The organism is Chitiniphilus eburneus (assembly GCF_005048205.1).
Lineage (GTDB): Bacteria > Pseudomonadota > Gammaproteobacteria > Burkholderiales > Chitinibacteraceae > Chitiniphilus > Chitiniphilus eburneus.
On sequence record NZ_SUMF01000009.1, the window covers coordinates 1 to 54,758 of the forward strand.

At 64.9% G+C, this 54,758-nt stretch carries 55 protein-coding genes (1 of these 55 running past the window's edge); 27 read left to right on the forward strand and 28 right to left on the reverse strand.

What is annotated here, in order from left to right; all coding sequences use genetic code 11:
- The coding region (locus FAZ21_RS09765) for a VCBS domain-containing protein (protein WP_136773262.1) at positions 1 to 3,591 on the forward strand (3,591 nt) is incomplete at its 5' end.
- A 349-nt stretch (positions 3,592 to 3,940) separates the two neighbouring features.
- Here the strand turns inward: FAZ21_RS09765 and FAZ21_RS09770 are convergent.
- Together FAZ21_RS09770 and FAZ21_RS09775 are read right to left on the reverse strand one after the other, a co-directional pair.
- Positions 3,941 to 5,863 (reverse strand): bifunctional diguanylate cyclase/phosphodiesterase, encoded by a 1,923-nt coding sequence (locus FAZ21_RS09770; protein ID WP_136773263.1) that lies wholly within the window; start codon positions 5,861 to 5,863, stop codon positions 3,941 to 3,943.
- Between the two features lie 87 nt (positions 5,864 to 5,950).
- Entirely contained in the window at positions 5,951 to 6,523 is a 573-nt protein-coding gene (locus tag FAZ21_RS09775) for a transglutaminase-like cysteine peptidase (protein WP_136773264.1), read from the reverse strand.
- A gap of 322 nt (positions 6,524 to 6,845) precedes the next feature.
- On the opposite strand from FAZ21_RS09775, the gene FAZ21_RS09780 reads away from it, so the two are divergent.
- From FAZ21_RS09780 to FAZ21_RS20270, 3 genes are all read left to right on the forward strand, one after another.
- A complete protein-coding gene (locus FAZ21_RS09780; protein ID WP_169307332.1) occupies positions 6,846 to 8,687 on the forward strand; it encodes a TolC family outer membrane protein in 1,842 nt (613 codons plus the stop codon).
- A gap of 433 nt (positions 8,688 to 9,120) precedes the next feature.
- Positions 9,121 to 9,648 (forward strand): hypothetical protein, encoded by a 528-nt coding sequence (locus tag FAZ21_RS09785; RefSeq protein ID WP_136773266.1) that lies wholly within the window; start codon positions 9,121 to 9,123, stop codon positions 9,646 to 9,648.
- Between the two features lie 30 nt (positions 9,649 to 9,678).
- Positions 9,679 to 9,822: a hypothetical protein gene (locus FAZ21_RS20270; RefSeq protein ID WP_169307333.1), complete on the forward strand. Its 144-nt coding sequence runs from the start codon at positions 9,679 to 9,681 to the stop codon at positions 9,820 to 9,822.
- Between the two features lie 64 nt (positions 9,823 to 9,886).
- Here FAZ21_RS20270 and FAZ21_RS21160 read toward each other — a convergent pair whose 3' ends face one another.
- On the reverse strand, positions 9,887 to 11,443 hold the full coding sequence (locus FAZ21_RS21160) for a carbohydrate-binding protein (protein WP_169307334.1): 1,557 nt from the start codon (positions 11,441 to 11,443) through the stop codon (positions 9,887 to 9,889).
- Between the two features lie 561 nt (positions 11,444 to 12,004).
- Between FAZ21_RS21160 and FAZ21_RS09795 the strand changes: the two genes are divergently transcribed.
- The 3 genes from FAZ21_RS09795 to FAZ21_RS09805 all read left to right on the forward strand — a co-directional run bounded on the left by FAZ21_RS09795 (position 12,005) and on the right by FAZ21_RS09805 (position 14,303).
- Positions 12,005 to 12,340 carry a DUF2185 domain-containing protein gene (locus tag FAZ21_RS09795; RefSeq protein WP_136773268.1) on the forward strand — a complete coding sequence of 112 codons (336 nt, stop codon included), beginning with the start codon at positions 12,005 to 12,007 and terminating at the stop codon, positions 12,338 to 12,340.
- A 16-nt stretch (positions 12,341 to 12,356) separates the two neighbouring features.
- The gene (locus FAZ21_RS09800) at positions 12,357 to 13,157 is read left to right on the forward strand and encodes a cysteine hydrolase family protein (RefSeq protein WP_136773269.1); all 801 of its coding nucleotides are present in this window, start codon (positions 12,357 to 12,359) and stop codon (positions 13,155 to 13,157) included.
- Between the two features lie 114 nt (positions 13,158 to 13,271).
- On the forward strand, positions 13,272 to 14,303 hold the full coding sequence (locus FAZ21_RS09805) for an NUDIX domain-containing protein (RefSeq protein WP_136773270.1): 1,032 nt from the start codon (positions 13,272 to 13,274) through the stop codon (positions 14,301 to 14,303).
- Positions 14,304 to 14,324: 21 nt separating this feature from the next.
- Here the strand turns inward: FAZ21_RS09805 and dinB are convergent, their stop codons facing one another.
- Entirely contained in the window at positions 14,325 to 15,407 is a 1,083-nt protein-coding gene (dinB, locus tag FAZ21_RS09810; protein ID WP_136773271.1) for a DNA polymerase IV, read from the reverse strand.
- A 175-nt stretch (positions 15,408 to 15,582) separates the two neighbouring features.
- Here dinB and FAZ21_RS09815 point away from each other — a divergent pair, with 175 nt between their 5' ends.
- From FAZ21_RS09815 to FAZ21_RS09825, 3 genes are all read left to right on the forward strand, one after another.
- Positions 15,583 to 16,221, forward strand: coding sequence for an HAD hydrolase-like protein (locus FAZ21_RS09815; RefSeq protein WP_136773272.1), 639 nt, complete (start codon positions 15,583 to 15,585; stop codon positions 16,219 to 16,221).
- Positions 16,222 to 16,295: 74 nt separating this feature from the next.
- Positions 16,296 to 16,475 (forward strand): DUF1328 domain-containing protein, encoded by a 180-nt coding sequence (locus FAZ21_RS09820; RefSeq protein WP_136773273.1) that lies wholly within the window; start codon positions 16,296 to 16,298, stop codon positions 16,473 to 16,475.
- Between the two features lie 43 nt (positions 16,476 to 16,518).
- The gene (locus tag FAZ21_RS09825) at positions 16,519 to 16,815 is read left to right on the forward strand and encodes a hypothetical protein (protein ID WP_136773274.1); all 297 of its coding nucleotides are present in this window, start codon (positions 16,519 to 16,521) and stop codon (positions 16,813 to 16,815) included.
- A 361-nt stretch (positions 16,816 to 17,176) separates the two neighbouring features.
- Here FAZ21_RS09825 and FAZ21_RS21165 read toward each other — a convergent pair whose 3' ends face one another.
- Together FAZ21_RS21165 and FAZ21_RS09835 are read right to left on the reverse strand one after the other, a co-directional pair.
- A complete protein-coding gene (locus FAZ21_RS21165; protein WP_136773275.1) occupies positions 17,177 to 18,334 on the reverse strand; it encodes a glycoside hydrolase family 19 protein in 1,158 nt (385 codons plus the stop codon).
- A gap of 260 nt (positions 18,335 to 18,594) precedes the next feature.
- Positions 18,595 to 19,131, reverse strand: coding sequence for a hypothetical protein (locus tag FAZ21_RS09835; protein WP_136773276.1), 537 nt, complete (start codon positions 19,129 to 19,131; stop codon positions 18,595 to 18,597).
- A 358-nt stretch (positions 19,132 to 19,489) separates the two neighbouring features.
- On the opposite strand from FAZ21_RS09835, the gene FAZ21_RS09840 reads away from it, so the two are divergent.
- Positions 19,490 to 19,669 (forward strand): hypothetical protein, encoded by a 180-nt coding sequence (locus tag FAZ21_RS09840; protein WP_136773277.1) that lies wholly within the window; start codon positions 19,490 to 19,492, stop codon positions 19,667 to 19,669.
- 178 nt (positions 19,670 to 19,847) lie between these two features.
- Here the strand turns inward: FAZ21_RS09840 and FAZ21_RS09845 are convergent, their stop codons facing one another.
- Genes FAZ21_RS09845 through FAZ21_RS09860 form a run of 4 tightly spaced genes read right to left on the reverse strand, consistent with a single transcriptional unit; the run spans position 19,848 to position 22,547 of the window.
- The gene (locus FAZ21_RS09845) at positions 19,848 to 20,597 is read right to left on the reverse strand and encodes a TPM domain-containing protein (RefSeq protein ID WP_246038598.1); all 750 of its coding nucleotides are present in this window, start codon (positions 20,595 to 20,597) and stop codon (positions 19,848 to 19,850) included.
- A gap of 5 nt (positions 20,598 to 20,602) precedes the next feature.
- A complete protein-coding gene (locus FAZ21_RS09850) occupies positions 20,603 to 21,100 on the reverse strand; it encodes a TPM domain-containing protein (RefSeq protein WP_136773279.1) in 498 nt (165 codons plus the stop codon).
- Positions 21,100 to 21,960, reverse strand: coding sequence for a TPM domain-containing protein (locus FAZ21_RS09855; protein ID WP_211243425.1), 861 nt, complete (start codon positions 21,958 to 21,960; stop codon positions 21,100 to 21,102). Before FAZ21_RS09855 ends, FAZ21_RS09850 begins: the two co-directional genes overlap by 1 nt.
- A complete protein-coding gene (locus tag FAZ21_RS09860) occupies positions 21,957 to 22,547 on the reverse strand; it encodes a LemA family protein (RefSeq protein WP_136773280.1) in 591 nt (196 codons plus the stop codon). Before FAZ21_RS09860 ends, FAZ21_RS09855 begins: the two co-directional genes overlap by 4 nt.
- Before the next feature lie 175 nt (positions 22,548 to 22,722).
- On the opposite strand from FAZ21_RS09860, the gene FAZ21_RS09865 reads away from it, so the two are divergent.
- Positions 22,723 to 23,196 (forward strand): hotdog fold domain-containing protein, encoded by a 474-nt coding sequence (locus FAZ21_RS09865; RefSeq protein ID WP_136773281.1) that lies wholly within the window; start codon positions 22,723 to 22,725, stop codon positions 23,194 to 23,196.
- 62 nt (positions 23,197 to 23,258) lie between these two features.
- On the opposite strand, the gene FAZ21_RS09870 is transcribed toward FAZ21_RS09865, so the two are convergent.
- Positions 23,259 to 23,489 carry a DUF2789 domain-containing protein gene (locus FAZ21_RS09870; RefSeq protein ID WP_136773282.1) on the reverse strand — a complete coding sequence of 77 codons (231 nt, stop codon included), beginning with the start codon at positions 23,487 to 23,489 and terminating at the stop codon, positions 23,259 to 23,261.
- A 301-nt stretch (positions 23,490 to 23,790) separates the two neighbouring features.
- Here FAZ21_RS09870 and FAZ21_RS09875 point away from each other — a divergent pair, with 301 nt between their 5' ends.
- Entirely contained in the window at positions 23,791 to 24,084 is a 294-nt protein-coding gene (locus FAZ21_RS09875; protein WP_136773283.1) for a hypothetical protein, read from the forward strand.
- A gap of 255 nt (positions 24,085 to 24,339) precedes the next feature.
- Positions 24,340 to 26,052, forward strand: a complete 1,713-nt coding sequence (locus FAZ21_RS09880) for a carbohydrate-binding protein (RefSeq protein WP_136773284.1) — start codon at positions 24,340 to 24,342, stop codon at positions 26,050 to 26,052.
- A 325-nt stretch (positions 26,053 to 26,377) separates the two neighbouring features.
- On the opposite strand, the gene FAZ21_RS09885 is transcribed toward FAZ21_RS09880, so the two are convergent.
- The gene (locus FAZ21_RS09885) at positions 26,378 to 26,647 is read right to left on the reverse strand and encodes a cupin domain-containing protein (protein WP_136773285.1); all 270 of its coding nucleotides are present in this window, start codon (positions 26,645 to 26,647) and stop codon (positions 26,378 to 26,380) included.
- A gap of 143 nt (positions 26,648 to 26,790) precedes the next feature.
- Here FAZ21_RS09885 and FAZ21_RS09890 point away from each other — a divergent pair, with 143 nt between their 5' ends.
- Positions 26,791 to 27,036: a (2Fe-2S)-binding protein gene (locus tag FAZ21_RS09890; RefSeq protein WP_246038582.1), complete on the forward strand. Its 246-nt coding sequence runs from the start codon at positions 26,791 to 26,793 to the stop codon at positions 27,034 to 27,036.
- A gap of 160 nt (positions 27,037 to 27,196) precedes the next feature.
- Here the strand turns inward: FAZ21_RS09890 and bfr (FAZ21_RS09895) are convergent, their stop codons facing one another.
- Positions 27,197 to 27,676, reverse strand: coding sequence for a bacterioferritin (bfr, locus tag FAZ21_RS09895; RefSeq protein ID WP_136773286.1), 480 nt, complete (start codon positions 27,674 to 27,676; stop codon positions 27,197 to 27,199).
- A gap of 10 nt (positions 27,677 to 27,686) precedes the next feature.
- Positions 27,687 to 28,157: a bacterioferritin gene (gene bfr, locus FAZ21_RS09900; protein WP_136773287.1), complete on the reverse strand. Its 471-nt coding sequence runs from the start codon at positions 28,155 to 28,157 to the stop codon at positions 27,687 to 27,689.
- Positions 28,158 to 28,444: 287 nt separating this feature from the next.
- Between bfr (FAZ21_RS09900) and FAZ21_RS09905 the strand changes: the two genes are divergently transcribed.
- Positions 28,445 to 29,227: an inositol monophosphatase family protein gene (locus FAZ21_RS09905; protein WP_136773288.1), complete on the forward strand. Its 783-nt coding sequence runs from the start codon at positions 28,445 to 28,447 to the stop codon at positions 29,225 to 29,227.
- A gap of 31 nt (positions 29,228 to 29,258) precedes the next feature.
- Complete coding sequence (locus FAZ21_RS09910; RefSeq protein ID WP_136773289.1) at positions 29,259 to 29,456, forward strand: DUF3460 family protein; 198 nt, start codon at positions 29,259 to 29,261, stop codon at positions 29,454 to 29,456.
- A gap of 74 nt (positions 29,457 to 29,530) precedes the next feature.
- Here the strand turns inward: FAZ21_RS09910 and FAZ21_RS09915 are convergent, their stop codons facing one another.
- Entirely contained in the window at positions 29,531 to 31,162 is a 1,632-nt protein-coding gene (locus tag FAZ21_RS09915) for a methyl-accepting chemotaxis protein (protein ID WP_136773290.1), read from the reverse strand.
- A gap of 121 nt (positions 31,163 to 31,283) precedes the next feature.
- Between FAZ21_RS09915 and FAZ21_RS09920 the strand changes: the two genes are divergently transcribed.
- Together FAZ21_RS09920 and FAZ21_RS09925 are read left to right on the forward strand one after the other, a co-directional pair.
- Positions 31,284 to 31,673 carry a group II truncated hemoglobin gene (locus tag FAZ21_RS09920; protein ID WP_136773291.1) on the forward strand — a complete coding sequence of 130 codons (390 nt, stop codon included), beginning with the start codon at positions 31,284 to 31,286 and terminating at the stop codon, positions 31,671 to 31,673.
- 114 nt (positions 31,674 to 31,787) lie between these two features.
- Positions 31,788 to 32,255: a Dps family protein gene (locus FAZ21_RS09925; RefSeq protein WP_136773292.1), complete on the forward strand. Its 468-nt coding sequence runs from the start codon at positions 31,788 to 31,790 to the stop codon at positions 32,253 to 32,255.
- Between the two features lie 334 nt (positions 32,256 to 32,589).
- Here the strand turns inward: FAZ21_RS09925 and FAZ21_RS09930 are convergent, their stop codons facing one another.
- A complete protein-coding gene (locus tag FAZ21_RS09930; protein ID WP_136773293.1) occupies positions 32,590 to 33,054 on the reverse strand; it encodes a tRNA (cytidine(34)-2'-O)-methyltransferase in 465 nt (154 codons plus the stop codon).
- Between the two features lie 129 nt (positions 33,055 to 33,183).
- Between FAZ21_RS09930 and purU the strand changes: the two genes are divergently transcribed.
- The 7 genes from purU to gspK are packed head-to-tail and all read left to right on the forward strand — an operon-like array spanning position 33,184 to position 38,156.
- Positions 33,184 to 34,035 carry a formyltetrahydrofolate deformylase gene (purU, locus tag FAZ21_RS09935; protein ID WP_136773294.1) on the forward strand — a complete coding sequence of 284 codons (852 nt, stop codon included), beginning with the start codon at positions 33,184 to 33,186 and terminating at the stop codon, positions 34,033 to 34,035.
- A 43-nt stretch (positions 34,036 to 34,078) separates the two neighbouring features.
- The gene (gene gspF / locus FAZ21_RS09940) at positions 34,079 to 35,284 is read left to right on the forward strand and encodes a type II secretion system inner membrane protein GspF (protein WP_136773295.1); all 1,206 of its coding nucleotides are present in this window, start codon (positions 34,079 to 34,081) and stop codon (positions 35,282 to 35,284) included.
- A 5-nt stretch (positions 35,285 to 35,289) separates the two neighbouring features.
- Positions 35,290 to 35,742 (forward strand): type II secretion system major pseudopilin GspG, encoded by a 453-nt coding sequence (gspG, locus tag FAZ21_RS09945; RefSeq protein WP_136773296.1) that lies wholly within the window; start codon positions 35,290 to 35,292, stop codon positions 35,740 to 35,742.
- Between the two features lie 26 nt (positions 35,743 to 35,768).
- Complete coding sequence (locus FAZ21_RS09950) at positions 35,769 to 36,281, forward strand: GspH/FimT family pseudopilin (protein WP_169307335.1); 513 nt, start codon at positions 35,769 to 35,771, stop codon at positions 36,279 to 36,281.
- Positions 36,278 to 36,649, forward strand: coding sequence for a type II secretion system minor pseudopilin GspI (gene gspI, locus FAZ21_RS09955; RefSeq protein ID WP_169307336.1), 372 nt, complete (start codon positions 36,278 to 36,280; stop codon positions 36,647 to 36,649). The genes FAZ21_RS09950 and gspI overlap by 4 nt, the downstream gene beginning before the upstream one ends.
- Positions 36,646 to 37,230: a type II secretion system minor pseudopilin GspJ gene (gene gspJ / locus FAZ21_RS09960; protein ID WP_136773299.1), complete on the forward strand. Its 585-nt coding sequence runs from the start codon at positions 36,646 to 36,648 to the stop codon at positions 37,228 to 37,230. The genes gspI and gspJ overlap by 4 nt, the downstream gene beginning before the upstream one ends.
- Positions 37,227 to 38,156, forward strand: coding sequence for a type II secretion system minor pseudopilin GspK (gspK, locus tag FAZ21_RS09965; protein WP_169307337.1), 930 nt, complete (start codon positions 37,227 to 37,229; stop codon positions 38,154 to 38,156). The genes gspJ and gspK overlap by 4 nt, the downstream gene beginning before the upstream one ends.
- A gap of 10 nt (positions 38,157 to 38,166) precedes the next feature.
- Here the strand turns inward: gspK and FAZ21_RS09970 are convergent, their stop codons facing one another.
- From FAZ21_RS09970 to FAZ21_RS10000, 7 genes are all read right to left on the reverse strand, one after another.
- The gene (locus FAZ21_RS09970) at positions 38,167 to 39,579 is read right to left on the reverse strand and encodes a sensor histidine kinase (protein WP_136773301.1); all 1,413 of its coding nucleotides are present in this window, start codon (positions 39,577 to 39,579) and stop codon (positions 38,167 to 38,169) included.
- Positions 39,566 to 40,264 carry a response regulator transcription factor gene (locus FAZ21_RS09975; protein ID WP_018748230.1) on the reverse strand — a complete coding sequence of 233 codons (699 nt, stop codon included), beginning with the start codon at positions 40,262 to 40,264 and terminating at the stop codon, positions 39,566 to 39,568. The genes FAZ21_RS09970 and FAZ21_RS09975 overlap by 14 nt, the downstream gene beginning before the upstream one ends.
- 107 nt (positions 40,265 to 40,371) lie before the next feature.
- A complete protein-coding gene (hemH, locus tag FAZ21_RS09980; protein WP_136773302.1) occupies positions 40,372 to 41,451 on the reverse strand; it encodes a ferrochelatase in 1,080 nt (359 codons plus the stop codon).
- A gap of 21 nt (positions 41,452 to 41,472) precedes the next feature.
- Positions 41,473 to 43,416 (reverse strand): transglutaminase TgpA family protein, encoded by a 1,944-nt coding sequence (locus tag FAZ21_RS09985; RefSeq protein ID WP_136773303.1) that lies wholly within the window; start codon positions 43,414 to 43,416, stop codon positions 41,473 to 41,475.
- The gene (locus tag FAZ21_RS09990) at positions 43,409 to 44,368 is read right to left on the reverse strand and encodes a DUF58 domain-containing protein (protein WP_136773304.1); all 960 of its coding nucleotides are present in this window, start codon (positions 44,366 to 44,368) and stop codon (positions 43,409 to 43,411) included. Before FAZ21_RS09990 ends, FAZ21_RS09985 begins: the two co-directional genes overlap by 8 nt.
- Positions 44,368 to 45,279, reverse strand: coding sequence for an AAA family ATPase (locus tag FAZ21_RS09995; RefSeq protein WP_136773305.1), 912 nt, complete (start codon positions 45,277 to 45,279; stop codon positions 44,368 to 44,370). Before FAZ21_RS09995 ends, FAZ21_RS09990 begins: the two co-directional genes overlap by 1 nt.
- 391 nt (positions 45,280 to 45,670) lie before the next feature.
- A complete protein-coding gene (locus tag FAZ21_RS10000; RefSeq protein ID WP_136773306.1) occupies positions 45,671 to 46,561 on the reverse strand; it encodes a hypothetical protein in 891 nt (296 codons plus the stop codon).
- 256 nt (positions 46,562 to 46,817) lie between these two features.
- On the opposite strand from FAZ21_RS10000, the gene FAZ21_RS10005 reads away from it, so the two are divergent.
- The gene (locus FAZ21_RS10005; protein WP_211243426.1) at positions 46,818 to 47,759 is read left to right on the forward strand and encodes a histone deacetylase family protein; all 942 of its coding nucleotides are present in this window, start codon (positions 46,818 to 46,820) and stop codon (positions 47,757 to 47,759) included.
- 86 nt (positions 47,760 to 47,845) lie between these two features.
- On the opposite strand, the gene FAZ21_RS10010 is transcribed toward FAZ21_RS10005, so the two are convergent.
- The 5 genes from FAZ21_RS10010 to FAZ21_RS10030 all read right to left on the reverse strand — a co-directional run.
- Entirely contained in the window at positions 47,846 to 49,315 is a 1,470-nt protein-coding gene (locus FAZ21_RS10010; protein ID WP_136773307.1) for an inorganic phosphate transporter, read from the reverse strand.
- A 91-nt stretch (positions 49,316 to 49,406) separates the two neighbouring features.
- The gene (locus tag FAZ21_RS10015; RefSeq protein WP_136773308.1) at positions 49,407 to 50,798 is read right to left on the reverse strand and encodes an efflux transporter outer membrane subunit; all 1,392 of its coding nucleotides are present in this window, start codon (positions 50,796 to 50,798) and stop codon (positions 49,407 to 49,409) included.
- A 26-nt stretch (positions 50,799 to 50,824) separates the two neighbouring features.
- Entirely contained in the window at positions 50,825 to 52,780 is a 1,956-nt protein-coding gene (locus FAZ21_RS10020; protein ID WP_136773309.1) for a MacB family efflux pump subunit, read from the reverse strand.
- Position 52,781: 1 nt separating this feature from the next.
- On the reverse strand, positions 52,782 to 54,089 hold the full coding sequence (macA, locus tag FAZ21_RS10025) for a macrolide transporter subunit MacA (RefSeq protein WP_169307338.1): 1,308 nt from the start codon (positions 54,087 to 54,089) through the stop codon (positions 52,782 to 52,784).
- Positions 54,090 to 54,360: 271 nt separating this feature from the next.
- On the reverse strand, positions 54,361 to 54,758 hold the end of the coding sequence (locus FAZ21_RS10030; protein WP_136773311.1) for a protein adenylyltransferase SelO. Its footprint extends 1,066 nt past the window's final position; 398 of the gene's 1,464 nt are visible here — the last part of the coding sequence; the start codon falls outside the window, past its right edge; its stop codon occupies positions 54,361 to 54,363.

Genomic DNA, 54,758 nt, shown 5'->3' on the forward strand with positions numbered 1-54,758 from the left:
CTGAACAACGCCGATCCGGCGGTGCAGGTGCTCAAGGAAGGCGAAAGCCTGGTGCGGCCGATCACCGTGACCAGCGCCGACGGCACCACCCACGTCATCACCGTGACCATTGCCGGTACCAACGAAACGGCAACCACCGGCACCGGCACGGTGCAGGAAGACACGACGCTGACGGCGGATGGCACGCTGGTTGCAACTGGCGTGGCGACCTTCGTGCCGACCACGCAGAACGGCACCTATGGCTCGCTGAGCATTGATGCCAACGGCCACTGGACCTACACGCTGAACAACGCGGACCCGGTGGTGCAGGCGCTGATCACCGGCCAGACCGAGACCGAAACCTTTACCGTCACGCTGGATGACGGTGGCACCACCACCGTGACCATCAACGTGCTGGGCCTGGATGACGGCGCGATCATCGTGCCGCACACCCCGGGCGCGGATGCGGGGCTGGTGAAGGAAGACGTCATCCTGACCGTGGGCGGCAAGCTGGACGTGACCGACCCGGACGCGGGGCAGGCGGTATTCAACGCCGGCACCATCCAGGATGGCGTGTACGGCTCGCTGACCATCGACGCGGCCGGCAACTGGACCTACACCCTGAACAACGCCGATCCGGCGGTGCAAGGCCTGAAGGAGGGCGAGACCATCATTCGCCCGATCAATGTCACCAGCGCGGACGGCACCGTCCATACCATCACGGTGACCGTGGTCGGCACCAACGACGACCCGACCGCTCGCGACGATAACGCGCAGACCTTGGAAGATACGCCGCTGACCATCGCGGTGGGGACACTGTTGATCAACGACACCGACCCGGATGGCGACCCGCTGACGGTCATCTCGGTGCAGGACCCCACGCACGGCACGGTGACGCTGGTGGGCGGCAATGTGATCTTCACGCCCGATCCGGACTACAACGGGCCCGCGTCGTTTACCTACACGGTGAGTGACGGCCAGGGAGGCACCAGCACGGCGACCGTCAACATCAACGTGATCCCGGTCAATGATGCACCGACCACCACCGGCGGCATGGTCACCGGCATCGAGGACACCCCGCTGATCCTGCATTGGGGTGACTTCAACGCCAGCGACATCGATACCCCGGCCAGCGGGCTGTCGATCAACATCGGCAGCCTGCCGGTCGATGGCCTGCTGCAATACAAGGATGGCGGCGGCAACTGGCAGTCGGTCAGCGTTGGCCAGCAGTTCACCAAGGCGGATATCGATGCGGGCATCCTGCGCTTCCTGCCGGCCTTGAACGAATCGGGCTCGGACGACTACGGTGGCACGGGCGTCGGCAACAAGCAGGCCGACTACGCACGCTTCACCTACACCGTGAGCGACGGGGAGCTGACCAGTAACGTCGGCACGATGCGTATCGACATCACCGCCGTGGCGGACGCCCCGCAACTTTCGCTGGAAGCCAGTACCTCCACCGCGCACATCACCGACTTCCAGGACATCGTGGTGCCGGACAACTCGGGATGGACGCCAAGCGTCAAAGCCAGCGACATGATCTCGTTCGGGACCGCCACCTGGCAGACCGACAACCCGGGCGGCGAGCTGGAAGTGGGCTACCAGCACATCTACCTTGGCGGTGCGGCCAGCACCAATAAGGTGATCGAGCTGGAACGCAATGCCGGTGACGCGGCCAACCTGTACACCGATCTTCAGGTGCGGGTGGGTGAAGTGTACGAACTGGCATTCGACTACTCTTCGCGGATGCAGTCCAGCTCGCTGATCAACGTGTACTGGGAAGGCCAATTGATCAAGGTACTGAACAGCGACACCCCGGGATTCCAGCACTTCACGCTGAACCTGGTGGCTACGCAGGACGGTACGGCCCGGCTGGAGTTCCGCGCGGGCAACAGCGACAGCTACGGTGGCGTGCTGGATGCCATCTCGCTGGGCAAGGTGGACGACAACATCGGCTTGCAGGATGAATGGATCCGCCTGAGCAAGATATCGGCCCAGTTGCAGGACACCGATGGCTCGGAAACGCTGAAGGTATCCCTCACCGGCATTCCGGTGGGCGCGCAGATCACCGATGGCACGCATACCTTTACCGCCACGGCGGGTGCGACCACGGTGGATGTGACCAACTGGAACCTGTCGGACCTGATGCTGAAGCCGCCGGCGGGCTTTGTCGGCGAACTGGAGATCGGGGTTTCGGCTACATCGACCGAGATATCCAATGGCGATACGGCCACCACGACCAACCATATCGATGTGACGGTGCTGGCGGGCAACCAGCCGCCGGTGACGGGCAGCCACGCGCTGACTGCGACCGAAGGCGTGCCGGCACACCTGCTGATCGATATCCCGACCGATCCGAACGGTGATCCGCTGGCGATCACGGTGACCACGCTGCCCACCATCGGCCAGGTGCTCACCGCGGGTGGTACGGCGGTTCAGGTGGGCGATACGCTGAGCATCGATCAACTGACCTCGCTGCAATACATCAGCCCCAGGGACCTCACCGGCGACCAGGCGGCGGGCAGCTTCGGCTACGCGGTCAGCGACGGCCAACACACCGTCCACGACAGCCTGACCATCCAGGTGCTGGACAACCCGTCGGTGATCCTCGGGCGCGATGGCAATGACCAGATCACCGTGGCGGGCGGCGAATCCGGCGCCGGCAATACGGTGATCGGCCAGTATGGCGCCTACGTCGATGGCGGCGGTGTGCCACATGGTGCACAAGGCCCCGTCGTCATCAACACCAACGGCATCGATCAGGTGTTCGATGCCCGCGGGGGCAACGACTACGTGGAAGGTGGCGCCGGCAACGACGTCATCTACATGGGCGACAGCGGTGGCGCGGGTGGCACGGTCAACGAGGATCTCGGCCTGCAGTTCGTGCTCAATGACGGACTGATGACCACGCCGGAAGCGCAGATGACCAACAGTGACGGCACGCTCAGCGCGCTGGCGCAGACCTCGCAGCCGGTGGCCGACCTGGCACACGGCGGCAGTGGCAACGACATCATCTTCGGTGGTGGCGGAACCGACCTGCTCTATGGGGGGACCGGGGACGACGTGCTGTATGGCGGGGCGCAGTCCGACGGCCTGCGTGGCGGGGCCGGCAACGACGTGCTGATCGGCGGTCCGGGCAGCGATGCGCTGCGCGGCGACCTGGGCAACGACGTCTTCAAGTGGACGCTGGGCGACCAGTCGGCCACCCCCGGTGCCACCGCGCTCGGCGGCAACAACGGGCTCAACCTGCCGGGTTCGGTCAACGCAGTGCATGGCGCAACCGACGTGGTGATGGATTTCAACATGAGCCTCGCCGATGGCGACAACGACAAGCTCGACCTGCGTGACCTGCTGCAAGGGGAGCTGCACACTGGTGGCGATGTCGGCAACCTGACCAACTACCTGCATCTGGAAACGGTGCCCAACACCGGCGGAGGCGGGAGCAGCACGGTCATCCACATCAGCCATGATGGCGGCTTCTCGGGCGGCTACAACCTCGCGGCCGAGGATCAGACCATCGTGTTGCAGAACGTGGACCTCGGCGCCACCGATGCCACCAATGCGGCGGTCATCCAGGACCTGCTCGCCAAGGGCAAGCTGATCACCGATTGACGATCAGCGTGTCCACTGAAAAACGGCGCTCCCCGGAGCGCCGTTTTTTTGACCCGACCGGGTGGCCCGGGGCGGTCCGGCCTGGGGCGTGTCCTCAGATATTTCGCGACAGCATTCGGTGCGGTTCGGGATACGGCGCAAAGAGCTGGACGCGTCGCGGTACGAACATCGTAAGCGGGCCGGCGACACCGCACTGCGTCCGAAATGCACCGAACCCGTAGGGCTGGGCCGACCCCCCCTCCACTACGTGGCACACTCCTTGCCAACAACCGGTCATTGCCTGCGTCGCACGGCTGGTGCCTGGTGCGTTTTCGGCCCAGCGCTGCCGCGATACATTTGATGATACGTCCTAGCCCTGCAAACGCCCGGTCGCCGCCGGCCCGGTCCAGCCCTGCACGCCCAGCTCCGCCAGCACCAGCCATTCCCCATCGTCGTGGACACCCTCGGCGATGGTCAGCATGTCGTTGCCTTCCGCGATGCCGACGATGGCCTTTATCAACTGCTGGTTGCCCGGATGCTCGTCGATCCCCTGGATGAAACTGCCGTCGATCTTCAGGTAATCCAGTTGCAGATCGTAAAGCTGCGGAATGCTGCCGAAATGGCGACCGAAGTGTTCGATGCCGATCTTGCAGCCATAGGGGCGCACCCGTTCGCCGAAGGCGGCGAGCGCGCGTAGCTCGTCGCGAAAGCCGAACTCGTTCACCTCGAACCATAACCGTCCGGCCTGATCGCGATGCTGCCGTAGCAGCGATACCAGGCGATCGACAAAGCCGCTGTCGGCGATCGAGGTGGACGACAGGTTGATCGCCAGCGGATAGCTGACCCGTCCCAGCTCGACCAGCCCCAGCCGTACCGTTTCCAGGTCGAGCACCGGCATCAGGCCCAGGCGGCTGGCGTGCGGCATGAAGGCCCCGGCGGTCAGCAGGCGGCCGTCCGGCTGGCACAGCCGCAGCATCAACTCCCGGTGCAACAGGCGGTCGTTCCGGTCCAGCACCGGAAAGGACGCCACCAGGAAATCTTCGCCGGTCAGCGCGCCGGTCAGCAGCGTGTGCCAGTCGTGCGCCACCAGCGTGGCCTGCGTATCGCTGTCGCTGAGCAGGACTACCGCATTCGAGGTTTCCTCGGCCTGGGCAAGCGCCTGGTCGGCGCGGGTCAACACGGTGCTCAACGCGTCGCCGTGGCGATAGGCGGCGATGCCGAAGGTGCCCAGATCGCTTTCGTCCGTGATTTCGATGCGTCGCAGTTCGGCCAGGTTCTCCAGCAGTTCCCGCGCAAAGGCGGGTGCCTCATCGGCGGACAGGCCGGGTGCCAGCAAGCCGAAATCGGCGCCGTTCAGCCGGGCGAGCAGCCAGTCGTGCCGGTCCGCGCTGAGGGAGGCCAGCTTGCCTGCGACGAACTGCAGGAACTGGTCGGCCCGTTCGCGCCCGAGGCGCCGGTTGATGCCTGCCAGATCGCGAATGCGCAGCAGCAGCAGGCAGCCACTGGGCGCGAATTCTTCATTCTCCAGCGCCTGCGCCAGCCGGCCCATGAAGAAATTGCGGTTGGCCAGTTGGGTCAGCGGATCGCGGTTGGCTTCGCTACGCAGGGCTTCGATCCGCGCGGCCTGCTCCGCGAACATGGTCTTGACCCGCGCCACCATGGTGTTCATGGCGCGCACCACCTGGCGCAGCTCGATCACGCGCGGCTCGGTAATGGTGATGAAACGCCGTTCGCTGATGGCCTCGGCTTGATCCACCATCTGCACGATGGGACGACGCACCCAGCGGAACAGCAACTGCATCACGATGCCGGCCAGCAGCCCGGCTGCGAGAATCCAGATCAGCAGCCGGAACGCGCCGGCCCACAGCGAAAGGTAGGCATAACGCGAATGCGCCAGCACCGTGACGCGACCGGCCTGGTGCCAGCCATCGCTCACCTCGGCCTGGCCCGCGCCGACATGGATGGGGAACAGCCGCATGAACCAGACCGGCACGCCTTCCGGCATCGCGTGATTCGCGCGCTCCACCACCACGCGGCCGGCCACGTCGGTGTACCGCACCAGCTCGAAGTGCCCGCTGTCGAACAGCGCGGTCACCATGAGCTGGGCGGTGGCGTCGTCCTTGCTCTGCTGGGACATCGACAGCGCCAGCGCGGCGGCGTTGTCGGCGCTCTGGACGTAAAGCTGCTGCTCCAGATAGTTGCGGGCGGTCAGCATGCTCACCGCAAAGCTGCCGGCGAAGGCGAGCAGGGTGATGGTGATGACCATGATCCAGAGTTGTCGTAACAGGGACATGATGCTATGCCTTGTTTTCTGTGGAATCGGGGCGGGCGCGATACGCAGTCCCGCCGGTGGGCGCGCCGTGGCGCAGGGCTGGCGCGCTCATGGGTAATAGCCTTGTTGCTGCATGCGTTGCAGCAGGTTCTTCCAGCGCGACAGCCGGTCCACCGACGCGGTGGTGGCGCCGGGAACGTAGACCCCGTCGCGGTTGAAGCTGAAGACCGGGATCAGGTCGGGGCGGCGCGAGGCGGGGCGAATCTCGCCGATCAGGTTGTCCAGCACCAGCGGCTCTGCCTGCGGCGTGGCGTAATAGGTGAGCACCATGTGCGCCTGCGTGACCGAGCTTTCCGGCCCGCCGATGCGCGCCTTCACATAGGTGAGCCGTAGCTTGGCGTTGTCCACGCCCGCCTCGAGCAGGCTGAAGTACTTGGCGATGGCGAAATCCTCGCAATCGCCGCCGCCCTTGCCGATCGACTCCAGCGGGGTGGCCCAGTAATCGACCTCGCCCCACAGGATCTGGTCATCTACGAAGGCCATGTTGCGATTGAAGAAATTGTTGATGGCCTCCATGCGCGCGCTGTCGGACAGGCCGCGCGCGCCAGCCACGGTCTGACGCCATGCCTGGAATACCTGCAATGGCTTCTGGCCAAAGCGGGTTTTCAGCGTTTGCTCCATTCGTTCGACGTTGATTTCAGAAAAGACTGGCCAGCTCAAAAGGATGGCCGTAAGAAAAAAACTCGTAAATGAAGTAAGGCGCCGCCAGAGTGGTTTGTTTAAGGAGCGCACGGGGTCGCAGCCATATGAACAAGTTTAATCATCGTCAAATGTAGAGGTAATGTCCATGCGCTGTACAGGCTGAATGGCGGGTGATTACCAAAAGGTATGTGATAGACTGACCTTGCGTAAAAATTTAAAAGAATCGTCAAAAAAAGACGTTCCAATGTGCAGGCCTCGCCGATTGGGCTCAACGCCAGGCCTCGGATTTGGAGATAGCAAAATGAACCTCAAGAAATCCACGTTGCTGGCGGGGGTCGTGTTCGCGATCACCTCCCAGGCCTACGGCGAAACCCTCGCCGACGCTGTGGAAAAGGCGGTCCTGCGTAATCCTGACGTCAAAGCCCGCTGGTACGATTTTCGTGCCTCCGGCGAAGACGTGGATATCGCACGTGGCGGCTATTATCCACGTATCGATGTCCAGGGCGCGGTAGGCAAGGCCTGGCGCGATGATCCCAATGTCGATAGCCGAAGTTATTCCAACCCTACCGCAGGCATCGAATTACGCCAAATGCTGTTTGACGGTTTCGCCACGCGCGATGAAGTACGCCGCCTCAACTACGCCAAACTCACCCGGTATTACGAATTGCTATCGACCAGCGATAGTTATGCCATGGATACGGTTCAGGCTTATTACGACGTCCTGCGCTATCGCGAACTGGTAAAGCTGGCCGAAGCCAATCACAACACGCACAAGGATATCTTCAAGCTGATCGAACAGCGCACCCAGGCCGGCGTCGGGCGACGGGTGGACCTGGAGCAGGCCGCGGGCCGTCTGGCGCTGGCCGAATCCAACCTCCTGACCGAACGTTCCAATCTCTATGACGTTTCCGCGCGTTATACGCGCCTGGTCGGCGAGGAGCCGGTGGATCTCGATGCGCCTCCCGATCTTGCCGCGTTGCTGCCGGGCGGCGATACCGTATTGCCTCAGGCCATCAAGAACAACCCTTCCTTCCTCGCCGCCATTTCCAATATCCGTTCGGCGCGGGCGGGGCAGGGTGTGGCGCGGGCGGCCTACTGGCCGACGGTGGACGTGCGGGCCAGCCAGGGCTACGAGCGCAACCAGGATGGCGTGGACGGTAGCTACCGGACCGGCCGGCTGATGCTGATGCTCAACTACAACCTGTTCAAGGGGGGGAGCGACCGCGCCCGCGAAAGGCGTGCGCTGGAAGACCTGAACGGTGCGTTCGAGCTGCGCGACAAGGCCTGTCGCGATATCCGGCAGACCACGCAGATCGCCTGGAACAACGTCCAGCGACTGGGCGAGCAGATCACCTACCTCGAACAGCACGAGCTTTCCACGCGCAAGGCGCGCGACGCCTACCGGCAACAGTTCGAAATCGGCCAGCGCACCTTGCTGGATGTGCTCGATACCGAAAACGAACTGTTCGATGCGGCGCGCTCGCTGGTATCGGGCCGGGTCGATCGCAAGATCGCCGAGGCCCGGGTGCTGGCGCAGACCCACCAGTTGCTGGCCGCGCTGAAGCTGGCGCCGCTGGAGGCCGAAACCGATCAGAGCGGGCTGGCGGGCAGCGAGCTGGAGGATGAACAGGTTCGGTGCAACACCGTCCTGCCGCCCAGCAGCAGCGATGCCGGCAAGCCCATGGCCAGCGCCGCGGACAAGGCTCCGCCCGCGGTGACGGTCGCCAAGCTGGATACCACCGTGCTGGATCAACCGCCGGCGATGATTGCCGAGGCCAGTGCGATACGTCCCACCGTCAGCGATGAGACGTTGCAGATGCAGGTGTTCAACTGGGCGTCGGCCTGGGCCTCCAAGGACGTGAAGCGCTATCTGGCGTATTACGGCAGCAGCTTCAAGCCCGAGGGCGCCGTCAGCCGCGACACGTGGGAGGCCGACCGGATCGCACGGCTGGCCGTGCCGACCAATATCCGGGTCGAGATCCACGGCTTCACGGTGACCAAGAAATCGGCCAATGCCGCCGAGGTGAAGTTCGTCCAGGCCTATGAAACCGGCAGCTATCGCGACAGGGTGACCAAGACCCTGGTGCTGATGCCGGAAAAGGATCAGTGGAAGATCGTCCGCGAACGCGTCATGCGGGCATAATCCACTGCGCATGCCGGCCGCCCGGCCGGCATGCGCTTTCTTCTTATCCTTCCTGTGTTCATGACCGCAACCCAGAACGCTGTGCCGGCTGCGCCGGAATCCCTGTCGCCCGCCACCGTGGGCGAAACGTTGCGCTGCGTGGCGCTGGGGCTGCGCGACAGCCTGCATCCCCGCCTGCTGCTAGGGCGTGTCGTCACATGTTTCACGACAGCGTTCGGTGCAGTTCGGGATGCCGCGCCAGGAGCTGGGCGCGCGGCGGTATGGATACCGCAAGCGGCCAGCGACGCCGCGCGGCGCCCGAAATGCACCGAACCCGCAGGGCTGGGCCGAAAAAACACCATCCACTGCGTTGCACGCCTTGCCAATAACCGGTTATTGGCTGCGTCGCGCGCCTGATGCCTGGTGCTTTTTCGGCCCAGCGCTGCCGCGAAACATGTGGCGACACGCCCTAGTGTCGCTCGGCGCGTGGCTGCTGGCATTGCTGGCGATGCTGTCGATCTACCTGCTGGCCTGGACGCCCCTTTCCAACGGCATGCAGCGGCTTGCCCGGTTCATGATCCTGGGGCTGCCGGGATACTTCGGCTGGTCTCCCGATCCCCAGGGCTGGCTGGCGCACTGGATACAGGGCGCCGAGGCGCTGCTGGGCTACGGCCTGATGGGGGCCGCCTTCTTGCTGGGCCTGATGCTGCTGGCGCGGTTGATGCTGGAGCTGGTGTTGATGGGCGCCGTGCAGCGGCATGTGCTGCGGCGGTATCCGGCGCTGTCCGACAGGGTGCAGAGGCCATGGCGCGTCGATCTGCGGGATCTGGTCGGCAATGTGTCCACGCTGGTGATCGGCAGCCTGATCTGCCTGTGCATTCCCGTGGTGGGTGGCTTGCTGATGATCGCGCTCAACGCTTATCTCAACGTGCGCGGGCTGGTCAACGATGCCTTCGACGGCGTGGCCTCCGAGGCCCTGTAACGGCAGTTCATCCGCACCCGGCGGCCCCAGATGCTGTTGCTGGGGCTGGCGCTGGGCGTGGTGATGCTGATTCCCTTCCTGGGCCTGATCACGCCGGGGCTGCTGGGCAGCAGTGTCTGCCATCTCGGCTATCGCTGGCTGGGACAGCAGCCACCGGGCCAATCCGGCGCATGAAAAAGCCCCCGTTGACGGGGGGCTTCCACTACAGGCCAGCTGGAGCGGCCGGCCTTGCAACCGCTCAGTTGCAGCTACCCAGATCCTTCCAGACGCCCCACTCGCCCGATTGCGCGGGATTGTCGCCCTGGGTCCACCACTTGTTCTGATAGTTGTGGCCGTTGTAGCTCACCTTGGTATTGGCGGCCGCGTAGACGCTGCTGGTATTCCAGGCCGCGGCGCATGTGCCGGCCGGCGTCGGGGTCACCGGTGTCGGGGTCGGTGTCACCGGTGTGGGCGTCGGGGTGACCGGCGTCGGAGTCGGCGTGACCGGAGTCGGCGTGGGGGTCACGGGCGTCGGTGTCGGCACGGTACCGCTGCATGCGCCCACGTCCTTCCACAGGGTGGGGCTGGCGGCCGGGTTCCAGTTGGTGCCGGCATAGGCGGTATGGCTGACCTGCGCCTGATAGTTGCGCCCGTTGTAGGTCACCAGCGCGCCGACGCTGTAGGTGCTGCCCTCGGCCCAGGCGCCATAGCAGCTTCCCGGTGTCGGGGTGGGGGTGACCGGCGTCGGGGTCGGCGTGACCGGGGTGGGCGTGGGGGTGACCGGTGTCGGGGTCGGGGTCACCGGCGTGGGCGTCGGGGTCGGCGAGGTGCCGCCGCTGCCAGCCGCCTTGAAGATGTTGTAGAAATCGAAGTTGGCGGTGTTGACGCGGCTGTACTCGCCATAGCTGCCCGAGCCGATGCGGTCACGCTGGAACGACCACCACGCGATGCGGCCCAGCCCCTTTTGCTGCGCGAACGCGGTCAGCGTCTGCGCGTCGGCCAGGGTGAACACTTCGGTGGAGATATCGTTCTGGCCGATCATCGGCGTCACGCCGATCATGGCCCACAGTTCGGCATCGGTCTTGGTGGGGAAGATCGGCTTGATCTGCGAGAACAGCGACGTGGCCGCCTGGACCGCCAGATCGCCCATCTTCTTGCCATTGGAAATGCTGCTGCCGTAGTCCATGGCCATGACGTTGACGAGATCGACGCGCACCCCCGCCTGCGCCGCCGAGCGCACGACCGCCACGCCCGGGCTGGTCAGCCCGGTCGGCAGCACCGGCAGCGTGAACGAGACGAACAGGTCCGGATACTTGGCCTGCAACTGCTTCAGCGCACTGTTGCGGGTGTTGTTGAGCGCGGTATTGGAAAGCTGGCCGCCCTCCACATCGAAGTCCACGGAGCGGATGTTGTGGCGCTGGATCATGCCTTCGATCATCGCCACCATCTGGTCCACCGAACACACGGCCTCCACGTAGGTGCCGGCGGCGCCACCGAAGGACATGACCACGCGGCCCCCGCCGCGGCTGAAGTTGGCGATATCGTCCTTCATCGTGCCGTCGAGCAGGTTGTTGCCGCTGCCGTCGTTGGAAATGTCGCAACTGCCGTTCTTGGCGATGGTGAAGGCCAGTGTCACGCCCTTCATGCCCAGTTGCTGCTGGGCACTGGCGAGCGTCGGCGCGGGATACGACGTATCGCCGCCGTACCACATCTCGAAATACGGGGCGATTTCGGTGGCGCTGGAAACGCCGCATGCCATGACGATGGCCGCCGTAAGGGCCTTGAGGCCGAACGGTTTCTTGCTGTTGTTGCTCATGCTGTACTCCATCCTTGTTGTCTGTCCGGATGCCGGGGCGGCGTTGTTTCGCGAGGGCCGCCCGGGCAATGGCCGCCGAAGCGGCCGCCTACCCGTCGCCGGCGTCCAGCGCCGGGCGATGGCATTACAGCAATCGACTAACAACTTGTAAAATAAGCGGATGCTTGCCTTCCACTACCTGAAAACACCCTGTCCGGCATTGGCGGGGCGAGAGCGACGGCAGGCGCTGGGCACACGCGATCCGGCACCCGCCGCTTTGTAAAAACTGCATTGCTTGCAATGCCAGCAAATTCAGGCATTCGCAGCCTGTCGTGGCTGGATCGGGCTGCCCGGGCACGCCGGCGATGCCACGGGCGGGGAGGGTGGGGCCGGCGCGTTCGGCCGGTCGCATGCGCGGGGCGGCATGTAGACGGCAGTGGTCACGAGGGAGACGGGCGGCGCCGCGAAAACGGCGGCGGCCGACAGCAGCCGAACCCCACCCCCGGCCCGCGTGCGACGCGTTTGGGTTCGTCACAGTGGTGGCGGTATCCTAGTGGCCCATCCCACAACGAGGTATCCGTCATGGCCAAGCAATACACGATCGCCCCGCAGGATATCCGCCCGCTCGCCACCGGCCACGGCCTGTGCGTCGCCACCGATCTCATCCTCATGGAAGGCCACCCGGTCGGCTATATGGTGCGCGAAGAGCCTGAAGACGACGAAGACAGCGGCTGGCGCTTCTTCGCCGGTAGCGAGGACGACCGCTATATCGACAATCCCAAGCATTTCAGCCTGCTGGACGTGAACGTGCTCGCCAACTACGACCAGTCCATCATCCCGCTGCTGGAATCGCCGATCGGCGCCGCTTTCGACAAAGGCGACGATGGCGTGTTCTACGACGTGAGCGACGACGACTGAGCCAGGGGAACCCGTCATGTCCGGTACGCTGCACCTGCTGATCATCGACCCGCAGAACGACTTCTGCGATATCCCTGGCGCCGCCTTGCCGGTTCCCGGCGCCAGCGCCGATCTCGGCCGCGTGGCCGCGCTGATCGAACGCCTGGGCTCCCGCATCGACCAGATCCACGTCACGCTCGATACCCATCATCCGATCGACATCGCCCACCCTGGCTGGTGGTGCGACGCGGCGGGGGCCGCGCCGCCGCCGTTCACCGTCATCAGCGTGGCCGATGTCGAAACCGGCGTCTGGCGCGCGCGCGATCCGGCGCGGCAGCCGCGGAGCTTGAATTACGTGCGGGCGCTGGCCGCGCGCGGGCGCTATCAACTGGTTGTCTGGCCGGAGCATTGCCTGCTCGGCGGCTGGGGGCATTCGGTCGAGCCCCGGCTGTTTGCCGCACTGGGCGGCTGGGCGCGGCGCGAGCTAAAGCAGGTCAACTACGTGCAGAAGGGCATGAACGAAGCGACCGAACACTATTCGGCGATCCAGGCCGAGGTGCCGGACGAGGGCGACCCGCACACGCTGCCCGACCCGCGCTGGATCGCGCGGCTGGCCGAGGCCGATACGCTGCTGGTGGCGGGCGAGGCCCTGTCGCACTGCGTGGCCGCCACCGTGCGCGACCTGGCGGACCTGCTGGGGCCGGCGCAGATCGGCAAGCTGGTCCTGCTCAGCGATTGCGCCAGCCCGGTGCCCGGCTTCGAGGCACTCGGCGAGCGCTTCCTCGCGGACCTGACCGCGCGCGGCATGAAGCTGACGCGCGCGGCGGCATGGTGCTAGGGCGTGTCATCCCGAACTGCGCCGAACGCTGTCGTAAAACACTTGATGACACGCCCTAGACCGATTCACCTGGCGCCCGGCGGTTGCCGGCATTGAACTGAACACAGGAAAGGCATGACTTCCCAGGCATTCGACACCCTGGTCTTCATCGGCCGCTTTCAGCCGTTTCACGATAGTCACCTGCGCATGGTGCTGGCTGCCCTGGCACAGGCGCGGCAATTGGTGCTGGTGATCGGTTCCAGCCCCGCGCATCGCAGCGTGCGCAATCCGTTCACGGGCGAGGAACGCCGCGCGATGATCGAGGCCGCCGTCGCCGCCGTGGCGCCGGAGCGTGTGCGTGATTTGCGTTTCGTGCCGGTGCGCGATTACTACGACGGCGCGCGCTGGGCCGCCGCCGTGCGTCGCGCGGTGGCCGGCGTGGTCGAGCCGGGTGCGCGGGTGGGGCTGTTCGGCCACCTCAAGGACGACACCACGGGTTATCTGAGCGATTTTCCCGACTGGCCGCTGGTGCACCAGGCCAACTTCAACGGCCTGAGTGCCACGCCGCTGCGCGAGGCTTGGCTGGCGGGGCACGATGACTGGCGGACGCAGGTGCCACCCGACACGGCCGCATTTCTCGATGCCTTCCAGGCGCGCCCCGAGTTCGCCGCGCTGCACAGCGAGGCCGATTACCTGGCGGCGCATCGCCGCGCGTGGGCGCTTGCGCCGTATCCGCCGGTGTTCGTGACCGTGGACGCGGTGGTGAGCTGCCGCGACCATGTGCTGCTGATCCAGCGCGGCGGCCACCCGGCACGTGGCACCTGGGCCATACCGGGGGGCTTTCTCGATCAGCGCGAGCGCGTGGCCGACGCCGCCGTCCGCGAGCTGATCGAGGAAACACGGCTGGCCGTGCCGCGCGAAACCCTGCTGGCAGTGCGTAGCGCCGGGGTGTTGTTCGATCACCCCGACCGCTCCATCCGGGGTCGTACCTTGACACATGCGTTCCACTTTTCGCTGCCGCTGGCGGCCCTGCCGGAAATCGCCGCCGCCGATGACGCGATTGCCGCGCAATGGGTGCCGCTGGCGCAGGTCCGGCAGATGGAAAGCGAGCTGTGCGAGGATCACTTCATGATCCTGGATCGCTTTCTCGGATTGCTGGACGAATAGAACGCTACCGTTCCCGACCGCTCAGGCGGCCGGATCGTCGCCCTGCCACAGCGGTAGCGTGGGGTCGGTGAGGGGCGGGGCGTCGGCGAAGCGCACGCCGATACCCAACAGACGTACCGGCCGCGTTCCACGCGGCCACGCCTCGCGCAGCAAGCGCTCGAACACGGCTGCGCCGGGCTGGGCGCAGACGCACTCCATCGTGGTCTGCGTGAAGTCGTGATACTTGATCTTCACGAACGCCTTGTGCGGCGGCTCGTCGGGGTCGGTCTTGGTCAGGCGCTGCTCGAAATCGGCCAGCAGCCGTGGCAACTGGGCCAGGCAGTCATCCAGCGTCGGCAGATCGTGGGGATAGGTGTGCTCCACCGACAGTGACTTGCGGCGACCGTCGCCATCCACCGGGCGGTTGTCCTGCCCCCGGCACTGGTGGTAAAGCGAGCGTCCCAGCTTGCCGAATCGCGTTGCCAGGGCTTCGAGCGACCATGCCTGGAGGTCGGCACAGGTATGCAGCCCCAGTTGCTGCAGGCGTTGCGCTGTCACCTTGCCCACGCCCCACAGCTTGCCCACCGGCAGCGGCCGGATGAAGGCCGCCACATCGTCCGGCGTGACCACCATCTGGCCGTTCGGCTTATGCCAGTCGCTGGCGATCTTGGCGATCAGCTTGTTGCCGGCGACACCGGCGCTGGCGGTGATACCCACCTCGGCCTCGATGCGGGCGCGGATCTCGCGGGCGATCAGCGTGGCGCTGCCGTGGCAGGTGGTGCTACCGGTGACATCCAGATAGGCCTCGTCCAGCGACAGCGGCTCGATCAGCGTCGTGTAGTCGCGAAACACGCGATGCACGGCGCGCGATGCGGCGCGATAGCGTTCGAAGTCGGGCGGCAGCAGCACCAGCGACGGGCACAGCCGCAATGCGCGCGAGGTCGGCATCGCCGAATGGATGCCGAACGCGCGGGCAGGGTAGTTGCAGGTGGCGATCACGCCACGCCGGTCGGCCGCGCCACCGATGGCCAAAGGTACGTCGCGCAGCGCCGGGTTGTCGCGCATCTCGACCGAGGCGTAGAAACAATCACAATCGATATGGATGATCTTGCGCGGCGGATTCATGCGGACACGGCAACTGGGGAGATAGCGCTATTGTACGTTCGTTCTATATGCTTGCAAGATTGTTTGCCCGAATGGCCGGAACGGGAACCAATCGCGACCTGAACCGCACTATGCGCTATGGCTTCGGCAACTGCCCCATCACCGGCGGGCAGGCCCAACCGCCATGACCAAACTCATGAAATACAAGCTCATCGTCTTCGATTTCGACGGCACGCTGGCCGACTCGTTTGCCTTCTTCGTCCAGGCCACCAATACGCTGGCCGCGCGTTATCGCTTTCGGCCGATTGCCGATCATGAGGTGGAGTCGCTACGTGGGTTGCATGCGCGGGCGATGCTGCGGCATCTGGCATTGCCCGGCTGGAAACTGCCCTGGGTGGCCCGCGCATTCAAGCGGATGATGTCGCGGCAGGCCGATGTGGTGCTGTTCCAGGGCGTGGAGCAGGCGTTGCGCGAATTGCACCTGCACGGCGTACGGCTGGCGCTGGTGACTTCCAATTCCTATACCAATGTCTGCCGGGTGCTGGGTCCTCGCAACATGGCCTTGCTGGAATACTGTCATTGCGACACCGGCCTCTTTGGAAAGCGCGCCCGATTGCGCAGGATTTTGAAAAACAGCGGGGTGGCCCCCCATGAAGCCATTTGCATTGGTGACGAGATACGCGATGGTGAAGCAGCCCGCGATGTAGGCATGGCATTCGGCGCGGTCGCCTGGGGATATACCCGCATCCATGCGCTGGCGAAGGATGCGCCCGATGCGATTTTCGCCGATCCGGCCGATCTGGCGGGGCAGTTGACCGGCGTGGCCTACAGTTGAATCCGCGTGCCGCCTACAGCGGGCATTCGTCGGAAAAATCTAAGCTTCCGGTATCAAACTGCTGGAATGCAATCATGTTGAAATGGGCACTGGTATTTTTTGCCGTCTCGCTGATCGCGGGGCTGTTCGGGTTCACCGGCATTGCTGCGGGCGCCGCCGCGGTGGCCAAGGTGTTGTTCTTTATTGCCCTGGCGCTGTTCGTGCTGTGCCTCGTGCTCGGTCTCACCGTTTACAACAAAGTAACAAAGCCGTGACAAAGTGGCTTTTTTCGGTTTATTTGCACCGGAGACTTGAAAGATGAAGCTTTCATCCGTACCTTACAAGGTGGGCGACACCTATGCGCGCGCCCAGGCTGCATTTCAGGATTTACAGGATTCATCGATGATCGAAGGCTTGACCCACCCCTCCCAGCTTTTCGTTTCCGAGGAGGAAACGACCTGGCATTCCCTCAAGGCAGAGGAGCAACGCCAGACCAATAAGCTGATCCAGCGCAACCGCGCCAAACGCGAACTGCACGAACAATTGAAACAAATCGCCGAAGCCCGCGGCTTCACCGTGGAACAACTGGCGGAAGCCTTGGGCGAACAGGTCTGACCGCCCGTTGTTGAACGCCTGACCCGCAAGTTTCCTGCTTTCCCATTCTGCGATCGCCCTGTTGGTGGATACGGTCACTCGGCCCGTATTGCAGATGGGGACTAAAAACGTTTATTGAAGCAATTCGGATTGGTTTGCTCGATCCGCAATGACTGCATTGTGGATGATTTGCCACGCCCGTTGTGGGGGCAATGCTATCGGCCATGTCGTGGCGGCCTGACGGTAATACGGACAGTGCCCCATTATTGTGCATGAATCATGCGGCCATTTATTGGTCGGGCGACTATCCCTTCTCCTGATGCTTTCCATTGCTCCCAATTGAAAAGGCCGCCCTGAGGCGGCCTTTCCGATGCAGTGCCGATCAGCAGCTCAAATTGTTACCGCTGGTGACGCCGAGAATCTGCGTAAAGCTCAGATACGCGTTGACACGGCTTTGCACTTGGGCCGGATTGCGCCCATTGCATTCCAGCGAACCATTGATGCTGCGGATCGTTTCGCCGAATCCCGCGCCATTCACGATGGCGTTATGCGGCGTCATGGTGCCGGGGCCGGTTTGCGTCATCCAGTACCAGATCGCGGTTTTCCAGGCCACGGCCGAATCGCGGGCGACGAGATCGGGGTCGGCCAGCAGCGGCAGCCCCAGTGCAGCCCCGGCGGCGCCGTAGTTGAAGTTCCAGCTCAACTGGATCGGACCACGCCCGTAGTACTGCTTGCCGGGCGCGCAGGCATAGACGCTGCCTGGATCGCAATACAGCGGCCAGTTCGCCTGATTCTGCTCGACGATGTAAACCAGCCCGCCGGTTTCATGGTTGATGTTGGCAAGGAAGGCGGCGATTTCCTGCTTCTTGGTGGTGTCGCTGCCGGTCTTGGCGAACTGGGGATAGGCCGACAGCGCCTGGACCAGGCCGGAATAGCTATAGAAGCTGTTGCGGCTGGGGAACATGCGATTGAATTCGCTTTCCGAGAGTGCAAAGCCACCGGGGGATGGGGTCGGCGTGGGTGTCGGTCCCGGCGTCGGGGTGGGCGAGGGCGGCGTGCCGGTGCAGGTGACGGCTTTCCAGACGCCCCATTGCCCGGATTGCGAGGGGTTTTCGCCCTGGGTCCACCATTTGGCCTCGTACGCGGTGCCGTTGTAGCTGACGCGCTGCCCGCCGGTATAGGCCGTGCCGGCGTTCCAGCCCGGGTAGCCGCAGGTGCCACCCGGGGATGGGCTGACAGGCGTGGGGGTGGGGGACGTGCCGGGGGACGGCGTGGGCGTCGGGTTGCCCGTACCCGTGCCGATGTCCTGCCACAGCGTGGGCGTGGCGGCAGGGTTCCAGTTGGTGCCGACATAGGCGGAGTGAGTGACCAGCGCGCGATAATCGCGGCCGTTGTAGGTCACCACGGTGCCGACGGTATAGGTATTGCCTTCGGCCCATTGCTGGGCCGCCAGCGCGATGGCCGGCAGCAGGGTACCGCCGATCAGCGCGGCCAGAAGCGTCGCCGGCACCCAGGCGCGGCGTTGTGTGATTGCATCCACGAGTTGACTCTCCATCGTTTGTAATGAAACCCGCCCTTTCCATGGCAGTGGCGGCGCGTTATCCAATGCGCTCGCGCTGATGGAGCATTGATGTCTGTCATCTCAACGTCAACTAGTCGAATGGCATACTACGGTGCTTGCAAATGTGTGGGTTGACGCCCGCTATCAGGCACAGCTTGGCTTGCCTTGCCCTCGACCGGCTGGCCGGCAGCATTCGTCTGCCGACAGCCTGTTGATTCAATCCGATGAAAGGAATCGCCTTACTGGCCGCTCTGGCCATCCTTCCACTGTGATAATCGCTTTTGATATGCCGAATCGCGCGGTTCGATGAATTGCAGGGCAGGGGCCTCGCGCCAACGGCGCTCGCAAATCTTTTCGCAACGCGCAGGTGTGATCAGGATGCCGGGCCGGGCACCGCCCCCCGCGTAGGCGGTACAGGATTCATCGCCATAGGTGAACGAATACTCCGCCCAGCGGAACCAGCCATACTGGCCGTGCAGTTCGGTCTCCGGCGCCTGGCTGGCCGGCACCGAGGCATCGGTGGTAGCGGGGCGCATCACCAGCGTGCCGGGTTTGACGCTTTCACCATCCAGCGCGGGGCACACTGCGCGTAGCGCCGCGGCGATCTCCGCCAGTTGAGGCGCTTGCGAGGCGGCGCCGGCCGTGGCGGGCGCGGAGGCCGGAAGTTCGGGCTGGATGGGCCGCTCGGCAGCGTCCGGCTCACGCTGGCATCCGGCCAGAAGCACGAACGGCACGCAGGCGAGTAGCGCGCGGAAAACGGGGTCGGTCTGGAACATGGCGGGCTTCTCCTGAAAGGGCCCGGTCGCGACAGAACAGGCCGCTGGCACCCGGGCGCGATGTCTCCAGACTCAGCAGGTTCCATGCCACGCAGTATGGGGGCCGCAGAGCGGAACCGGCGGTATGGCCGGTGTAAATCCTGCATGGCGGGCGGGCGTTTTTTTCCGATCCCTGAATGAGGCGAAAAGGCGGGTCAGCGGACGGATTAGCGCAGAAACGGTGTGCGGCGAAAAGTGGGGGACTTCCAGACAGCACTGTTTTTGAGTGCCATTGGTCGTGAAATCGTGCGTAAGCCTTGGGGCAAGCCGGTGCGTGGCCGCTACATCGACATCTGGTCCAACCCAGGAGCATGACCCGATGGAAAATCTCGAAATTCAGCAACCCGAACTGGCCAGCGATATCACCACGCACAATCGCCGCGTCGAGGATCGCCGGGAGTCGCCAGATCAGGAAGAGGCGCTCTGGCGCTGGACGAACATGCTGCTCAACGGCAACGAACGGCGCAGCGGCGACGAGCGTCGCAGGCTAGCCAGCTAGGGCGGGCGACGGCATCGCGCCGCGCTTGCCGTACGCCCTGTACTGCCGGTGGCCGAGGCGCGTCGGTATCGTGGCCTGGTCGGGCGGTTCGCACGCCTTGCCGGAGCCGCGGCGCTGGTTCGGTTCCCAGCCTTCGACCCGTTCGCCCGGACAGGATGCGGTAGCGTGCCCGACGCGGCTACCAGCCTCCCGACGCGCCGCCGCCGCCGAAACCTCCCCCGCCCCCGGAGAAACCGCTGCCGGAGCTGTGACTGCCACTGCTGGTCTGCTCGCTGCCGGCCGCGCTGCTTGCAGTCCAGTTACGGCGTGGTCGTACGTTCCCGGCGGTCCGCGATGCGGGCTGCCGCTGCACGATGACGAAGAACACGATGAAAAACAGTATGAGCATGCCGAGGCCGCCCAGGATCAGGATCCCGACCGGATCGATGCCGGCTTCGGCAGGGGGTGGCAAGGGTTCGCCATCGATCACATGCGCCAGTTGCTCGACGCCCGCCGACACGCCCCCGGCGAAATCGCCTTGCCGGAACGCTGGCAGCAGCTGCTCGCGGATGATGCGGCCGGTGGTGGCGTCGGTTAGTGCGCCTTCCAGGCCATAGCCCACTTCGATACGAACCTTGCGGTCATCCTTGGCCACCAACAGCAGTACGCCGTCGTCCACGCCCTTGCGCCCCAGTTTCCAGGCTTCCGCGACGCGGATGCTGTACTGCTCGATGGTCTCGGGCGCGGTGGTGGGCACCAGCAGCACGGCCAACTGGCTGCCGGTGTTGTGTTCCAGTTGTTGCAGGCGGTGGGTGACGGCGGCCTGCTGCTCGGCGCTGAGCGTATGGGTGAGGTCGATCACCCGCTGAGTCAGCACTGGCACGGCCACCTCGGCCGAGGCCGGCGCCAGGCTCAGCAGCCACAGCAGCGCGCAACATAGCGCACGCACCTGCTTCAACGCAGCACCGGCCGGTTGGGCAGCTCGTTGCTGTCGGATTGCCCCGGGCCCAGCGGAAAATGCGTGGCCAGCAACTGGCCGAGCGACTGGACCGCTGTTCCCAGACCGTCCACTGGGCGGTTTGCCCCAAGGTCGTCGATCAGGCGGGCGCAGATGGCCTGCCATTCGGCGTCGGGCACGGCCTGGGCAATGCCGCGGTCGGCCACGAGTTCGATGCGGCGCTCGGCCAGCAGCAGGTAGACCAGCACGCCGGTGTTGTATTCGGTATCCCACATCCGCAGGTCCGAAAACCACTGCACCGCGCGCTCGCGGACCGGCAACCCACGCCAGGCGTCCCGCAAGGGCAAGCGGCTTTCCACCACCACCCGCACCTCACCGCGATGGCCGGCTTCGGCGTCGGCGATGGCGCTTTCCAGCTTTTCCATCGCCTTTTCGTCGAAACGGGCCAGCGCGCGGCTGGGTTTGAGGTGCCGATACAATCTTTGCCAACGCATTACCAGCCTCCCGAGGCGCCACCGCCTCCAAAACCGCCACCACCACCGGAAAACCCGCCGCCCCCGCCACCGCCGCCGATGCGATGTCCACCGGAGCCGGAACGACTGAGCAGCATCAGCACGATTTCCCAGAACAGGGTGGAGCGGACGATGAGCAGGGCGATCACCATGACCAGGGCCACCCCGAGCACCACCGGCAGGCCGAAGCCGGCGACGAACGTTGCCAGGGCGCTGGCGCCGGCAACGCCGCCGCTGCCGATCCAGCCGCCCGCCACCTTGCTGAGGATCACCCCGGCGAACAGGATGCCGCCCATGACCAGCAGCACGAGGTCGAATGCATCGTCGGGGTTGTCGATGAACGATGTCTCGACGGGAGGCAGTGGCTCGCCGCCGATCACCTTGGCAAGCCGTTCCACGCCGGCCGTCACGCCGCCCGCGAAATCGCCGTTGCGAAAAGCGGGCAGGATGTCCTCGTGGATGATGCGGCCGGTGGTGACGTCGGGCAGGGCGCCTTCCAGGCCATAGCCCACTTCGATGCGAACCTTGCGGTCATCCTTGGCCACCAGCAGCAGCACGCCGTCGTCCACGCCCTTACGTCCCAGTTTCCAGGCTTCCGCGACGCGGATGCTGTACTGCTCGATGGTTTCGGGCGCGGTGGTGGGCACCAGCAGCACGGCCACCTGGCTGCCGGTATCCCGTTCCAGTTGGGCCAGCCGCTCGGTGAGCGCGGCCTGCTGCGGCGGCGCCAGCGTCTGGGTCAGGTCGGTGACCCGCTGCGTGAGCGCCGGCACGGCCACCTCGGCCCAGGCTGCCGGCAGCAGCAGGCAGCACAGTAGCAGGGCAAGGCAACGGCGCATCATTGCTGGGTACCGAAATCGACCTTGGGCGCGTTGGAAATGGCTTTTTCGTTCTCGACGCTGAAGTTCGGCTTGGACTTCAGGTCGAACATCTTGGCGGTGAGGTTGGTGGGGAAGGAACGCACCGTGGTGTTGTAGCTTTGCACTGCCGCGATGTAGCGGTTACGCGCCACGGTGATGCGGTTCTCGGTGCCTTCGAGCTGCACCGAAAGATCGCGGAAGTTTTCGTTTGCCTTGAGCGCCGGATAGTTCTCCGACACCACCAGCAGGCGCGACAGCGCGGAGGTCATCTCCGCCTGGGCGGCCTGGAACTTGGCAAAGGCGGCCTCGTCGTTGACCAGCTCCGGCGTGACCTGTAGCGAGCCGACCTTGGCGCGGGCATTGGTGACTTCGGTGAGCACATCCTTTTCGTGGCTGGCGTAGCCCTTGACCACATTGACGAGGTTGGGCACCAGGTCGGCGCGGCGCTGGTACTGGTTCAGCACTTCCGACCAGGCGGCGTTCACCGCTTCGTCCTGCGCCTGAAGCGCGTTGTAGCCGCAGCCGGACAACATCAGCAGCGTGGTCAGTACCAACAGCAATCTCTTCATTGTGATCTCCAGGAGCAAACCATCAATCGGGTGGGCATATTGTCAGATAAAGGCGACGTCGAAGAAAGCAAGCGATACAAATGGATTCAAACGCCCGTAGCCGGGTTTGCCGCAATAGGGGCGCGGTGCGCCGGCATGACATCCTGATGGCCATCGATCCGGAGGAACGTACGACATGAGCGGCAATGCGATCGACCAGGCATGGCGCCGATTGTCCCCTTTGCCGATGGGGCGCTGGCTGTTCTCGCGGCTGGTGTGTTTCAAGGCACCCTATTTCGGCTCGGTGAAGCCGCGCTTCGAGGTGCTGGAGCCGGGCAGGGCGGAGGTCACGCTGCGCAAGCGGCGCGCGGTGCTCAACCACATCGGCACGGTGCACGCGATCGCCATGTGCAACATCGCCGAACTGGCGGCCGGCACGATGACCGATATCTCCCTGCCGCTGACCCATCGCTGGATTCCCCGGGGCATGCAGGTCCAGTACCTGAAGAAGGCCGAAACCAGCCTGCGGGCCATTGCGACGGGCGTCCTGCCCCGGGAGTGGGGCGACGGCGGCGCATGGCCGGTGGAGGTGGCGATCGTCGATCTGGCCGGTACGGTGGTGATGCGGGCGACGATCGAGATGTGGGTCAGCCCCAGGAAGCCGGGCTGACTCCTGGATACGCCCATGAAAAAGCCCCGGTCAGGCCGGGGCTTTTTTGCGGCCTGGCAGGTTCAATGCGTCAGGCGGGTGGCCAGTTCATCCACCTTTTCGGCCCAGTCGGCGTCGGCGGAAAGCGCGTCGCGCAGGAAGGCGGCCTGGGCGGGGCTCCAGAATGGCGCTTCCGGCAGGCGTTGCCCCGCAGGTAGTTCATGCGCGGCGAGGAAGGCATCGATATCCGCTCCGTCGCTGGGGAGTCCGAGTTGCTGGAACAGGGTGGTCAGGGTGTGGGGTGTGGTGTCCATCTGGTGTTCTCCGTGGCAAGACGATTCAACGGTAGAGCAAATGCCGTGCCGGTGTGGCGGGCGACGAAACGGGGCGCTGCGTGAGTGGCCAGTGCGGCGCGGCGAGAGGGAGGCGACCACTGCCCGGAGGGTGGTCTGTGTCAGACGATTCTCACGACATCTCGCGAACCTTCCTGATAACTGGCCTTGCGGTGGCTGGATATTCTGCCGTCATGCCCAAGCCGGCCTCGCCGGCACGACAGGGGTCCAGTTAAAAAGGGGAAACATCATGCAAGGATATGGCAGCCGTAATTTTTCTTCGATGCGTGCACTTGCCGCCGCCCATCACCTGGCCCGCGCACACCTGTGCATCCAGTGCGCCAAGCTGTTGCGCAACCCCAACGCCAATGAACCGCATCTGGGGCTGAGCGTGGCGCGCCCCAAGCATCATGAAGCCGGCCTGGAGTTCCGCCATTTCCATTGCAGTGAGTGCGAGCAGGAATGGACCCAGCGCCTCGATCTGGCCGCCGGAGCCAGCCGCTGGACGATGAAGGCCTCGCTGGGCGCGCCCGCCGCGGGGCGCCAGGAGGAAGCGTTGTTCATCGGCCGCCGGTGAATACTGCTTTTCGCCAGGAGTGGGCGACCCGTCGGGTCGCCCATTTTCAATCGGGTTTTCCACGCCGGGCGAGCCTGCGGCGCGTCGAACCGGCGTGTATTGCCGTCCGATAACCAAAAGTAATCGCTTGTCGGGTAAACCCTGCCAGCTTTCCCCTCACGCTTGTGTTTCGATTCCCCTCAGCCCAGGCTCGGACGCAGCAATGCACACGCATTGTGGCAAAACGATCCGAAGACAAGGACGAGGAGAGTAGCAATGAAGATGCTGGATCCGAAACCGGCCGGCGTGCGCACGTGCGCCCGGCTGATTACCGCCCTGGTGCTGTCGGTTGGCGCTTATGCCGTGCCGATGAGCGTTCAGGCCGCCTGCGCGACCTGGGCTGAGGGCAACACTTATACCGCTGGCACGGTGGTGAGCTACGGCGGCAGCAGCTACACCGCCCTGGTGACGCATACCGCCTATGTCGGCACCAACTGGAACCCGGCCGCGACGCCGACGCTGTGGCAAGCCGGTGGTAACTGCGGCACATCGCCCACACCCACCCCGCCGACCCCCACGCCGACCCCGGTCACCCCGACACCGACCCCCGTGGTGCCGACGCCCACGCCGGTCGTGCCCACGCCGACTCCCACCGGTACCACCTGCTTTGCTGCCTGGAACAGCGGCACCGCCTATACCGGCGGCCAGAAAGTGACCTACAACGGCGTCAACTACGAAGCACGCTGGTGGACCCAGGGCGACAATCCGGCGCAATCCGGTGAGTGGGGCCCGTGGAAGAACGTCGGTCCGTGCGGTACCACTCCGACGCCCACGCCGGTGACGCCGACCCCGGTCACCCCGACGCCGACCGTGACGCCGACCCCGGTGACGCCGACCCCGACGCCGGTCACCCCGGGCAGCCGCATGTACGTGGGCTATTCCAGCACCTGGAACACCAGCCTGTACGACCTGACCACGGCCAATATCCCCAGCTATTTCACCCACGTGAACCTGGCGTTCGTTCGTCCGGACACCAAGTACACCCGCGGTTCGTACGCCTTCGACCAGGAAATCGCCGGCTTCGAATTCGTGGAGGGCGCGGCCACCCCGAACGGCCAGAAGAAGTTCACCGCCCAGCAGGCTCAGGATCTGCGCAACAACATCACCGCGCTGAAGAATCGCGGGACCAAGGTGTTCATCTCGGTGGGCGGCTGGTCGTACAGCCAGGGCAGCCAGTGGAGCCAGTTCAATGCGCCACATATCGTCGATCTGGCGCTGGACCTGGGCGCCGCCGGCGTGGACATCGACTGGGAATCGTCGGGCAGCAGTTGCAACAAGGGTGACGCCGCGACCTTCAGTTGCTCGAAGGATGCCGAGATCGCCAACATCATCAGCAGCCTGTACAGCGAAATCCAGGCCCGCAATGCCGGGTTGAAGATCTCGATCGCCGGCTGGTCCACGGGCGCGTACTACGTGAAGGGCACGCCGTTCGAGGAAGGCAAGGTGCAGTGGGGCTCGCCGTTCGGCGGCACCATGTACAGTGTGGTGAAGAACCAGGGCAGCAAGATCGACTTCATCAACCTGATGTCGTATGACGGCGGCGAGTACTACGATCCGCGCGAAGGCTACGAGGCCTATAAGGCGATCTACAGCAAGCCGATCAACATGGGCATGGAAATCGCACCGGAAGGCTCGGGTGGTGCAATGCTCAGGTTGAACGACGGTGGCGTGCAGTACGACGCCGACATGCTCACCGGCCTGAACAACATCGCTACGCCGTACTACAACGTGCAGACCCTGGTGAAGTACGTCAAGAACAAGGGCCGCAGCTTCGATGGCTTCATGATCTGGCAGATCTGGAAGCAGCGCGTGCACCAGGCCGCTCCGGCTGGCGCCGCCACCGAGAACAGCGCGGGCCAGTTCGTGTGCCAGAACCTGCCGCTGACGGGCAATTGCAGTGATGTGATCCCGGTGCTGCCCAAGCTGTAAGGGGTTGCCACCGAGTGAACGGGCGGGCCTGCGGGCCTGCCCGTTTTTCGTTGGGCGTTAGGGCGTGTCATCGAATGTATCGCGACAGCGCTGGGTCGAAAAAGCACCAGCCATCAGGCGCGCGACGCAGCCAACAACCGGTTATTGGCAAGGAGCGCAACGCAGTGGATGGTGTTTTTTCGGCCCAGCCCTGTGGGTTCGGCGCATTTCGGGTGCGGCGCGGTGTCGCCGGCCGCTTGCGGTATTCATACCGCGACGCATCCAGCGCCTTGCGCCGCATCCCGAACTGCGCCGAACGCTGTCGCGATACATTTGATGACACGCCCTAGCCGAAGCGGTAATGCTTGCTCAGGGGCTCCAGCACTTCCCAGGTGCAGCGCAAGCCGGCGTCAAAGCGCGCCAGATCGCCGGCGACCAGCGTGACCTGCTCGCCATCCTGTGTGGTGACCCGTACTTTCCCTTCGATCAGCCAGCAGGTTTCGGGCTCGGCGTAGTGCCACGGGAACTGCGAGACCTCCTTGCTCCAGATGGGCCAGTCCTTCACGCCCAGTTCCTGCTGGCGGGCGGCGTCGATCTGCGGTTCGGTATGGATCATGTCGGGCTCCTGGGTCATGCGAGAGATGGGGCAGCGAAGCGATGCCGCGCGGGGCATCGGAAATATCTTGATGACATATTGCCAGCCCGGTAGCGGATGAGTGGTCCGCGCGGGGATTGGCAAGGTGGTCGAGTTTTATCATAATGAGAACGCTTATCAATGGTGTGGGGCGTTCGATGTACGTATGCGTGTGCAATAGTGTTTCCGACAAGGCGGTGCGCAAGGCCGTTGCCAACGGTGCGCGCAACTTCATCGAATTGCAGCAGGCCACCGGCGTTGGCACCTGCTGCGGCAAATGCGTCGGCTGCGCGCGCGAAGTGATGCTCGATGCCATCGAAGCCGAGGCACGACGCGGCTGGGACGAGATGGACGCATTGGCCGCGGCCTGATCCGCGCAACGATCACGTAAAAAGGGGCGCTCAAGGCGCCCCTTTGCATTGAGGGTGGCGGGCAATCGCTTCGGCTGGTGCCGCGCCGCCCACCTGCGACGGAAAAATCCGGTTACCGCCTTTCAGGGCGCTTCGCACGCCTTGCCCTCAGCACTCGCGTTCACTCTGCTGCCCCGGTCTGCGATTGCAGGTAGTTTTCCAGCCCGACGGCATTCAGGATGCCAAGCTGCTGTTCCAGCCAGTGCGCGTGATCCTGCTCGGTATCGTCGAGCAGATCCAGCAGCATCTTGCGGGTGACGAAATCCTGCACGCTCTCTGCCAGTGCGATGGCCTGCTTCAGCGCGTTTGCCACCTCGTACTCGGTGATCAGATCGTTCTTCAGCATGGCGGGCACGTCGGCGCCGATGCGCAGGGCGGTGCGGGCCGCGACATTGGGAATGCCACCCAGGAAGAGAATGCGTGCGATCAGGCGGGTGGCGTGGCCGATTTCGTCGTCGCGTTCATGGTCGATCCGTTGGTACAGGCGCTGATAGCCCCAGTTGTGGTACATCTGGCTGTGCACGAAATACTGGTCGATCGAGGTGAGTTCCGCCGCCAGCAATTCGTTCAGCTTGGCGATGACCTGCGGGTTGCCTTGCATGACCTGCTCCTCAGTCTTCGATCTGCGATTGCAGATAATTGGCCAGGCCCAGCGCCACCAGTTGCTCGCGTTGGGTTTCCAGCCAGTCGATGTATTCCTCTTCGTCTTCCAGCAGATCCTCGAGCAGATCGCGGGTGACGAAGTCGTGCGCCTTCTCACAGGTGACGATGGCGGTGCGCAGCGTCTGCACATGGCCGTCGACCAGCTTGAGATCGCAATCGATCATTTCCGGGACATCTTCGCCGATCAGCAGCTTGCCCAGTTGTTGCAGGTTGGGAAGCCCTTCCAGGAACAGGATGCGGTTGATCAGCTTGTCCGCGCGTTTCATGGCGTCGATCGATTCGTGATAGACGCGCTCGTTGAGCCGCTTGTAGCCCCAGTTCTTGTTCATGCGCGCGTGCAGGAACAATTGGTTGATCGCGGTCAGTTCGTTGCCCAGGACGCTGTTGAGCGTCTGGAGCACATGCTTGTCGCCTTGCATCGCTTTCTCCTTATTTATCCCGCCACTTCGGGTGGCCGGCTTTTACTTGCGTACCCGATAGTTTATGCGCCCAATTGGCTAAAGACCATTCAATTCGATTCTTGGTAATTCTTATTAGTTTTAATTCTGATAATTATTTTCATTCATCAAGTGGTAGTTGGGGCCAGCCCGGGCCCATGCTACGCTCGCGCCCGGGAATCCCGCGCCGGCATTGTCCGCGCCCGGCCGGACAGCAATTCGAGCCCCCGGGTTTCCCTGCGTTCACCCACCCATCATGGATAAGCAAGATGTCGTCGCCATTTCCCGATCAGATCGAATTGATGCGCCGCCTGGCCCAGGCTAGCGGCGATGTGATCCGCCGCTATTACCGCAGCGAACTCGCCATCGACGACAAGGACGACGCCAGCCCGGTCACCCGCGCGGATCGCGAGGCGGAGCAGGCCATGCGCGCGTTGATCCAGGCTGCGCGTCCGCAGGATGGCATCATCGGCGAGGAATTCGGCAGCGAAAACGAGCAGGCGGAGTGGGTGTGGGTGCTCGATCCCGTCGATGGCACCAAGTCGTTCACCGTCGGCCGGCCGCTGTTCGTCACCCTGATCGGGCTGCTGCATCGCGGCGTGCCGGTGCTGGGCGCGGTTCATCAACCCATTACCGGTGATTTCTGGATCGGCGGCACGACCTTGCCCACTACGCTCAACGGTGCTCCGGTGCGTGGCAGTGCCATCGACGAGCTGGCGCGCGCGCGCATCGGCACCACCGGCCCCGAGTACCTGAGCGCCGGCCGCGCGGTGTTCGACGATCTGGCGGCGCGCTGTCGCTACCCCATCTATGGCGGCGATGGTTTCCTGTACGCGCAGGTGGCCAGCGGCTGGCTGGAGCTGGTGATCGAGGAAGGACTGAAGCTGCATGATTTCGCCGCGCTGGCCCCGCTGGTGAATGCCGCCGGGGGCCGGATGACCGACTGGCAAGGGGAGCCGTTGACCCAGACCAGCGCCGGCCGGGTGCTGGCGGCCGGCAATCCCGCACTTCACGCACTGGCGCTCCCCGCTTTGCGGGCGCTGCCGGTATAATCGCTGCTAATCACGCCAACAGATCGCCATCATGTTCAAGAACACTACCTACGTTTCCGAATTCACCCAGTTCATGCGCGGCTACCTCAACGAGCATCCCGATGTGGCACGTGGCCAGGTCGAAGGCCGGGCCCTGCTGTGGGACAAGTCGCCCATCAACCTGGAAGAGCGCGACCGCAATCTGCAATCGCGCATCGAGCAAAAGCCGTATCCCTACCAGCCCGAGTGAACAACGGGCCGCGCGGCCGATCGCCACAAAAAACCGGACCATGAGTCCGGTTTTTTGTTGGCTGCCGTGCGTAATCAGTGCCGATAGCGGCTGATGGTGCTGTCCAACTGGCTGGCCAGTTGCTTCAACTGGTTCGACAGATCCGCCGCGCTGGCGGCCGAGGCGTGGTTTTCCTCGCTGGCCTGGGCAATGCGCTCCACATTGCGCGCGATGTCCTGGCTTGCGACGCTCTGTTCGTTCACCGCTTGTGCCATGTGGTTGATCCGGGCCACGGTATCCCGCGCGCGCGTTTCGATTCCGGCCAGCGTTCCGGCCATTTCCTCCGCCTGGCGAACGCCTTCGTCCATCATCTGGCTGGCCTGATCCATGCCGCTGGCCGCGCTGGCGGTGTCCTGCTGCACGGCGACGATCTTGGCGGTGATCTCGACGGTGGCCTGGGTGGTGCGCTCGGCCAGCTTGCGGACCTCGTCGGCGACCACGGCGAAGCCACGGCCCAGCTCGCCAGCCCGCGCCGCCTCGATGGCTGCGTTCAGGGCCAGCAGGTTGGTCTGGTCGGCGATCTCCTTGATAACCATCGCGATGCTGCCGATTTCGTGGGAGCGCTGGTTGAGCTGGTCGATGACCTGGGCCGAGCCTGAAATGCCCCGGGCCACATCGTTGATCGATGCCGCCGTGCGATGGGCCATCTGCGCGCCCGCACTGGCCGTGCTGGCGGTCTGCTGGGCTTCCGCGGTCATGCTGCGGGCGTCGTCGGAGATCATGTTCACGCTGACGGTCAGTTGCTCGACCGCGGCGGCGGTGGCGCCCGAGGCCTCCGACTGTGCCTGCGAGGCGTCGGTGATCTGGGTCGAGGCCCGGGCGAGGGTATCCGCCGCGCCCAGCAGCGACTGCGAGTTGGTGTTGGCTTCGCCGATCACCCGGTTCATTTCCACCAGCAGGTGGTTCATCGTCTTGGAGGTCCGGCCGATCTCGTCGTCGGCATAGACGGGCAGGGTGAGGTGCAATCGCCCGGTGCGCTCGATTTCGCTGATCGTCTGTTGCAGTTCCGTCAGCGGGCGCCGGATGCTGCGCACGATGGCGTAGGCAAAGCCCGTGCCCAGGGCGATGGCGACGGCGATCAGGATGAGCGCCAGATAGGTCACCCAGCTCACGGTGCTGCTGACCGTACCCTCGATCGCATTCACCCGCTCCAGTGCCTTGGCCGACAGCGCTTCCAGCGCCTCGCTCATATTGCGGATCGGCTCCTTGGCTTTTTCGAACCCGGCGTTGATTTCGCCCGAGCTGGCATAGCGTTGCGCGGCGATTTCCTGTTGCAGCGCATGGAAGCTGGTGCCGTAGTCGCCCTGCGCCTTGCGCAGACGCTGGATATCGGCCAGATCCTCCGGTCGTGCCACGGTCTCGGCGGCGGTCAACGATTCGCTCGCGCTTGCGTAGGCTTTTTCCCATTTGGCCTGGTAGTCGGTCAGATGCTCGGGCGACTGGAAGTTGAGGATGGTGTCCTTTTCGAAACGCCGCAGGTCGCCCACCGCATTACGCGTCTGCACGATGTGCGTATTGAAGGCCAGGTCGCCCTTGAGCAGCCGATTGATTTCGCGATGCAGATGGGAGATGCCGAACAGTCCCTGCCCGCCGGTCGCGATCAGCAAAATCAGCAGCAGGGTGAAGCCAAGGGTGATCCGTGTTCCCACACTGAATCGCAATAGCATGCTTGTCACTCCTGTGATGATTGCTGGTTATCACTCAATCTAACCGATTTTCAGCAAAATCACGTGCTAGCATGCCGATTCCTGCTTTTGTCCACTGCCCGGTGTTGCGCCGCCGCCCTTCATGAACGATCTGCAAGAACAAACCCCTTACCAGATGCTGGGCGGTGAAGCCGTGGTCCGGCAACTGGTCGACCGCTTCTACGACCTCATGGCCACCGATCCGCGCGCGGCGGGCATCCATGCCATGCATGCGGCCGACAGTACGGCGATCCGGCAGAAATTCTTCGAGTTCCTTTCGGGCTGGCTGGGCGGACCGCAGCTTTTCATCCAGCGACACGGCCACCCGCGCCTGCGGGCACGCCACATGCCGTTCCCCATCGGCGAGTCGGAGCGCGACCAGTGGCTGTTGTGCATGTTCCAGGCTATGGCGGAGATCCCGATGGAAACGGCGCTGCGCGAACACCTGGAAGAAGCGTTCACCCGCACCGCCGATTTCATGCGCAACACGTGATGATCGACATGCCCGGATTGCGTGACTATTGAGCCTGTTGGAACAATCTATTTCCGGTTCGTCCTAAACTGGACCACCATTCAATTGGTTCCCACGTTCATGGAGGGTTTTTCGATGGAAATTCATACCGGCATTTCTGAAAGACAACGCGGCGACATCGCACAGGGCCTGTCCCGCCTGCTGGCGGACACCTATACGCTCTACCTCCAGACCCACAACTTCCACTGGAATGTTACCGGTCCGATGTTCAACACGCTGCACCTGATGTTCGAACAGCAGTACACCGAGCTGGCGCTGGCGGTCGATTCGATCGCGGAACGCATCCGCGCGCTGGGCTTCCCGGCGCCCGGCACCTACGGCCAGTTCGTCAAGCTGTCCAGCTTCAAGGAAACGGAAGGCGTGCCCGACGCACAGGAAATGATCAAGATCCTGGTGACCGGGCAGGAAACCGTGGTGCGCACCGCGCGCGGCCTGTTCCCCATTGCCGACGAGGTCAACGACGAAGCCACCGCCGACTTGCTGACCCAGCGCCTGCAAGTGCATGAAAAGACCGCGTGGATGTTGCGCAGCCTGCTGGAATAAGCAGCGCGTCGTTCCGCGTCAAAAAAGGCGGCCTGCACAGGCCGCCTTTTTTGGGGTGCCATCTGGCTAGGGCGTGTCATCCAATGTTTCGCGGCAGCGCTGGGCCGAAAAAGCGCCGGGCACCAGGCGCACGACGAAGGCAATAACCGGTTATTGGCAAGGAGTGCAACGCTTTGGATGGTGTTTTTTCGGCCCAGCCCTGCGGGTTCGGTGCATTTCGGGCGCCGCGCGGCGTCGCCGGCCGCTTGCGGTATCCATATCGCCGCGCGTCCAGCTCCTTGCACGGCATCCCGAACTGCACCGAACGCTGTCGTGAAACATTGGATGACACGCCCTAGACGCTGCCGGGATAGCCAAGCTGCCGCCAGGCCTCGAACACCGTCACTGCCACGGCATTGGAAAGATTGAGGCTGCGCTGGCCGGGCAGCATCGGCAGGCGGATGCGTGCCTCGGGCGGAAACCGATCTAGCATTTCCTGCGGAAGCCCACGGGTTTCCGGGCCGAACACGAACACATCCTCATCGGCGAAAGCCACCCCATCCACCTGCGCGCTGCTGCGCGTCGTCATGGCAAAGCAGCGTCGATCACCCAGCACCCGTTGCGCCGCGGCCCAATCCTCGTGCACCTGGAGCGTGGCGTATTCGTGGTAATCCAGTCCGGCGCGGCGCAGCCGGGCATCGTCCAGCTCGAACCCCAGCGGCTTGACCAGATGCAGCACGCAGCCGGTGTTGGCGACGAGGCGGATGACGTTGCCGGTATTGGGCGGGATTTCGGGCTGGAACAGAACGATATGGAACATGACGATGCGGCGCGGGTGAAAAGGGGTGCGCAATTGTACAGGCAAGGCGTGCCGTCGCAGCCCGTCGCGCTGCCCCGTGGGCGGGCTTGCTGATAGAATCCCGCACAGCAACGCTTACCGGATCATTGCATGAACACCGCCACGCTCCTGATCAGTTGCCCCGACCGCAAGGGGCTTTCTGCCGCCATCGCCAACTTCCTGTTCACCTATAACGCCAACATCGTCCATTCGGACCAGCACCAGGACATCAGCGAAAACCTGTTCCTGATGCGCGTTGAATGGGATCTCACCGATTTCACGCTCGACATGGCCGCGTTTTCGGCGGCGTTCCAGCCGATTGCCGATCGCTTCCAGATGCAATGGAAGGTGGCGTTGTCGGCGCGCCGGCCCAAGATGGCGATCCTCGTTTCCAGGTACGACCATTGCCTGGTCGATCTGCTGCATCGCCACCAGAGCGGCGAACTGCATTGCGATATTCCGCTGATCATCTCCAACCACGAGGACTGCCGCGCCCTGGCCGACTTCTACGGCATTCCGTATCACGTGATCGACGTGCCGCGCGACGGCAAGGCGCAGGCCGAAGCCGCGCAACGTCAGTTGCTGGAGGAGCACGGTGTCGATCTGATCGTGCTGGCGCGATACATGCAAGTGTTGTCGCACGATTTCACCGCGCGGTATCCGCAGCGCGTCATCAATATCCACCACAGCTTCCTGCCGGCCTTCGACGGAGCCAAGCCGTACCACCGCGCCTTTGCGCGCGGGGTCAAGCTGATCGGCGCCACCAGCCACTACGTGACCGAAGTGCTGGACGACGGGCCCATCATCGAGCAGGACGTGATCCGCATCTCGCATCGCGACGATGTCGAAGAACTGATCCGCAAGGGCCGCGACCTGGAAAAGATGGTGCTGGCGCGCGCCGTGAAGTGGCATCTGGAACATCGGGTGCTGGTGTATTCCAACAAGACCGTGATCTTCGCCTGATGCCGGTGCGCGCGTTCCGGCCCGCGTTCCGCGGAGTTCCCGCATGACGGCATTCCGCTACCGCGCGGTGCGGGCCGATGGCGCGAATGCCCAGGGCCTGATCGAGGCCGATACCGCGCGTGCCGCGCGCCAGCAACTGCGCGACCAGGGCTTGTGGGTCAGCGAAATCGATGCCGTGGGCACGGATGGCGCCGGTCAACGGCGCGGCGAGCGCCGGCTGGGAACGCAGCGCCTTTCGCTGATGACGCGTCAGCTTGCCACGCTGCTCGACGCCGGCCTGCCGCTGGAACAGGCCCTGGCGGTGCTGGTGGAGCAAAGCGACGGGGATCGCGAAAAGCGGCTGGCCGCCAGCCTGCGCAGCGAGATCCTCGGCGGCGCCTCGCTGTCGCAGGCGTTGACGCGCCATCAGCAGGCGTTTCCCGAGCTATACCGCACCATTGTCGCCGCTGGCGAGGAATCCGGCCGTGCCGCTGGCGTGATGCAGCGTCTTGCTGACTATCTGGAAGCCCGAGCCGCGCTGGCCGCCAAGGTGGGCCTGGCCTTCATCTATCCGATGGTGGTGATGGTGGTGTCGCTACTGGTGGTGATCGGCTTGCTCACCTGGGTGGTGCCGCAGATGGTCACCGTCTTCCAGAGTGCCAAGCAGGAACTACCATTCCTGACCAAAGCGCTGCTGTGGGCCAGCAACGTGGTTCGCGAATGGGGGCTGGCGCTGCTGGTGCTGGCCATTGCCGCGGGCTTTGGCGCCTGGCGCGCGTTGAAGGTGGAGTCGGTGAAGTGGGCCTTTCACGCCTGGCGCCTGCGCTTGCCCTTGTTCGGCCGTTTCGAGCGCGCCGGCAATACCGCGCGGCTGGCTTCGACGCTGGCCATCCTGGTCGGCAGCGGGGTGCCGCTGCTCAAGGCGCTGACGGCCGCCGGCGGCGTGATGGGCAGCCTGCCGCTGCGCGACGCCGTGAGTACCGCTGCGGCCCAGGTGCGTGAAGGGGTCACACTCTCGCGCGCGCTGGCGCAGAGTAAATTGTTTCCGCCGGTGTTGATCCATCTGATCGCCAGCGGCGAGGCGACGGGGCGGCTGGAGTACATGCTGGAAAAGGCCGCCGCGCAGCAGGCCCAGGAACTGGAAAACCGTGTCGCCACCTTCACCGGCCTGCTGGGCCCGTTCATGGTGCTGGCCATGGGCGTGGTGGTGCTGTTGATCGTGCTGGCCATCCTGCTACCCGTCTTCGAAATGAACCAACTGGTGAGATAACCCGAATGTCCTATGCATCCCGTCCCTCCGCCCGCCGCATGCTGGCACGCGGTTTCACGCTGATCGAAATCCTGGTGGTCATCACCATTCTTGCCATCCTCGGCGCGCTGGTGGTGCCCAAGATCATGGATCGCCCCAACGAGGCCCGCGTGGTCGCGGCGCAGCAGGACATCCGCACCATCATCCAGGGCCTGAAGCTGTACAAGCTGGACAACGGCCGCTATCCCAGCACCGAGCAGGGGCTGCGGGCATTGATCGAAAAGCCTTCCGCCGCGCCGGTCCCCAATAACTGGAAGCACGGTGGCTACCTGGAAAAGCTGCCCAAGGACCCGTGGGGTGGCGACTATCTCTATCTCAACCCCGGTCTCAAGGGCGAGATCGACGTCATGAGCTATGGCGCCGACGGCCAGCAGGGTGGCGAGGGCTTCGACGCCGATATCGGCTCGTGGCAGCTTTAAGCGCCTAGCCGCACTTGTTACACGCCGTGCGCCCATGCCGTATTCCCCGTGCGCAACCGCGTCGTGGCCTGGGCTTCACGCTGATCGAAATCCTGGTGGCGCTGGGGGTGGTCGGCATCATCCTCGGCATGGCCATGCTGCGCTTCGACCTCTCGGACGGGCAGACGCTGGAGCGCGAAGGACAGCGGATGGCGCTGTTGTTCGAAAGCGCGCGCGATGAAGCGATTGCCGGTGGCCGCGCCATCGCCTGGTCTTCCGATGGCGACGGCTATCAGTTCTGGACGCTCGACGACCGCAATGCCTGGCAGGCGCTGCCCAGCCATGAAGTGCTCAAACCCCGCGAACTGCCGGAAGGCCTGCGCGTGACGCGGATGAGCGTGAACCTCAAGGATCGCCGCGTCGGCGAGCGCATCGTGTTCGAGCCTTCCGGCGTGAACCAGCCCTTCACCGTCACCCTGACCAAGGGCCAGCAGCGCTGGCGACTGGAAGGCGACATCATGGGGCGCGTCACCGCGCAGCCCGAGGATGGCGCAGCGTGAGTCGGCGACGCGGTTTCACCCTGATCGAAGTACTGGTGGCGCTGGCGATCCTGGCCATCGCGCTTGCCGCGGCCTTGCGCGCCACCTCGGCCAGCACCGAAGCGGCCGTGACGCTGCGCACGAAGATGCTGGCTGGCTGGGTGGCGCAGAATCACCTGAACGAAATCCGCGCGCGGCAGATGTTTCCCGAAGTGGGTCAGAGCGAAGGCAAGGTGGAGCAGGGCGGGCAATCGTTCACCTGGCGCGCCGAGGTGGGCGCCTCGCCCAACCGCAGTTTCCGGCGCATCGAAATCAAGGTGTATCTCGACGGCCAGCAGGACTACGCGGCGGCCACGCTGGTGGGCTACCTCGCGCGGGTGAAATCATGATGCGGCGCCGGATGCATGGCTTTACGCTGCTGGAAATCCTGATCGCGCTGATGATCTTCGCGGTGGTGGCGCTGGTCGCCTATCGCGGGCTGGAGCAGGTGGCCAAGGTAAAGGTCAGGCTGGACCAGGAGGCCGCCTACTGGCGGGAAACCGCATTGGTCCTGGACCGGATCGAGGAGGACCTGATGCACCAGGTGGAACGCCCGTGGCGTGACCAGAGCGGCGTGGCACAGCCGTCGCTGCGCGGCTATCTCAAGCCGCCGCGCAAGGTGGACGCCGCGCTGGAATTGGTGCGGATGGATCGGGCACGCGAGGACTACCACGTGGCGTATCGCCTTTGGGACAACGAACTGCAACTGCTGATGTGGGATAGCCTGGACCTCGCGCCGCTGGCGGAGCCGGTGGTCCACCCCTTGTTGAGCGATGTGACGCGCTTCGAGGCGCGCTTTCTGGATGCGTCCGGCAAATGGTTGCCGCAATGGCCGGTCACTGGCAACAGTGCGGTGCGACCGAACGCGGTGGAAGTCACCCTGGAGCGCAGCGGCAAGTCTCCGGTGACCCGGGTCTACCTGCTGCCATGATGCGCTCACGCCACCGCCAGCACGGTATCGCCATCCTGACCGCCGTCGCCACGGCGGCGCTGGTGGCCGCATTGGCGGTATGGATCGCCTGGCGGCAACAGTTGTGGTTCCGCCAGGTGGAAAATCAGTATGACATGGCCGAATCGCGCGGGGTGGCGCTGGCGGCAATCGATCTGGCACGGCTGACGCTGCGCGATGACGCGCGGCGCAACCATGTCGATCATCTGCTGGAGCCCTGGAATGTGCCGATTCCCGCCATCCCGGTCGAGCGTGGCCAGGCTGGCGGGCGCTTGCTGGAACAGCAGGGGCGCTTCAACCTGAACAACCTGGTGCAAAACGGGCAGGCGCAGGACGACGAGGTAGCGGCTTGCGAGCGTCTGTTCGATTATCTGAATGTGCCCAAAGAGCTGGTCAACGCGCTGGTGGACTGGGAGGACAGCGATTCGCAGACGCGCTATCCCGGTGGCGCGGAGGATACCGACTACCTCAATCTGCGGCCGCCCTACCGTGCGGCGAACCGGCCGCTGACCGACCTGACCAGCCTGGGCGTGGTGCGTGGTTTTACGCCGGAAATCATCGCCAAGCTGGATGCCTACATCACGGTGTTGCCGCAAAAAACACAGGTGAACGTCAACTTCGCCGAGCCCGAAGTCCTGGCCGCCGTCCTGCCCAATCTGTCTTTGAGCGACGCGCGGGCCGTGGTGTCCGCGCGCGCGGGCAAGTACTACGAGACGCTGGACGAGTTCAAGGAAGCGCTGCCGGAGAACAAGCGCGGAGCGCTACGTGGCGGGGCGATCAGCGTGGAAAGCCGGTATTTCGTGAACGAGGTGGAGGTTCGCTTCGGGCGCGTGTCGTCCCGATTTGCCGCACTGCTCGAACGCAATGGCGTGGACATGCCCCGCCTGGTCTGGCTGCGCCGCAACTGAGCGTTGCCGCTCAGGCCTCCTCTCTGGCGTCTTCCTCGAGCACCGGCAGCGTAACCCGCACGATCAGGCCGTGCGGCACGGCATCGTTCAGCGAGACTGCACCATGGTGGCGTTCGGCGATTTCCTTGACGATCGCCATGCCCAGGCCGCAGCCGTTGCCGTCGTTCTGGTTGACGCGATAGAAACGCTCGAAGATGCGTGGCTTCTGTTCGTCGGGGATGCCGGGGCCATCATCCTCCACCTCCACGACGTAGAACGGCCCCTCCCGATTCAGACGCACAGTGACGTTGCCGCCACGCGGGATGTACTTGATGGCGTTTTCCACCAGGTTGACGAACAGCTCGCGCAGCAGCGCCGAGTTGCCGTGGATCGGGGCTTCCAGCAATGGGCTGTCGCAACCGAGATCCATGCCGGCCGCCAGTGCGCGCGGCACGGCTTCGGCGGTCAGTTCGCGGACCAGCTTGGCCAGATCGACGCGAACCTGGGGCATGCCCTGGTTGGCGGGCTCCGAACGCGCGAGCGTCAGCAACTGGTTGACCAGATGAATCGAACGGGTGGCGCTGGCGTGCACCATGTTCAGCCGGTCGCGCAGCCCTTCGGGCGTGGTTTCGCGCATTGCCAGCTCGGTTTGCGATTTCAGGCCGGCCAGCGGCGTACGCAACTGGTGTGCGGCATCGGCGATGAAGCGGCGCTGCCGGGCCACGTTTTCGTTGGTGGTGGACAGAAGGTGATTCAGCGCATGGCTCAGCGCGTGGACTTCCTCGGGTGCGTCGGCCAGCTCCAGCGGGGCCAGATCCTGCGGGTCGCGCCGCTCCATCAGGCTCTTCAGGCCAGTCAGCGGCTTCAGCCCGCGAACGATGCCCCAATGGACGCAAATGCTCATGACCAGGATCAGCAGGCCCAGCGGCAAGGCCGTGGCCACCAGGATTTCATGCGAGAGACGATTGTGGGCTTCCAGGCCCTTGGCGACCTGCACCAGCAGCCAGCGATTCGAGGCGCTGGGCGTGGCGGGCAAGGGAAAATACATCGAGGCAACCCGCAAGGCGCCATGCTGACCGGAGGCATCGGTAAAGAAGGTGCGGGTTTCGGATTGGGCAGGCGGAGGAGGCGGGGACGACAACTGATGGTTGCCGGCAATCAGCCCGCCGGGCAGGGCGGAAACGCTGTAGAACAGCTTCTGCTCGCCCCGGTCCAGCATCAGCGTGCTGGCATGGTGCGCGCCCAGTTGCAGCTTGCCGCCTTCCTCGCGCACCTGGCGGGCAAGCGCCCGCCCGGTTTCCTGAAGGCTGTCGTCCAGCACGCGGGTTGCATAGTGCGTGGCGACGTTGTAACAGAGGATGGCCCCGGTCACCCAGAGGATGACCTGGGGAATCAGCAACCAGACCAGCAGTTGCCGTCGAAGGGAGAATTTACCCCGCAACATCCTGGGCGCCGGGTTGCTGCTTCTCGAGGAGATAGCCCAAACCACGGATGGTACGGATGACGACGCCGCACGGCTCCAGCTTCTTGCGCAGACGGTGAACGTATACTTCGATCGCGTTCAGGCCCACTTCGGCGTTCTCGGAGCCCAGTTCGGAAACGATCTGCTCCTTGGTCACGACGCGGTCGATGTTGGACATGAGGATTTCCAGCACGGTCAGCTCGCGGGCGGACAGGTCGAGCGGGATATCGTTACACCAGGCGCGCTGGCCGGCGCGATCCAGGCGCAGGTTGCCCAGTTGCTGCACCGATTGCGGCAGGATCTGGCTGCGGCGCAGCAGCGCCCGCAGGCGGGCTTCCAGCTCGGCGAACTCAAAAGGCTTGGCCAGGTAGTCGTCGGCGCCGGCATCGAGGCCAGCCACGCGTTCTTCCAGGCCATCGAGCGCCGTGAGAATCAGAATGGGCATGGAAGGCTTGTGCTGACGCACGTGCTTGAGCACGGTCAGACCATCCATGTTGGGAAGCCCGATATCCAGCACCACGACGTCATAGTCGTTATGCAGCAGAATTTGCAGGGCGAGTGCGCCGTCGTTTACGCAGTCGACCTGGAAGTCGGCTTGCGACAGGCTGGTTTTCAGCGCGTCGGCAAGGATGAGATCGTCTTCGGCGAGGAAAAGCCGGGTGCTCATGGGATCAAACCTCCAGTTGTAAGTCTTAGCTTACCGCTGAGTTTAACTGCAATTTCGCTGATACCCAAGTATTTTCGCTTGCGATTTTTACCCCTGAAAGGAGGGGGCTAGGGTTGGGGGGGCACCACCCGCGTGTCTGGTGCTGCGGGACGTTCAGAAGGTGTCAGCCAGCCCTGCAATGCCTGCTCGACAATGCTCGTCAATGCATGGACCCAGCGGTTGTCATCATTAAGTGCCGGAATATAGCGCAGCGTGCCGCCACCGGCTTGCAGAAAGGTCTGTTTTCCTTCCAGGGCGATTTCCTCCAGGGTCTCCAGGCAGTCGGCGACGAACCCCGGGCAAACGACGTCCACCGCCTTGACGCCCTGTTTGCCCAGCTTGGCGAGTGTTTCGCTGGTATAGGGCTTCAGCCACTCGGTCCGCCCGAAGCGGGACTGGAACGCCAGGGTATAGCGATCTTCGGTCAGGCCGAGCGCGGCGGCGAGCAGGCGGGCGGTTTCCTGGCACTGGCGCTGGTAGGGATCGCCCTTGTCCACGGTGAAGCGTGGCACGCCGTGAAAGCTCATCACCAGATGCTCGCCCCGGCCTTCCACCATCCAGTGCTGGCGGATGCGGTTCGCCAGCGCATCGATATAGCCGGGATGGTCGTGGAAATCCCGGATGGTGCGCACCGCCGGCTGATCGCGGTAGCGAGACAGTTCCGCGAACACCGTGTCACAGGCGGTGGCGGTGCTGCTGGCGGAATACTGGGGATACAACGGCACCAGCAACAGGCGGTCGCACCCTTGTTCCCGCAGCCGCGCCATGGCGGCCGGGATCGATGGCTGCCCGTAGCGCATGGCGTAGGCGACGAGTACCTGGTTGCCGTGACGCTCGCCCAGGAAGCCCTTGACCAGCTTGGCCTGCTTTTCGGTCCAGACCCGCAGGGGCGAGCCTTCCTTGCCCCAGATCGCCGCGTATTTCCGCGCGGATTTCGCCGGGCGCACCATCAGGACGATGCCGCGCAGGATCGGTTGCCAGAGCAGCGCGGGGATTTCCACCACCCGCCGATCCGACAGGAACTGGCGCAGATAAGGCTTGACGGCCGCGGCGGTGGGCGCGTCCGGGGTGCCGAGATTGACCAGCAGCACGCCGATGCGCGAGGAAGCAGCAGCGGCTGCGGGGGGGGCGTCGATGAAGCGGGCCATGTCGTTGTCCGTGTGGTCGGCTCAAAGGCGGAGGGTCTTGAGGGCTTTGGCCAGTTGTTGCGCGGCATCCGGGGCATCGCCGTAGCGCGCGGCCAGATAATGGTTGGCAATCTGCCGGATGGCGTCGGCGTGGCCCGGCAAAAGGGCGGCTGCCCGTGCGGCAAAGTCGCGCGGGCCTTCGCCCAGGCGCGGCATCACGCCACGTTGCGCCAGCCGGCGCATGAAGGCCCGCCACAGGCGTGCGGCGGGATCGCGCGGCCGTTCGCTGCGCGGCATCCAGCGCGAGGCGAGTGTATAGGCCGCGAGAATCAGTGCAAAGCCACCGACCAGCCATGCCACGTAGAGGGCCGAATCCAGGCCGTCCACGCCCAGTTTTTTCAGCAGTTGCAGTTGTCGCTGGGTGTCGTAGCCGATCACCCATCGATCCCAGACATAGATCACGTTGTCCCACTTCAACCGCAGGTTGGCCAGCCAGGCCGCGTTTTCCCGCAGCAGCATCGGCAGCCGGTCGCTGTCGCGTACGCTGCGTGCCAGGCCGCCCGAAACCCGCATGGGGGCAACCACCGCCGTGGGGTCCACCCGCTGCCAGCCACGCCCTTCGAGCCAGACTTCGACCCAGGCGTGCGCGTCGGCCTGGCGCACGATCCAGTAGTCGCCGGCGGCGTTGTACTCGCCACCCAGGTAGCCGCCGACCACCCGGGCCGGCACGCCGGCGACGCGCATCAGGAAGGTGAACGAGCCGGCGTAGTGTTCGCAGAATCCTTCACGGGTGCGGAACAGCAACTGGTCGACCTCGTCCGGCCCCTCCAGCAGCGGCGGGGCCAGCGTGTAGGCGAAACCGTTCGATTGCAACCAGACCAGCGCCCGGGCCACGCGGACCTGGGGAGGCAGGTCGCGCCAGCCCTGCGCCAGCGCGCGGGCGCGCGGGTTGCCGCCCTGCGGCAGGGCCAGCGCCTGGCTCAGGCTGGTGTCGTCCTGATTGTCGATGCGCCAGTCGGTCGCGCTCTGGAAGTCGAAACGGGCACGGTTGACGAGTGGCTGGCGATAGACCGCCTGGAGCCGGCTGGTCAGGCGCGCGCCCTGCGGCAGTTGGGTGGGTAGATCCAGCGCGAACAGCCAGGCCCGCTGCTGCGGTTCCAGGGTGATGGTGTAATCCAGCGTGCGCCCGCGCGGGACGATCGTGGGGGTCGAGGCCGGGGCGAACTCGCGTTGCAGCCAGGTGTGCCCGTCGAAACGTTCGAACACCGGCCCGCGCCAGTACAACTGGTCCCGTTGTGGCGCCAGCCCGCGAAAGTCCACGCGGAAGGCCACGCTGTCATCCAGCGTGAGGTCGCTGAAGCTCCCGGGCGACATGGTGTCCGAAATGCCGGTGCTGGCCTGTGCGCGGTCCGCCGGCATGCTCCACAGCGGGGCGGCAAGGCGGGGGTAAAGCACGAACAGCAGCAGGGCGACCGGCAATCCTTCCAGCAACAGGCGCAGCGCGCGGCGGTATTCCTCGGGCTCGAACCGGGTGTCTTCGCGCTGCCAGGCGAACAACTGCCCGGTGAGCAGCACGCAGGCCATCAATACATAGGCCAGCATCCAGAACGATTGGGAGACCAGGAACAGGGTGCCGGCGACGAAGTAGCCGAGCAGCGTCAGGATGCGTACGTCGCGGCGGGTCGTCGTTTCCAGCAGTTTCAGCGCCACCAGGCAGGCCAGCAGCATCACGCCGCCATCGCGTCCGATCAAGGTGCGAAATTGCAGGAACACCATCGCGACCATGGCGCAGGCCAGTACCAGGCGGATCGCTCGCCCAGGCAGGCGCTGGCCGGACCAGGCGATATGCGCGCGCCACCCCAGCGGCAGCAGGGTGACCAGGATCAGCCACACCGGCATCTGCGCCAGATGGGGCGCCAGCACCAGGGCCAGCGTGCCCAGCAGCGCCAGCATCTTGTTGCGCGGCAACGAACGGTGGTCAGCCATGGCGTGCCGCCGTATCGAAGGTGGCCAGGGCTTCGAGACAATGCGCCAGGTGCTGCGGGCCGTGGCCGATGTCGATATGCTGCCCCGGCAATATCAGGCCGTAGCGCTCGCCCGAGCCTTCCGCCCGCAGCAGCCAGGCTGTCAGGCGGGACAGGCGCGCTTCCGCATCGAGCGGCGCGGCGGCGTCCCAGTGCAGGATCGATTGCGCACCCTCGGCGCTGTCGAACGATTTGACCGACAACGTATCGCTTCGGGCCGCCTGCTTCCAGGCGATGCGACGGGGCGAATCCCCGGGGCGGTATTCTCGCAGGCCGGCGAATTCGTCTTCGCCGATGCGGCGCGCCATGCCCGCGCCTTCTTCGTGTGCGCCGGGATAAGGAGGGGGGTCATGCTCGGGGCGTGGATAGACCAGCACGCGCGCGGTCAGCGAGGCGTGGCTCCACGCGCGGCAAAAGCCGGTGGGGTACCGGGTTTCGATATTGACGCGCGGCAGGGCGAGCCAGCCGCGCAGCGTCGTGGGCACCGGTAGCGGAAGGACGCGTTCCTGCCGGGCATCCAGGCGGTCGAGCGTTACCCAGGCGTTTTCCCCGGCGCGAACCAGGATCGCCCGGCGAATCCGCTTTTTTTCGTTGGCGATCGCCACGGGGAAAAAGGCCATTTCGCCCTGGAACACCGGCTCGGGTTGACGCACGCTGAAACGCAGGCCGAGCAGGTTGCGAAACGCCTCGGTCAGCGCCGCATGCCCCAGGCCGATCAGGCCAAAGGTGAACAGATAACCCAGGCTGAGCTGGTAATTGATGGCGCCGATCAGCAACAGCACGGCGCAGAAGGCGAAGGCGAAGCCAAAGCCGCTCGGCAGGACGTAGATCCGGTTATGGCGCAGCCGGATTTCGGTGCCGGCGGGGTGTCGGCGCGCCAGCCAGCGTTGCCAGCGTCGTTGCAGGAACTTCATCAGGGAATGGCAACGGTACGCAGCAGCTCCAGCGCCGCATCCGGCGCGACGCGCCCGCTGGCGCGTTGCACCAGCCGATGACCGGCCACCCCGGGGAACACCGCCTGGACATCCTCGGGAATGACATGATCGCGCCCGTCCAGCCAGGCCCAGGCGCGCGCGGCGGCGATCAGGCCGAGCAGGGCGCGCGGCGACAGGCCGTAGCTGAGCGCGTCATGGCTGCGCGTGGCACGCGCCAGCGCCTGTACGTAGTCGAGCAGCGGCCCGGACACGTGGATTTTGTCCACCTGCTGCTGCGCGGCGGTCAGTTCCGTCGGCCCCACCGTGGGCTGGAGCTGCGCCACCAGTTCGCGGCGGCTTTCGCCGGCCAGCATGGCGCGCTCCGCTGCGCCGTCCGGATAACCCAGCTCCAGTCGCATCAGGAAGCGATCCAGTTGCGATTCGGGCAGTGGGAAGGTGCCGATCTGGTGTTGCGGGTTCTGCGTGGCGATCACGAAGAACGGTTCGGGCAGCGGGTAGCTGGTGCCGTCCACCGTGACCTGTTGTTCTTCCATGGCTTCCAGCAGCGCCGATTGGGTTTTGGGCGGCGCGCGGTTGATTTCGTCGGCCAGCAACACCTGGGCGAACACGGGGCCATGATGAAAACGGAAGCGCCCGGTATCGCGCTCGTAGATCGAGACGCCGATCAGGTCGGCGGGCAACAGGTCGCTGGTGAACTGCACGCGCTGGAAGCGCAGCCCCACGGTGGCGGCCAGCGCGTGGGCCAGGGTGGTCTTGCCGACTCCCGGCAGGTCTTCCAGCAACAGATGCCCACGGGCCAGCAGACAGCACAAGGCCATCCGCACCTGGTCCTCCTTGCCGAGGATGACGCGGTTCAGTTGGGCGAGCGTGGGGGAAAACGAATGGGCCATTGCCACTCCCGGGCGAATGAGCGTGCTGACGGATCGATCGGATTCTAACGTTGTTTGATCCGGCGCGCGGCGTTAGGGCGAATCAACCTTCAAACGTGGGAAGCGTTGGTCCGTGGGCCGGATGGCTGCGCGAAGCGCGGTGCAGCAGATAGCCCTCCTATCTGCAAGCCGTGCGACAAAGCAGACGCCGGCCCACGGACCAACCCGAAGGGAAGGATGAAGGCCGGGCGCATCGCGGCGTTGTGCCTCGCTCGTGGGGATCGCCCCACTTCGCTTGGCACGCCTTGCGCTGCATCCCGGCCTTCGTCCTTCGCTCCCATGTTTGAAGGTCGATTCGCCCTGGGGTACGCCGACGTGCACTGGCACAACGGCGGGCGCGCCGGGCTGGCGCTCAGAATTGCCCGCCGAAATTGATCGAGAACAGCGGCGTCGCGTCGAACTCGTCCTCGGTCAGCAGGTTGCCGTTGCTGTCTTCGGTGCGCAGTTTGCCGTTGAGGGCAGCCCCCAGGTAGAGGTCGAGCTTGGTATTGCGCGATGGCGTATAGCCGAAGCGTACGTAGAGCGGGATCATCTCTTCCTGCCCGACACCGCCGCTTGCCAGTGCATTGTCGCGCGCCAGGCGGAAGCGGAACGAGCGATAGGCGCCGCCCGCGCCGATGTCCCACTTGTTGCCCAGGCCGCGATAGCCGAGTTCGAGGCCGGCCGGGCCGGCCGGGCCGGCGGAGAACGGGTTGGACAGATGCCACTGTTCGTCGATGTTCCAGTCGATCATCAGGTAGGGATAGACCCGTGTTTCGTCGATGGCGTTGAACAGCCCCACGCCCAGCCCGACCGTCAGATCGGGCGTGAAGCTGCGGGCCGCGACCGCGGTCACGCCCAGACCCATCGAATCGTTCCGGTCCGCGCCGAGTTCGCCGGCGTAGCTCAGCGATGGCGCCAGCGTGTATTGCCAGTCGCCGGTGCGCCAGTTCAGGTTGATGCCCAGTCCGGCGCGCTGCACGTTGCCCCAGGGAGACTGGCCGTTCCAGGACAGCGGATCGCGGAACTCCCAATCGATGTACTGGTAGGACGCATTGAGGCCGACCGAAAAACCATCGTCGACCGGGAGATCGGTCGCCGCGTTGAGCAACAGGCTGCTGGTCCGTGCCTTGCCCTCGCCATCCAGCGATGCAGTGCCGAGCCAGATGGGCGTGACATCCAGGCGGATGCCGGGCGCGGCGTGCAGTGGCGCCATCGCCGACGACAGGATGAGCAGGCCCGCCAGGGGTGCAACGCGGTTCATGGGTTCGTTCTCCCGGCGCTTGGGCGCCTCTGTTCTTTTGTGCGACTTCCCGTGATGGCAGCCTCGGCAGGCTCGCCCGCACGGCTTTGCGCCGCCGCCGACGTTGGGCGTACACTGGCTTCAGCCCGTTTACGCCTTGGTGCCCCCCTCGGGCGTACCCCGGATCGGCGCCTCCGCCCTATCGCTGGCGATGGGTCGGGGCTGGCTGTGTGGCCAGGCCGATGCCCATTCGGTTCCGTAGCAGGAGAAAAATCGATTGCAGTCCGCCGTTGCCGGCCCCACGGCCTATATCACCCACCCCGCCTGTAGCATGCATGACATGGGGAAAGGGCACCCCGAATGCCCGGAGCGGCTCGCCGCTATTCAAGATAGGCTGATCGCCGCCGGACTGTGGGATTTCCTGCTGCATGTCGATGCGCCACCAGCCACGCTGGCGCAGTTGCTGCGTGTCCACGACATGGCCTACATCGACCGGCTGGCGCTGGTGATTCCCAGTCGCGGCTATGCGCACCTCGACCCCGATACCGCCGTCAACCCTTATAGCCTGCGCGCCGCCTATCATGCAGCCGGTGCCGGCGTGGCCGCAGTCGATCTTGTGATGAGCGGCCGGGCGCAGAACGCATTCTGCGCGGTTCGTCCTCCCGGACATCATGCCGAGCATGCGCGGGCGATGGGCTTCTGCCTGTTCAACAACGTGGCGGTCGCGGCGCGGCACGCGATGGAGGAATACGGCCTGCAACGCGTGGTGATCGCGGATTTCGACGTCCATCACGGCAATGGCACGGAGGATGCGTTCTGCGATGAGCCGCGCGTGCTGATGGTGGGCATCTTCCAGCATCCGTTCTATCCGTACTCCGGCGATACGCCGCGCGGCGCCAATATGCTGAACGTGCCGCTGGCGCGTGGTACTACCGGCAGCGTGTTCCGCGATACCGTCATCGAACGGTGGTTGCCGGCGCTGGACGCCTTCGCACCGGAGCTGGTGCTGATTTCCGCTGGCTTCGATGCCCACCTGGAAGACGACATGTCGTCGATGGGGCTGGTGGAGGCCGACTATGCCTGGGTGACGCGCGAACTGAAGAAAGTGGCCGAGCGCCATGCCCAGGGCCGGCTCGTTTCGATCCTGGAGGGCGGCTACGACCCTTCGGCGCTGGGGCGCAGCGTGGCAGTGCACATCAAGGAACTGGGCGAATTCTGAGCACCCGATGACCGGATCGTCGGTCGAAGATCGCCACGAAAAAGGCCATCCACGAGGATGGCCTTTTTGCTGCCGGACGTTGCTGGCTACAGCACCAGCGTCGCCAGCCAGAACAGCAGGGCGGATAATCCGATGGTGGCGGGCAGGGTGAGAACCCAGGCCATCAGGATGGCACGCACGGTGCCGCCTTGCAGGCCGCTCTTGTTGGCGACCATGGTGCCCGCGACCCCGGACGACAGCACGTGGGTGGTCGAGACCGGCAGGCTGAAGATGTTGGCGAAGCCGATGGAGGCCGCCGCGATGATCTGCGCACACATGCCTTGTGCGTAGGTCATGCCTTGCTTGCCGATCTTCTCGCCCACGGTGAGGACCACGCGCTTCCAGCCGACCATGGTGCCGATGCCCAGTGCGGCCGCCACGGCCAGGATCACCCAGAACGGCGCGTACTCGGTGGTGGCGGTCAAATCCTTGCGCAGGTTGTCGAGGTCGGCTTTCTCCCGTTTCGGTACTTGTGGCAGCTTGCCCACTTTCTTGGCGGTGTCGTCCAGGCACAGCAGGTAACGGCGTACCTGTACGCGGGTATCGGCATCGACGTCGCGATAATCCTTCACGCCGTCCAGCGCCAGCAGCAGTGCGGCAATGGTGGGTTCGGTGGTCTTGGGATCGCAGCGGAAATGCTTGGGCAGCTCGGTGCCGTTGCTGCGGCCCAGTGCCAGGTATTCGGTCAGGGTGCTGGCGTTGCGCTGGTAGAACTGGCGCAGGTGGATGGTGGCGTCGCGGGTGCGTTCGATCTGGTAGGTGGTGCTGTTCAGGTCCAGCACGAACTTGGCGGGTACGATACCGATCAGCACCAGCATGATCAGGCCGATCCCTTTCTGGCCGTCGTTGGAGCCATGGACGAAGCTGACGCCCATGGCGGAGATCACCAGGACCAGCCGGTTCCAGAACGGGGGGTGCTTCTTGCCATCGGAGGAACGCCGGTTTTCCGGGGTCTTGTGCATCTTGGACAGCGGCATCAGCCACTTGAGCACCAGCAGCAACAGGCCGGCCAGCAGGAAGCCGGCGGTGGGCGAGATCAACAGCGACAGGGCGATGTCGATCGCCTTCTTCCAGTTGATGCCTTCCGCCAGCGGGATATGCGTGATCAGTGCGTTGGTCAGGCCGACGCCGAGAATGGAGCCGATCAGCGTGTGTGAACTGGACGCCGGGATGCCGAAGTACCAGGTGCCCAGGTTCCAGATGATCGCGGCCGCCAGCAGCGAGAACACCATCGCCAGCCCGTGGCCGGTGTTCACGTTGATCAGCAGTTCCACCGGTAGCAGGTGGACGATGGCATAGGCCACGCCCACGCCGCCCAGCAATACGCCGAGGAAATTGAAGATGCCGGAAAAGATCACCGCCAGATGGGGTGGCATCGCCTTGGTGTAGATCACTGTGGCGACGGCGTTGGCGGTGTCGTGAAAGCCGTTGATGAACTCGAAGGCGAGAACGAAGGTGAGCGCCAGCACCAGGCTGACGATGACCCAGGGGTCTAGTCCGCTAAATAGATCGAACATGAAGTTTTTGTGTCGCGGGGAGGGGAACGCGGCGAATTATGGCAGAAAACCACCGCGTTCCGTTGTCGACGAGGCCGCCGGTTGTGCGATGTCAATCGTCCTTCATAAGCGGCAGTGGCGCGCCACCCAAGGCTTTGTACAGGGTTGCCAGGTTCGTCGCGCGCTCGTAATCGTGCTGCAACAGTGTGCGCTCGGCGGCACGCAAGGTGTCCTGCGCGGACAGCCAGGTATCGAAGGCCACCGCGCCGGCACGGTAGCGCACCCCCGTCAGCCGCTCCGCCGTCGCGGCATCGTCGCGCTGTGCCACCAGCCGGGCGGTGTCGCCTGTCAGGCGCGTGCGCGCGTCGAGGGCATCCTCCACTTCGCCCAGTGCGCGATAGATGGTCTGTCGATGCGCGATGACGGCCAGTTCGTAGTCCGCGCGGTCGGTCTTGAGCGCCACCTCGCGTTCGTTCCACTGGATGAAGGGCAGCGCCAGCCCGGCGCCCAGCGCGGCGACCGGATTGGACAGCACATCCACCAGCGAACTGCTGCTGCTGCCCACGCTGCCGGTCAACGAGAGGGTCGGCAGCCAGCTTTTGCGCTTGGCTTCGTTATCGGCAAACGATGCCTTCAGCCGCGCTTCGCTGGCCGCGAGGTCGGGCCGGCGCGCCAGCAGTTGCGACGGCAGCCCCGCCGGTACCTCCGGCAGATTGGCGCGTGGCAGCGTCGGTGTCGTGTCCAGCCCGGTTTCGGGGGGAACGTCGAACAGCAGCGCCAGCGCGCGGCGGGTGGCGTTGCGCGTCTGCTGGCTGGCCGCCAGCGTGCTTTCCTGCTGGCTGACCGCGCGGCGTGCCTGGGCGATGTCCAGGCCCGATACCGTGCCGGCCTTGTAGCGCGATTCCACCAGCGCAAAGGTCTTGCGCGCGCTGTCGAGATCGCGCTCGGCCAGCGCCACCTGGGCATTGTTCAGCGCCAGTTGCCAGTACAGGCTGGCGGTATTGGCTTCCAGCGAAACGCGCACCCCCTCCAGGTCGGCGGCGGTGGCGCCCTGGCGCCAGCGCGCGGCCGATTCCTGGTCGGCCAGCCGGCCCCACAGGTCCAGCTCGTAGGACATGCTGAGCGAGGCGTTGTAGCTCTCGCCCAGGCTCTGGTCGCGCCGCAGGTCGCGGTTGGCGGAGATACGGCCGGAAGCGCTCACATCGGGCAGCCGGTCCAGTTGTGCCTGTTCCAGTGCGTAACCGGCCTGCTTCAGCCTGAGCACCGCGCTGGCGACATCGGCATTGCTGGCGCGGGCCCGGGCGATCAGCGCCGCCAGGCCCGGATCGTCGAATGCCTGCCAGAAGGCGTCGGCGCTTGCCAGCTCGCCGTCAGTCGCGGCGGCTTCCCAGGCGACGGGTGTCGTCACCGGGGGCGCGGACCACTGGGTGCTGGCGCAGGCGGTGAACAGCGGCAGTGCGATCAGGTACAGCGAGAGGGTTTTCAGTTTTTTTGTCTTGGGCATCGATAAAACCTATTCGCGTATGCGCGTCATTCGCGCGCGAGTGCTTCGATCGGCGCCAGTTGCGCCGCGCGCCGCGCGGGGAGAAAGCCGAACACCACGCCCACCAGGGTGGCGCAGACCACGGCGGTGAGGATGGATTGCAGCGAGAAGATCATCTGGAAGTCGGTCACCAGCCGGTCCACCACGGCGCCAAGGCCCAGCGACAGGGCGATGCCGATGCCGCCGCCCACCATGCAGACCATGATCGCTTCGATCAGGAATTGCCGCATGATGTCGCTCTGCCGCGCACCCACCGCCATGCGGATGCCGATCTCGTGGGTCCGTTCGGTCACCGACACCAGCATGATGTTCATCACGCCGATGCCGCCCACCACCAGCGAGATCACGCCGATCATGGTCAGGAACATCTTGATGTTGCGCGTGCTGGCTTCCACCGATTCCAGGATGTCCTCCATGTTGCGGGTGTAGAAATCCTGGGTGCCATGCGCCAGCAGCAGGCGCTGGGTCAGCGCTTCCTCGGCGGCCTTGGTCGGCAGGCCTTCGCGGATCTTCACCGTGAGCCGGTTGAAATGCTGCTGGCCGAAGATGCGGCTGGCCGCCGTGGAGTAGGGAACCCAGACCTCCAGGCTGTCGCCGCCCCAACCGCTGGACTTGGCCTCGGCAACGCCGATCACCTGCAACGGCACGTTGCCGATCAGGATGATCTCGCCCAGGCCCGAGCCGGTGTCGAAGAACGTCTTGCGGGTGTTCTCGCCGATCACCGCCACCTGCGCCTGACGCTGCACGTCCTGTTGGCTGAAGTTGCTGCCCTGCTCGATCTTTTGGCCGCGCACGTCGAAGTAGCTGGGTGCGACGCCGTAGACGGTGGCGTTGGAGTCGATATTGCGAAAGCGCATCCGCTGCTGCTTTTGCGACATCGGCGTGACGGCTTCGACATACGGTTCGGCGGCCAGCGCGATCAGGTCCGATTCGCGCAGGGTACGCACCCCGCCGGAGCGGTCATCGGACAAGCCGGAGCCGGGCATGATGTCGATGTTGGTGGCGCCCAGTGACGACAGGTTTTGCAGCACCGATTGCTGCATGCCTTCGCCCAGCGCCACGATGGAGACCACCGAGGCGATGCCGATGATGATGCCGAGCATGGTCAGCAGCGTGCGCAGCCGGTTCGCCACCAGCGAGCGCCAGGCCATGCTGAACGCTTCGAGAAAACGGCCCCAGTTGGCCATCAGGCCGCTGGGATGGGCCGGGGGTGCGGGGCGGTCGCGGGGCTGCGCATCGTCGTGCGCGCCGGGGTTGCGCCGGTCCGCGACGATGCGGCCGTCCTTGATCTCGATGACGCGCTCGGCTTGCGCGGCGACCTGCGCATCGTGCGTCACCAGGATCACGGTGTGGCCGCGTGCGTGCAGTTCCTTCAGCGTGGCCAGCACTTCCTCACCGCTGCGCGAATCGAGCGCGCCGGTGGGCTCGTCGGCCAGGATCACCTCGCCACCGTTCATCAAGGCGCGCGCGATGGAGACGCGCTGTTGTTGCCCGCCGGACAGCTGGCTGGGCCGGTGGTGCAGCCGGTCGGCCAGCCCCAGCCGCCCCAGCAACTGGCCGGCACGCTCGGCGCGCGCTGTGTTGTCCATGCCGGCGTAGATCGCCGGCATCGCTACGTTTTCCTCGGCGTTCAACGCGGAAATCAGGTGGTAACGCTGGAAGATGAAGCCGAAATGCTCGCGGCGCAGCGCGGCCAGGCCGTCGTCGTCCAGGCTGCCCACTTCGATGCCGTCGAAGCGGTAGGAGCCGGCGCTGGGCGAATCCAGCCCGCCCAGGATGTTCATCAGCGTCGATTTGCCGGAACCGGACTGACCCATGATGGCGACCATCTCGCCGCGCCCGATGGCGAGGTGGATGTCGTTGAGGATCACCACTTCGGTATCGCCGGCGGGGAAGCGGCGATACAGGCCGGACAGCGCGATCAGCGGAATGTTGTCGCCCATGTCAGCGAATCCGCGGTCCGCCCATCGGGCCGCCTTGGCGTTGGCGCGTCTGGGTATTGTTGAGGCCGCCGCCGGTGACGACCAGCTCGCCTTCGTTCAGCCCGCTGATTACTTCCACCTGGACATTGTTGTTCAGGCCCACGGTCACGCGGCGCGGTTCGATGGTGCCGTCCGCCTTCTGCACTCGCACCATGCGCGGCTGGCCATTTGCCTGGCCTTCGTCGCGAGGCTTGTGGCTGCGCCGCTCGCCCTTCGCCGCGTCGCTGTGCTGCGCGCCGGCGTTCTGGCGCGGTGCGGAGGCATCGCGCGCCTTGGCGCCGCCCGTGCCATCGCCCCGCGCCATCAGCGCGGTGACCGGAATCATCAGCACATCGCGCTTGGCATCGATGATGAACGACACCTGCGCCGTCATCTGCAACTTGAGCAGGCCGTCCGGGTTCGGCACGTCGAACAGTGCGTTGTAGAAGATGGCGTTGTTCACGGTTTCCGGCTTGGGCTGGACGGCGTCCAGCTTGGCGACGATCCTGCGGTCGGGCGCACCGAGCACGGTGAAGTAGACCGGCATGCCCGCCTTCAGGCGCGGCACGTCCGCCTCGGCCACCTGCGCACGGACCGTCACGACATCCATGTTGGCCAGCGTCAGGATGGTTGGCGCCTGCTGCGTGGCGATCACGGTCTGGCCTTCCTTGGTGGTGATCGACACCACTTCGCCGTCCATGGGCGCCAGGATGCGCGTATAGCCCACATTGGCGCGCGCGGTGTCCAGCTTGATCTGCGACTGCTTGATCTGGGCCGCGATCTGCGCGATCTGCGCGCGGCGGATGCTGAGCTGGATGGCGGCGTCGTCCGCCTCCTTGCGGGCGGTGGCGTCAGCGGCCAGCATTTCCTGCTGGCGGGAGTTTTCCTGTTCGGCCAGCTTGAGCTCCAGTTGGGCGGAGGTCTGCTGGGCCAGCAGGTTGTCCAGCGAGGCCTGGGCTTCCTGCAAGGAGTTCTGCGACAGCGTGGGGTCGATCTCGGCCAGCAACTGGCCCTTTTTCACCCGGTCGCCCAGTTCGACGTGCAGCCTGGTGACCTGGCCGGACGCCTGGGCGCCGACATCCACTTGCTGCGAGGCTTCGATGATGCCGCTGGCGAGCACCGAGACTTCGATGTCGCCGCGCGTGACCGGCGCGGTCAGGACCTCGACGGCGACAGGCTTGCTGGCGGCGCGATACCACCAGCCGAGCCCGGCCAGGATGACGAGCAATGCAAGAAGCCACCAGCGGTAGCGTTTCAGCCGGCGCAGCAGGCTGGAAGAAGTGAAAGGCATGTGATGTCCTGTTGTTCTGGGGTGCCGATGCGCGGCGGGTGTCCCGGTTTGCACCGCGCAGGCAGACGATAACGCGGCCTTATTGTGCATGGTTGACGCGTCCGATGCGCAAAACGTCCGGTTTGTTTACAAAACCAGGACAAACCGGCCGAGCGGGCAAGCATTCAGCGGGGCGGAAGCACGGTTTGCCGCGGTTGCGCCCGTGCCTGGCCGGGATTACAGAGTGGGGACAAAAAGGAGGCACCGGCGCTGGGCCTAGCGCTGGGGGCGGTCACGACGAGCACGATACCGACAGCGTGCGCGCCCAGTCCGGCGGCAACGCCGCGAATTCGTCGTATTCCGGCGTATCGTCGTAGGGATGGGCCAGGGCGGCGGCCAGCCGGTGCAGCGGATCGTGGTCGCCTTGTTGCGCGGCGCGGATCACTTCCTCGGCCAGATGATTGCGCAGCACGTACTTGGGATTCACCGCATTCATCCGGGTGGCGCGTTCGGTGTCGCCCAGGCTGCCATCCTCGCCCAGTCGCGCGCGGTAAGCGGCGACCCACGTGTCGAAGGCGTCGCGGTCCAGCAGCATGTCGCGCAGTTCGGCGGGGATGGCGCCCTGGGCCGGCAGCATGGCCAGCCGGCGCCAGAAGATCGTCCAGTCGGTATGCGCGGCCTGTAGCAGTG

What these genes read in the sequence shown, in the direction of transcription:
- FAZ21_RS09920 (WP_136773291.1), top strand. Translation starts at nt 31,284, where the DNA reads ATGAACGATCTGCAAGAACAAACCCCTTACCAGATGCTGGGCGGTGAA.
- FAZ21_RS09995 (WP_136773305.1), bottom strand. Translation starts at nt 45,279, where the DNA reads ATGGCCCATTCGTTTTCCCCCACGCTCGCCCAACTGAACCGCGTCATC.
- FAZ21_RS09815 (WP_136773272.1), top strand. Translation starts at nt 15,583, where the DNA reads ATGAAATACAAGCTCATCGTCTTCGATTTCGACGGCACGCTGGCCGAC.
- gspF (WP_136773295.1), top strand. Translation starts at nt 34,079, where the DNA reads ATGACGGCATTCCGCTACCGCGCGGTGCGGGCCGATGGCGCGAATGCC.
- FAZ21_RS09990 (WP_136773304.1), bottom strand. Translation starts at nt 44,368, where the DNA reads ATGAAGTTCCTGCAACGACGCTGGCAACGCTGGCTGGCGCGCCGACAC.
- FAZ21_RS09800 (WP_136773269.1), top strand. Translation starts at nt 12,357, where the DNA reads ATGTCCGGTACGCTGCACCTGCTGATCATCGACCCGCAGAACGACTTC.
- FAZ21_RS09915 (WP_136773290.1), bottom strand. Translation starts at nt 31,162, where the DNA reads ATGCTATTGCGATTCAGTGTGGGAACACGGATCACCCTTGGCTTCACC.
- FAZ21_RS09905 (WP_136773288.1), top strand. Translation starts at nt 28,445, where the DNA reads ATGTCGTCGCCATTTCCCGATCAGATCGAATTGATGCGCCGCCTGGCC.
- purU (WP_136773294.1), top strand. Translation starts at nt 33,184, where the DNA reads ATGAACACCGCCACGCTCCTGATCAGTTGCCCCGACCGCAAGGGGCTT.
- FAZ21_RS21160 (WP_169307334.1), bottom strand. Translation starts at nt 11,443, where the DNA reads ATGAGCAACAACAGCAAGAAACCGTTCGGCCTCAAGGCCCTTACGGCG.
- FAZ21_RS09840 (WP_136773277.1), top strand. Translation starts at nt 19,490, where the DNA reads ATGGAAAATCTCGAAATTCAGCAACCCGAACTGGCCAGCGATATCACC.
- FAZ21_RS09825 (WP_136773274.1), top strand. Translation starts at nt 16,519, where the DNA reads ATGAAGCTTTCATCCGTACCTTACAAGGTGGGCGACACCTATGCGCGC.
- FAZ21_RS10020 (WP_136773309.1), bottom strand. Translation starts at nt 52,780, where the DNA reads ATGGGCGACAACATTCCGCTGATCGCGCTGTCCGGCCTGTATCGCCGC.
- FAZ21_RS20270 (WP_169307333.1), top strand. Translation starts at nt 9,679, where the DNA reads ATGCTGTTGCTGGGGCTGGCGCTGGGCGTGGTGATGCTGATTCCCTTC.
- FAZ21_RS09860 (WP_136773280.1), bottom strand. Translation starts at nt 22,547, where the DNA reads ATGAAGAGATTGCTGTTGGTACTGACCACGCTGCTGATGTTGTCCGGC.
- dinB (WP_136773271.1), bottom strand. Translation starts at nt 15,407, where the DNA reads ATGAATCCGCCGCGCAAGATCATCCATATCGATTGTGATTGTTTCTAC.
- FAZ21_RS09805 (WP_136773270.1), top strand. Translation starts at nt 13,272, where the DNA reads ATGACTTCCCAGGCATTCGACACCCTGGTCTTCATCGGCCGCTTTCAG.
- FAZ21_RS10000 (WP_136773306.1), bottom strand. Translation starts at nt 46,561, where the DNA reads ATGAACCGCGTTGCACCCCTGGCGGGCCTGCTCATCCTGTCGTCGGCG.
- FAZ21_RS09985 (WP_136773303.1), bottom strand. Translation starts at nt 43,416, where the DNA reads ATGGCTGACCACCGTTCGTTGCCGCGCAACAAGATGCTGGCGCTGCTG.
- bfr (WP_136773286.1), bottom strand. Translation starts at nt 27,676, where the DNA reads ATGCAAGGCAACCCGCAGGTCATCGCCAAGCTGAACGAATTGCTGGCG.
- FAZ21_RS10010 (WP_136773307.1), bottom strand. Translation starts at nt 49,315, where the DNA reads ATGTTCGATCTATTTAGCGGACTAGACCCCTGGGTCATCGTCAGCCTG.
- FAZ21_RS09890 (WP_246038582.1), top strand. Translation starts at nt 26,791, where the DNA reads ATGAGAACGCTTATCAATGGTGTGGGGCGTTCGATGTACGTATGCGTG.
- FAZ21_RS09910 (WP_136773289.1), top strand. Translation starts at nt 29,259, where the DNA reads ATGTTCAAGAACACTACCTACGTTTCCGAATTCACCCAGTTCATGCGC.
- FAZ21_RS09835 (WP_136773276.1), bottom strand. Translation starts at nt 19,131, where the DNA reads ATGTTCCAGACCGACCCCGTTTTCCGCGCGCTACTCGCCTGCGTGCCG.
- FAZ21_RS09850 (WP_136773279.1), bottom strand. Translation starts at nt 21,100, where the DNA reads ATGCGTTGGCAAAGATTGTATCGGCACCTCAAACCCAGCCGCGCGCTG.
- FAZ21_RS09885 (WP_136773285.1), bottom strand. Translation starts at nt 26,647, where the DNA reads ATGATCCATACCGAACCGCAGATCGACGCCGCCCGCCAGCAGGAACTG.
- FAZ21_RS09925 (WP_136773292.1), top strand. Translation starts at nt 31,788, where the DNA reads ATGGAAATTCATACCGGCATTTCTGAAAGACAACGCGGCGACATCGCA.
- FAZ21_RS09930 (WP_136773293.1), bottom strand. Translation starts at nt 33,054, where the DNA reads ATGTTCCATATCGTTCTGTTCCAGCCCGAAATCCCGCCCAATACCGGC.
- FAZ21_RS09970 (WP_136773301.1), bottom strand. Translation starts at nt 39,579, where the DNA reads ATGTTGCGGGGTAAATTCTCCCTTCGACGGCAACTGCTGGTCTGGTTG.
- gspG (WP_136773296.1), top strand. Translation starts at nt 35,290, where the DNA reads ATGTCCTATGCATCCCGTCCCTCCGCCCGCCGCATGCTGGCACGCGGT.
- FAZ21_RS09820 (WP_136773273.1), top strand. Translation starts at nt 16,296, where the DNA reads ATGTTGAAATGGGCACTGGTATTTTTTGCCGTCTCGCTGATCGCGGGG.
- gspJ (WP_136773299.1), top strand. Translation starts at nt 36,646, where the DNA reads ATGATGCGGCGCCGGATGCATGGCTTTACGCTGCTGGAAATCCTGATC.
- FAZ21_RS10015 (WP_136773308.1), bottom strand. Translation starts at nt 50,798, where the DNA reads ATGCCCAAGACAAAAAAACTGAAAACCCTCTCGCTGTACCTGATCGCA.
- FAZ21_RS09770 (WP_136773263.1), bottom strand. Translation starts at nt 5,863, where the DNA reads ATGTCCCTGTTACGACAACTCTGGATCATGGTCATCACCATCACCCTG.
- FAZ21_RS09875 (WP_136773283.1), top strand. Translation starts at nt 23,791, where the DNA reads ATGCGTGCACTTGCCGCCGCCCATCACCTGGCCCGCGCACACCTGTGC.
- FAZ21_RS09865 (WP_136773281.1), top strand. Translation starts at nt 22,723, where the DNA reads ATGAGCGGCAATGCGATCGACCAGGCATGGCGCCGATTGTCCCCTTTG.
- macA (WP_169307338.1), bottom strand. Translation starts at nt 54,089, where the DNA reads ATGCCTTTCACTTCTTCCAGCCTGCTGCGCCGGCTGAAACGCTACCGC.
- hemH (WP_136773302.1), bottom strand. Translation starts at nt 41,451, where the DNA reads ATGGCCCGCTTCATCGACGCCCCCCCCGCAGCCGCTGCTGCTTCCTCG.
- bfr (WP_136773287.1), bottom strand. Translation starts at nt 28,157, where the DNA reads ATGCAAGGCGACAAGCATGTGCTCCAGACGCTCAACAGCGTCCTGGGC.
- FAZ21_RS09775 (WP_136773264.1), bottom strand. Translation starts at nt 6,523, where the DNA reads ATGGAGCAAACGCTGAAAACCCGCTTTGGCCAGAAGCCATTGCAGGTA.
- gspK (WP_169307337.1), top strand. Translation starts at nt 37,227, where the DNA reads ATGATGCGCTCACGCCACCGCCAGCACGGTATCGCCATCCTGACCGCC.
- FAZ21_RS09785 (WP_136773266.1), top strand. Translation starts at nt 9,121, where the DNA reads ATGTGGCGACACGCCCTAGTGTCGCTCGGCGCGTGGCTGCTGGCATTG.
- FAZ21_RS09795 (WP_136773268.1), top strand. Translation starts at nt 12,005, where the DNA reads ATGGCCAAGCAATACACGATCGCCCCGCAGGATATCCGCCCGCTCGCC.
- FAZ21_RS09870 (WP_136773282.1), bottom strand. Translation starts at nt 23,489, where the DNA reads ATGGACACCACACCCCACACCCTGACCACCCTGTTCCAGCAACTCGGA.
- FAZ21_RS09780 (WP_169307332.1), top strand. Translation starts at nt 6,846, where the DNA reads ATGAACCTCAAGAAATCCACGTTGCTGGCGGGGGTCGTGTTCGCGATC.
- FAZ21_RS09855 (WP_211243425.1), bottom strand. Translation starts at nt 21,960, where the DNA reads ATGATGCGCCGTTGCCTTGCCCTGCTACTGTGCTGCCTGCTGCTGCCG.
- FAZ21_RS09975 (WP_018748230.1), bottom strand. Translation starts at nt 40,264, where the DNA reads ATGAGCACCCGGCTTTTCCTCGCCGAAGACGATCTCATCCTTGCCGAC.
- FAZ21_RS09880 (WP_136773284.1), top strand. Translation starts at nt 24,340, where the DNA reads ATGAAGATGCTGGATCCGAAACCGGCCGGCGTGCGCACGTGCGCCCGG.